The sequence below is a fragment of the Streptomyces sp. NPDC107559 genome (assembly GCF_055657365.1).
Genome location: NZ_JBVKBD010000018.1, coordinates 53,001 through 109,489, shown reverse-complemented (window position 1 = coordinate 109,489; position 56,489 = coordinate 53,001). Strand labels below are relative to the sequence as shown.

Below are 56,489 nucleotides of genomic sequence, written 5' to 3'. Positions count from 1 at the left end.
GGGACCAGATGCAGCAGGCGCTCGCGGCCTCGCGGGTGCAGGTGTCCGGGGACCGGTCAGTGCCGGACGACGAGCCGCCGGTGCCGGACATGGGTGACGAACTCGATCGGGAGTGGCAGTAATGGCGACACCTACGCCGCCCCCGGGCGGCAACCCTCCGGCGGGTGGCCTGACGGGTGCTCTGCAGGGTCTGGTGATGCAGCTTCAGGCGCTGATGCACCAGAACCAGACGCTGCAGAATCTGCCGTCGAGCGCGGCCAGCGCGCTGCGTCAGGCGCGGCAGAACGTGCTGAGCCCGACGGCGCTGATGGGCGGGCAGATTCCGCCGTCGGTCGCTCCGAACGCGCAGTGGCTGCAGGCGACGGCCGCGCAGTTCCTGAGCCAGGTGGTGCTCGGTCAGCCCCAGCACCGGCCCAGCTCGGGCGGTTCTGGTGGTTCGGGTGGTCCGACGCCGCCCGGTCCGACGCCTCCGACTCCGGCGCCCACGCCGCCGATGCCGGTGCCGTACCCGTACATGAACCCGTACGGGCACATGGGCTACAACGGGCCGATGCCGGGCTACGGCGGGCCTCTGGTCTCGCCGTACCAGTCGGGCAGCCACGGCACCCAGGCCTCGGGTATCGGGTCGTGGACGAAGTCGATGCTGCCCCGGGTCGGCATGGCCCTGGGCGGCCCCTGGGGCGCCGTGGCGGGAGCCGCCATCAGTGCGGCCACGGACATCCCGGCCGAGGTCCGCAGCCAGCGTGACAAGAACGCGTACTACCAGTCGATCGAGGGCGGCAACAACTTCGACGGCTTCGGCGAGCGGATGTCGGAGGAGGCGTACCGCTGGTCGACGTTCGGCGTGCTCTCTTCCGACGAGTCCCGCCGGGCCTTCAAGGGCGTCACGCGCCTGGGCTACAACTCCAAGGTGGAGGGCGGCATCGGCCGCCAGGACGCGCTCAACTTCATCTACCACGGCAAGACCAGACGCGGGCAGACCGTGGACGAGTCCCTGCAGCAGCTGCAGGTCAACTCCAAGAACGCCCTGGGCAGCCTCAACGACCTCAACGACGCCCTCAACGCCGTCTCCGACAGTGCAGGCAAGGCCGGGGTCAACTCCCAGATGGCGCGCGCCGAGTTCACCCAGCTCATGGACCAGGCGATCAAGAGCGGCTACGGCTCGTCGTCCACGGACGTGGCGCGCCAGGAGCAGGACCTGAAGACCAGCTACGGCCGGTCGTTCCAGGACGTGGACGCCTCGAACCGCCTGGGGCAGTCGCACGCCTACATGGCCGCGTCCCTCTCCGGGATCTCCGTCTCTCAGTACCTCACCGGCGGGGTCGAGGCGAAGGCGAAGGCCGACCAGACCCTGGACCAGGCCGCAGTGAGGGCCGTGCTGCGGCCGGGCGTCGAGGACTGGATCAAGGCGCACATCAGGGCGGCCGGTGGGAAGGTCGACGAGGAAGCGGCGACCCAGATCGCCCAGCAGATGCTCCAGGAGTTCTACCCGAACGACCCGTACGCCCTGCTGGCGGTCGTGACGTCGCTGTCCGGCTACTCGACGACCGACCCGATCAAGGCCGCCGTGTGGCTGGTGCAGCAGTACAACGGCAAGGGCGCCATGGCCACGGTCAAGGCGGACGAGAAGAAGACCAGCAAGGCGAACTCGGTCAAGGGTGGCCTGACCACCATGAGCTACCCGGACCAGGAGAAGCACGGCGGCTTCCTCGGGTTCGGCAGCAGCAACTCCAAGGCGTTCGACGCCTACTCGGACTGGGTGCACGCCAAGGGACACGGCAAACTCCAGGACGACCCGGTCATCGACAACCTGCTCAACAAGATCAAGGGCGACGACTCCACGAAGGTCGCCGTCACCACGAAGTCCGGCAGGCGCGTGGTGTCGCTGGCCGACGCGATCAAGAACCACCGCAACGAGCTCGCCTCCGGCAAGGCCGTCATCGTCGAGGGCGACCAGGCGGGCAAGGCCGTATCCGACATCCTCGGCGCCGGAGGCGTCGACCCCCGGCGTGACTTCTCCAAGGAGGCGAAGAAGGACGACAAGTCCGGGGAGTCGTACGCCAAGTGGGAGAAGGGCAGCAACGCCAAGCAGGCGGCGCAGCGACAGAACCTGCTGATCACGCTGACGCCGGAGGCCCGGCGTCTGCTGACCGTGCTGGGCACCACCGGCGTCTCCGGGGCCTCGGCGACGTCCACACCGCCGCTGAGCCCGTACCCCTCGAACCCGAGCTACGGCGGGGAGTAGACCATGGCGCTCGCATCCCTGGGCTTCGCGAAGGGTCCCAGCATCACCTTCCGGATCAACCCCAGCTCGATCGACTGGGGCTTCGAGATCCACACCTCGGTCACGCCGACCGTCGGTGGCAGGGTCGTGCAGATCACCGGCGCGACCCTGCGGGACGTCACGATCACCGGCTACCTCGGCGAGAAGCGCAACGCCGGACTCTCGCCGGACCCCCGCTCGAACACCGACCACGCCGGAGCCAGCTGGCGCCTGCACGAGGCGTTCATCAAGCAGTGCAGGGCCATCATGGAGCATCAATCCAGGGACTCCACCACGCCCGGCAAGCTGATGCACGAGCCCGCCGTCTTCAACTACCCGCCGCACAACTGGCGGTGGAACGTGTACCTCACCGAGGTCGCCGACAGCGACGGCCAGGCCTCGATCGAGCACCGCACCGGCAAGTACTCCCACGGCTACAAGCTCACCCTGTTCATCGTGCAGGGCGGCTCCGACTCGCTGGTCACGGCCGGTACCTCCAAGAACGCGGTCGATGCCGCGCAGGAGAAGGCCATCGCCTCCTACATCGCCCGCATCAGCGAGGGCATCGGCTGGCGCCAGAGCGACTACAACGGCCCGCCCCTCGACGAGACCGGGGACACGAACAGCGACAAGGGACAGTAGGAGGACCAGATGGCGAACCAGTGGGGCTCGGACGTGCCCATCTCCATGCCCCAGCCGCTGCGCGCCGACCAGGAGGCCATCGTGCCCATGGGCGGCTTCGTGATGACCGCTGACGGCCTCTGGCCGGACATGTCGGTCGCCGACCACGAGCGGCTCTCCACGCCCTCCTACGCGCCCTACAGCCCCGCGAGCTTCGTCGAGACGATCCCCGACCCCGAGGAGGGATGACCGGTGGCCAAGGACACCCGCAAGGGTCTGAACTGCACCCTGTTCTTCCCCAACGGCACGGACTCCAAGGGGAGCAGCACCTACAGCTCCTTCAAGGTGCGCGCCGACGTCCTCGGGCACGGCATGACGATGGTCGCGGACTCCTCCAGCGCGCGGAACGCCCGCGCGTACTACCCGCACCGGCCGACCCCGTCCCGCTTCTACATCCGGGTGCTGCTCAAGGGGTACAGCGAGCGCAAGGCGTTCGCCGACTGGATGCAGGGCTACGCGAACTACGTGATGAACCCGGGCCTGGCGGGCGGCAACAAGTTCCCCGACATGCGGGTGATGATCCCGGGCCGGGGCTTCGACCGCGAGGGCGTGCCCCTGTCCGGCTTCGAGTGGGGCGACTCCATCGGCACCATCGTGTGGGCGCCGATCATCACCTTCGAGTGCACCCGCGAGCCGCAGGACCCCGACTCGATCGCATCCAGCCGGTTCGAGAACGCGGCCGACCCCGACATGAAGTACTTCTGGCCGATGGGCACCCAGCTCGGCGGCAACACGGTCCCGTCCGGCAACTACCAGACCGTCGACCCCGGCAAGAACACCGGCTCCGACTCGGGCCAGCTCCAGGACGTACCGGTCACCCCGATGCCCAACGAGGGCACCCTGCCGAGCCAGCGCTACGACTACGGGACCTGAGGAAAAGGCGCGACGCCAGGCTCCCGGTATACCCCGGGGCACCTGGCGCCACTTGCGGCCACCCACGGCGACCGCCACTTCAATCATGGTAGCGGCCCGCCCCGGTGGTTCTTCAGCACGGGCGGGCCGCTCAGCCCGGATGTAGGCCGACACCCCTCACAGAAGGAGCGGACCCAGCGTAGCGGCGCTCGTGTCCCGGCGTCCGCGATTCGCCCCAAGGGGCGGAGGTGGTCTCGTTGGCGTCGTCAGCCCGCAGCCTTGCGCCTGCTGGCGTAGTGGCAGTCCCTGGAGCAGAACCGCCCCTTCGTGTTCTCCTGACGCAGGGAGGCCGCGATCACCAGGAATCCCTTCGTGCATTCCTCGCAGGTCCGCTGGACGGCCTTGTGTCGTACTCCGTTCCGCACGATGTACAGGGCCGCCAGGTCGGCCTCTCTCGCCACACGCTCCGTCTCGTGGCGCGCAGAATCGGTGCGCTTCAGCACCGCCACAACGAGGGAGTGCTGCCACTTCCCGCCATGCGGTGGCGGATTTTCCCCATCAAGGACCGCCGCAATCTTGCGATACGACAGCCCTTGCTCTCGCAGCTCCCACATTCGAGGAGCCAGCGCGTCGGCAGCGGCCCTCTGCACCTCGGCGTTCGCTCGCGCGTTGGCCGTATTCCGGCATCTCGCCGAACAGTAACCGCCCACCTGCCTATCACCAGCGTGGTCGATGTTCGTTTTGGCGACGAGGAACGGTTTTCCGCAGAGCAGGCAAGCGCGCTCGACAGCTTCCTTCCTCCCCCTGTCCGTGAGCATGACGGCCGCCGCCCGAGCAAGCCGACGGTCGTGTCCTCGCCGCGTATTGCATGGGTGGCAGGAGGGGACCAGGTTATCCGGCGAGTTGTTCTGCGTGTCTCCGTCAACGTGATCTGCCACGAGCGCATCGACGGCGCCCTTCACGGACCAGATGACTTCAGCCGTGCACCAGTTACACCGGTGTGCTCCGGGACCGATCTTGCCGTAGAGCACCACACGGTGCAGAGGTATCTGTCCGCTGGCCGGAGCCAGCGGGTGTCCTGGCCGTTTCACGTAGCGGTATCGACCTGCCATCTCTCCAGGGTACTGCCTGGTATGACTTCTGGGGAGTGAACAAAAATTCCGAACTTCATTATGGCGCCAGGCGTGAAGGCATACATCGCGACGGAGAAGCACGGGATCATCGACGTCTCGGACGACCTGGTCGAGGGCCAGATGGTGCGCCGCTCGGACGGCGTCTCCTCGTTCAGCTTCAGCCTGCAGAACGCGCGCCGGAAGTACGACGGGGTGCTGACGCCGAACGACCGCATCTCGGTGCAGATGAAGCGGCTGAAGTGGGTGCAGGTCTTCACCGGCTACCTGAACAAGGTCCCCCTGGTGACGGCGTGGCCCCGCGTCGTGCACCTGACCGCGTCGTGCTCGCTCAAGCGGCTGCAGTACTGGTACTGGGACTCCCACACCGAGGCGTCGCAGTCCATGGTGCGCGATGCTCTGTCGACCGCCCGCCAGGGCGGCACCAACATCTCCGATGGCGGCATGACCAACGTGGCGCTGACCGTGCTGAAGAAGGTCGTTGGCTGGCCGGAGAACAAGGTCCACATCGCCCGCATCCCGAACAACTGGTACTCGGTCATCGAGGTTCTGGCCAAGCAGCTCAACGCCGAGCTCGACAAGGCCGACGAGGTCGCACGGGCCCTGCTGGAGCAGCTCGGGACCGCGTCGGTCGGCGGCACCAGCGGTGCGGACGCGAGCCAGCTGACCGGCGAGTACGGCGGCTACAACAGCGCCGAGCAGAAGGCCAACGGCGCGATCATCTACAACGTCGGCAAGGGGAAGGGCGCCTCCGCCCGCGACTGCATCATCGCGATCATGACCGCGATGCAGGAGTCCGGCCTGGTCAACCTCAAGGGCGGAGACCGGGACTCAGCGGGTCTGTTCCAGCAGCGGCCGTCGCAGGGCTGGGGTACCTACGACCAGGTGACCGACCCCCGGTACGCGGCGGGGAAGTTCTTCGACGCCCTGTTCAAGGTCAAGAACCGCGACAGCATGGAGCTGTGGAAGGCCTGCCAGACCGTCCAGCGCTCCGGTGTCCCGACGGCGTACGCCAAACATGAAAAGGGCGCCACGGCCATGGTCCGGGACCTGGAGAAGAGCGGGTCCGGCAAGCTCGACGCCTCATCCAAGAGGCCGCAGGGCACCATCTCCGGCGTCGACCTGGCCCAGCTCTCGGTGAACTTCTGCAAGAAGTACCCGAACATCCCGTACACGCAGAAGTACGGCGGCACCCAGATGGCCATCCTCTCTGCCAGCCCGCCGCCCGGCCTGGACTGCTCCAGCTTCGTGCAGTCCATGTACCTGCGCGCGCTGGGGTCGCTGTACGACCTGCCGCGTGTGGCGTCCGCGCAGTACGGCGTGTGCAAGAAGGTGTCGGTGGCGACGGCTCTCAAGACGCCGGGCGCACTCGTCTTCAAGGGCTCCTCGCCGGGCGGCATCCACCACGTCGAGATGAGCCTGGGCGACGGCAAGAGCACGATCGGCGCGCACCGCGCAGGCGCCAAGCCCCACGACGTCGGCATCAACGCGCCGTCGGCGACGTCGTACTGGGACTACGGCGGCTTCCTGCCGCGCGTCGCGTACACCACCGGCTCGGGCACGGTGTTCTTCGAGGGGTCGGACGACACCGGCGGCGTCCTCGACATGAGAGACCCCGGGGTCCAGCTGGCCACCGGCGCCGACGCACCCGGGTACAACCCGAAGGACCCGTTCGACAAGATGTTCGGCGACAACGCGTGGCAGGCGATCGCGACGGAGCAGACCGACCCCAACTACGCGCTGTCGATGGCGCTGCGGGGGCCGCGTGCGCTGCTGAACGACCAGCCGTTGCTGCCGTACCTGAAGAACCTGTTCAACTCGTCGATGCGGTCGTTCTGCTCCGCGCCGAACGGTGACCTGATCGCTTGGTACCCGGACTACTACGGGATGTGGGGCACGGCCGCGAAGATGGTCGTGCAGCCGATCGAGGTGCAGGACTTCGAGGTGTCCTGGAGCGACGACTACATGGTCACGCACCAGTTCGTCGTCACGTCGCCGGTCAACGGGAACCTGTTCGACCCGGCCACGGGGACCGTGGCGACCTCCATCTCCGACAGCGTCCTGGCCAACAGCGCGCTCTTCACCACCGGCGTCGTCAGCATCGACTTCCCGGGCGTGTGGAAGGCGCTGTTCGGGATGGACAAGACGGAGAAGGAGGCGAAAGCGTACGCGGACTGGATCAAGCAGCGGTTCGGCGCCCGGCCGGACTACCAGCAGCTGCCAGCCCTCGTCGGCCCGAAAGCTGCCCTGTTCTCGGCGATCTTCCTCTTCTTGCGACAGTTCGCCTTCCAGTACCAGGCGTCCATCCCGCTCACGTTCATGCCGGAGCTGTGGCCCGGCATGCTGCTGCAGTTCCCGGCCTTCAATTTCCAGGGCTACGTCACGACCGTGACGCACGACTTCAAGTTCGGCGAGGGTGGCCACTTCACCACCTCGGTGCAGCTCGCGGCTCCGGCCCGGCTCACCGGCGGCAAGGACCAGCGGCTGCTCGGCCTGCCGATGGCGGGAGGCAACTGATGATGGGTCCGGGGAACGCGGCCACGTACGGGATCGGCTGGACGGTCAAGCAGGTCAAGATCCAGTCCCTCGTGCCGGAGAAGAAGCTCGCGCTGTGCGTCGACACCGAGGGCCAGATCCTGGAGGTCACCACGGCCCTTCATCGCACCGGCATCACGCCGGTGGTCGGCCAGACCTGGATCGTCGACCGCGAGTACGGCGCGTGGAGCTTCGCCGCCTGGTGGGACATGTGACATGAAAAAAGTGAGACCCGTGGGTCTCACTTTTTCCGGCACCAGAGTGAGACCCATGGGTCTCACTTTTGGCTACCCGACGATCTCGGCAGCCGCCTCGTAGGAGCGCTTCAGCTCGGCGACATACCGCTCTGCGGCCTCCGGGTCCTTCGCCTTCACGTCCCGGAGGACCTCCAGGGGTACGATCCGGTTCGTCCGCAAGGCCTTGGCCAGCACCTCGACGACGCCCTGAGCGGACTCGCCGCCCGACTCGATCTCAATGGGGCCAGCCTCGTTGCCGAGCATGAGGATCCGGCGGGCCTCGGCCGCGCCGGTGGAGCTGATCTTGCCCAGCTTCTTCATCAGCGCGAACTGCTCGCGGAGCATCTGCTGACGCCCTGGAGATACGTCCGGCTCGCCGTCGGCCGTGACAGGCACCTCACCCTTCTCGTCCACGATGGTCTTGTACAGCTCGCGGTAGGTGCGCTCGTTGAGCGCCCTGTCCATCATGTCGCCGATGATCCGGAGAATCGGAACAGCACGGCGGAGCCGGTAGACGTCCTGCTTCGTGAGCCCGAGCGGTTCGGCGAACCTCTCGACGGACTTGAAGCCCGCGTTCTTCAGCCGGTCGAACTGGGTGGCCCACCACAGATACTCGCCAGCGGACTCGATGTACCCCCGCTGCAGCTTCCCGAGACCGCTCTCCAGTCCCAGGTTGGCCCGCACGATGCCGCGCCTGGCCATGCCCATCTGCTCCAGCGGGTCGGCATCTGCGGGCGGCCGGACGAACGCGAAGGGGTCACCGCCCTCGGACGCCTTCACGATGGCGTCCTGGTGGGGGATGTGGACCTGCGGGTCCGCCTGCTCCGGCTCGGGGGCGTCATCAGCAGGCGCGCTGGCTGCGGCCGTAGCTGCGGCAGTCAGCTCTTCCATCGACTCCGCGTCGTCTTCTCCCCGGCGGGCGACCGGCTTCTCCACCTTCGCCACGGCCTTGCGGGCGGCGGCATTCGCGGCGCCCCGGCCCCCGAACTTCGCGGGCTTCCGTGTGGTCTCTTCCTTGGCGGTCATGCGGCCTCGCTCTCCTCGATGATTCCCTGCATGGCGTGACGGATCAGCAGTCCCCACTCGTCCAGGTCGCCTCGCCTGGGCATGATGGTCCAGGAGCGCTGGTGGTGAGGCGCCTTGCTGATGTCGAAGTAGGGGTGGAGGAACGGAGGCATCACGAAGTCCTCGTCCTCTTCGGAGAGGTCGACGGCCATGGCCTCCCTCTCCTCGTCGCACAGGGTCGTGGCGAAGTCGCCCTTGACGAAGAAGTTGTACACGTCGATGCCCTCTTCGTTGAGGACCGCCGCGCTGGCGGCGGTCTGAAGAGTGGCCTGGATGCGGTCGGTCTCCCAGCCGGACGGGGCGCTGGGCATGAGCAGGAGGCGGGCGCTCGCGCACAGCTCGATGAAGGTCTCCTTGTCGCCTCCGCCGAGGTCGACGATGACGACGTCGTACTCCTTCAGCGTCCGCATGCGCTTCTTGAGGCTGATCGCGTCCGCACCAACGGTGGGGTGCTTGACCAGCGTGAAGGGCACGTGATGCCCCATCGCCAGGTGCGTTGTGGCCCAGCGGGCCAGGGACTGCGAGTTGTTGTCGGTGTCCACGACGGCGACCTTGAGGCCGAGTACGACGCTGAAGTAGAGGGCAAGGTAGAGCGCTGTGGTGCTCTTGCCGGTGCCGCCCTTCAGGATGCCGACTCCGATGATGAAGCCCCTGCGAGCCTTGATCCACCGCACGACGGCGTCGGGCTTGGCCATGAGCTTGTGGAGGTCGCGCTCGTTCTCCGGTTTATGTCTCCAGTTGGCCATGTTTTGCTCCTCCAGGCGGGATTGTCGGGCCCTATCTTGCCGCAAGATCCGCCCTCTCCTTGCCGCTTCTCGTCGTGTTCCGGCCTCCCGTGGCTGCCTCAAGGGGTGAGGAGGTGGCTCATGAAGACGCTGGCGCTCGTCGGCGGGGATCTCGCGCTCGGGGACGGTGGCTACCGGACGCTCACCGGCGCGGCCCGGATCCGGCAGGACCTGGCGCTCGCGCTCGCCGAGCCGTACGGCCAGGACACCTACCACCCGGAGTTCGGGTCGGTGCTGGCCGCGCACATCGGTGAGCCGCTGACGCCGGAGCTGGAGCTGCTGGTGCGCTCCGAGGTGGTCCGGGTGGTGCAGCAGTACGTGGACGGCCAGCAGGCCCAGATCGCGGCCGATGCGCTGGCCGGGTCCCGGTCGCGGTTCAGCTTCCAGGACGTGGTGCAGTCGGTGCAGTCCATCAGCACGGACATCCAGTACGACACGATCAAGGTGACGATCGCGCTGAAGACGCAGTCGGGCGGGACGGTCCGGGTGCTGCGGACGGTGAGCACCTGAACCTGTGACATGCATGTCACAGCTTTGCTGTGCGGCGCCTTCCTCTCGGCCTCAAGGGGTGACGAGAAGGAGGGCGCCGCATGGGTGTTTCCAGGGACGACATCGTCTCGCAGATGCGGGACGCGCTGCTGGTCTCCGACCCGGAGCTGGACACGTCCATCGGCACCCCGGCGCGGAAGATCCTGGATGCGGTGTCCGCGTCGCTGGCTGACGCGTACGTGGAGAACCACCTGCTGTCGTACGCCTACGACGTCGACAGCAAGACCGACGCCGACCTGGACAGTTTCTGTCAGCTGTTCGGGATCGCGCGGATCGCGGCCCGGCGCTCGGTCGGCACGGTGACCTTCTCCCGTACCGGTGACCTGACGCCGACCGTGTTCATCCCGGTCGGCACGGAGGTCGCATCCTCGTCGGACTCCTCGATCGTGGTCACCACGGTGGTCGGCGGCACGATGATGCCGGGGGCCACGTCGGTCACGGTGCCGGTCCAGGCCGTGACGGCCGGGCCAGAGGGCAACCTGGGGGCCGGGATGGCCACCCTGATCACCTCGCCGATCCAGGGCGTCAATACCGTGACGAACACGGCGGCCCTGACCGGCGGCATGTCGAGGGAGACCGACTCGGAGCTGCGGGCACGCTGGAAGTCGACGGTGTTCCGGTCGCTGGCGGGGACGGAGCAGATGTACCGGGGCGTGGCGCTGGACGACGCGGACTGCTACGCGGTGTCCGTCGTCGGCTCCTCGCGGACGCGGTCGGAGATCCTGCAGGTGCCGGTCAGCGGCAACACCGTCTGCCAGATCTCGGACGCCCGCTACATCTACTCCTCGCCGGTGCAGGTGGCGAAGTCCGACGGCACGCCGCTGCTCAAGGACTACGACTACACGTGGGTGCCGTCGAACCCGCCGCAGATCGCCAAGCTGTCGGCGTCTTTCCCGGCGGCTGGTGAGCTGCTCACGGTGGAGTACCAGTACCTGCCGGTCGTGAGCCGGAACGACCCGACCAACAACATCACGAACCGGGTGGACGTCTTCGTCGGCGGGACCCGGGCGCAGTCGGCGCAGACGTCGCTGGTGTTCCGGCAGGCGAAGAAATTCCAGACCGTCTCGACGGTGGACCTGTACACCGGGGCGTGGCTTCGCTCGGACCAGACTCGGCCGGACGCCCTGAACGTGTTCGTGCCGCTGCCGTTCGGGCCGATCGTGACGGTGCCGTCCACGCTGTCGGTCGCGGGCACGACGTACGGTCTGGCGACTGCGGCGCATCCGCTGGGCACGGTGGCGGGCGGGGTGACGTACGCGTACACGATCGTCCATGAGGACACGGTGGACGGCTGGACGCCGACGTCGCGATTCGGCCTGGAGTGGCACCGCACGTACCTGCCTGCCGACAACTCGCCGGTCTCGGTGGGCGGCAACGGGGACTACACCTACAACGAGGTGCCCTCCAGCGTGCAAGACGCGGTCAACCGGTGGAGGCTGACCGGCATCGACGCCAAGGTGCACCAGGCCAAGCAGCGCTGGCTGAGGTTCGCGCTGGGTGTGATGTACACGGCGTCGTCCACCGGGTCGGTCGACTCGGTCCAGGACGCCATCCGCTCGGCCCTGAGCGACTACCTGAACCGGATGGACTTCAACTCGAACGTGCAGATCAGCGACGTCCTCACGGTCATCCACCAGGTGCCCGGCGTGGACAACTGCCGCCTGCTCAACGGCGCGGACGTGACCGGGTACAGCTCGGCCAACCCGAACGCCTCGATCGTGGGTGTCCAGCAGATCGCGCCGAACGCGGCGCCGAACTCGGCCGCGCTGTCCTCCTGGGTCGACCCGGCGACCGGCCGGGCCACCGACATCTACTTCCGTGACGACGAACTGCCCGTGTTGGGCGGGGTGGTCTTCAAGACGCTCGCCCGTAACTCGTTCGGGGTGCTGTGATGGCAGACGACTTCCTTCACCAGGGCGACGGGACCTTCGGGACCGCTGTCATCCCGGGCGGCCTGATCCCGCTTCAGGCCGATGTCACCGTGCCGCAGTCGACCGCGCTGGCCAGCGGCACCGGCATGCTCGTGGCGGACACGGCCGTCACCGAGCAGCTGCGCCACTTCCCCGAGGAGGTCTACGACCTCCGGCCCACCAGCCACCTGGTCCGCCTGATGCAGGCGCTCCTCGGTGACTCCGGTGTCGGCCAGCTCCGCAAGCGGCTGCTGGTGGCCCAGATGCAGAGCCTGTCCGTTCAGGGGGCGAGGTTTTTTGATCTCGACCGGTTCTACGGGGCGATCTTCAACGCGACCCGGAACGGGGACGAGGTCCTCCCGATCAACCCCATGGAGACGGCGACCGCCACGGCCGCCGAGTGGGACTCGATCGAGGCCGCCGACGCCTCCTTCCGGGACCGGATGGGCGCGCTCGCGCGGGCCATCGCGATGGGCGGCACCGTGCCGGGCCTGAAGGCGGCGGCCGAGGCCATCACCGGTGTCGAGGTCGACGTCTACGAGTCCTGGGCGCTGCTGGACGCAGCCGGGGACACGGACGAGGCCGCGCACACCTGGGAGTGGACGGAGGGCAATGACTGGGGCGACTTCGAGGGCGAGATCTGGGGTGCCCTGGAGGGCACGCCGTTCTACGGCCGCTCCGGCACCCTGACCCGCTCCGAGGTCCTGGTCCAGGTCAACCGTGACTACCCGGCGACCCCGGAGGGCCGGGCGCAGCAGGCGAGTGATGAGTCGGCGCTGGTGCGGGTCCTGGAGCGGATCAAGCCCGCGCACGTGCTTCTTACGGTGGACACGCAGGGCACGTCGGCTCTGGTGGCGCGAGGTATCGCCGGGGTTCGGTCGGACTCCGAGAACTGGGAGATCGTCCCGCAGGTCACCCCGAGCCGGGTGCCGACCAGCACGAACCCGTACCCGCTGTCGGCGATCCAGGAGCAGGACGGAGTCGACCCGAGTTCGACCCGGGTTCTGCCCCGGCCGCCGCTGACCACCCGGCTCGGGGACGAGTGGTCGTACGGTCAGCAGGTCCCGGCCTGCCGGTCCTACTCGGTCAGCCCCGACGACCCGGCCGACTTCACCACGCCTGGACCGGTCCCGGACTCCGGCCTTGCCTCGGTCGATCAGACGGTGGTCTGGAGGGACGGCACCTCGACCATCTACCGGGCTTCCCTCGGCGCGCTGGACCCGCTGCTGAGCCACGCGGCGCGCGCCGGAGGCGACGGCGTGCTCATCGCCAACCCGTACTCCGGCGACCGACGCACTGTCCTGACGGTCGACTGACCCTGTCCGGTGCTCCTCAGCAGCCCTCAAGGGGTGAGCTGAGGAGGACCACCAGTGGCCGATCTGTACGCCAACTATGCCGCGCTGGCAGCCGCGCGCCAGATCGGTGTGGACTACCGCATTCTGGTCCGTACGCCCCCCGGCTCCCGGCTGGCGCATCTCGCGATCCACGGTGGCGGTATCGAGCCGGGCACCACGGAGCTCGCCGACTATCTGTCCGGGTCGGCCAGCCGGTACTACTCCTTTGACTCGATGCTGGCGGACGGCGTCACCAGCCTGTCGCTGATGTCGACGCACTTCGACGAGCCGCAGGCCCTGAACCTGGTGGCGGCAGCCGACTACGTCCTGTCCTGGCACGGCGTCCCGGGCACCGACCCGGTCACCTACGTGGGCGGTCTGGACGCCGACACCTCCGAGCGGCTCAAGGAGGCGCTGACCCAGGCCGGGTTCACGGTCTCGGCCACCAGCACCGAGCTGAACGCCACCGACCCGACGAACATCGTCAACAAGGGCTCCCGCCTCATGGGCGTGACGCTGGAGCTGTCGACGGCGCTGCTGCAGTCCTTCTTCTCCGACTTCACCCGGTCCGGCCGGGACAACGGACCGCGCACGTCGATCTTCTACGCCTACATGGCTGCCATCCAGACGGCGCTCAACGGCCTGGATGTACCGGGCAAGGCCGTGGGCTCGGCATGGAAGGGCCGGGTTGCCCAGCCCGTGACCGGTACAGGGTCGGCGTCGGGTGACTTCGGGATCCCGGCACTGGCGCCCTTGACCGTGGACGGCATGCCCCTTGACTCGCTCAAGGACGCGCTGCGCCTGTCATCCCAGCGTCAGGCGGCAGGCAACACGGAGCGGTTCTGGTCCAGTGCGCCCCGGGCCAACGGTGACCCGGTGCGTGAGGTGTTCGAGTTCTCTCTGGCCTCCCCCCGGCCGGTCAACCGCATCGCGTTCTCCCTGGCCCGGTTCCCGCAGCGTGCCTGGGTGCAGTACCGGGATGAGGACGGGGTGTGGCGGCCGCTGCAGAACGCGCGCCTGGGAGGACCGGTCCAGATCAGCATCATGGACTCGGTCCCGGCAGTCATCCCGGCGGGTGTACCGGACGATCTGAAGCTGCACCCGCAGCACTTCGGCGCAGGGCACTGGATGGCGCAGGAGGTCGACGTCCAGCCGGTCACGGCGAGCCGGTTCCGGGTCATCATGACCCGGCTGCCGTCGGCGTCGGCGCCGCGCAGCTCGGACAACCAGCCGGTTGCCTACTCGCTGGGAGTCAAGGACGCCCTTGCCTCCTACCGTGCCTCCAGCTTGACCGACCTGCCGTGGCTGCCCCAGCAGGATGCCGAACACACGGTGCCGCTCGCCGGGTCCACCGACCTCCTCGGTTCGCAGGTTGACTACCTTGTCCGGCGCAACCGGGCAGACAACATGGTCCCGCCCGCGTCCGGAGTGTGGCGGTGCGCGCCGCAGCCGGTCCCGAACGCGGTCGTGAGCCTGCACCTGGACCTGCGGACCTCGGACGGCGGCGCTCAAGTCGTCGACCGGCTCTACCTTGACCCGGTCACGTCCGGGGTTGCCTGCAACCTGTACTACACGGACGCCACGGTGGTGCAGGACCGGTTCGAGCCGTCCGATACCCCTCTGACCTCGCCTCTTGTCCGGGCAAGCACGGACACGCCGGTGGTTGACAGCGAGGGTGTGCTGTTCGACTCGGCCGACTCCTACCTGGACGTGGACAACCGGGCCTGCCAGTTCGATCCTGCCCGGCCTTTCCTGCTGGGCATGGTGGTCTACCCCCAGTTCACCTCCGCCGACACCGGCACCTTTACCGTCCTGGACGCTTCGGCCCTGACGGTCTGGATCGAGTCAGGGTCAGTCAAGGTGCGCCTGGGCGACCGCACGGTGGAGCTTGACCCGGTCACGTTCGGAGTCAATGCGCGCATCCCGCTGGCGGTTGCCTACGACGGGTCGACCTTGACCGTACGCACCCCGTGGTCAACCCGGGTCCAGGAGTCCACTCACGTCGTCGACCAGGCGCCGCCGACCGTGCTCCGACTGGGGGGACCGCTGTTCGGTCCGGGCGGCTCAGTCCGGCTGAGCAGTCTCCTCCTCGCGCTCGGCCGGGCGGCCGACATCGACACCGTCGAGGCGTACTGGGATGACCCGGCCGCCTACGCGCTGAACCCCGGCTACGGTCAGGACGGCGCCGCACACACGAGCGCCAGCGCGATCCTGCGCATGGACCCCAGCCTGATCACACCCGGGGTGGAGTCGGTGTGCCCGTGGGGCCTGATCGGTGGTCCGCCGGTCGCCCTGGAGAACCTGGTGTGGACGCCGGTTCCCGGGGACTTCGTGCTGCGCAAGGGGCTGATGAAGTTCCGGCCGATCAAGGCCCGGCACCTGAAGCTGGAGTTCACCAACCTGCAGCCGATGCTGCTGACACCGTCCCAGGCCAGCCCGCTGGTGGAGACGAAGCTGTTCCCGGCCGACACCGGGCAGGGCGGGGCCATCGTCGCCTCCGGCACGGACGTCTCCGGCGCGGCCCCGGCGGGCGCCCGGGTCGCCACCGAGCAGGGCGCGGTCTACCAGTACGTGGACGCCAACCGGATCGTGTCCTCGACGTCGGGCACGGCCGCGTACCTGCCGACGGAGGCCCTGTACGCGCCGGACCCGCTCGCGGCGCAAGCGCTGCGCCGCTCCGGCCAGCGGTTCCCGTACATGCCGCTGCCGGGCACCAAGGCGCCGCGCTTCACCTCCACCGGGGTGCACCGCTACCACGTGGTGCAGCTGGCCATGGACACGAAGGTCGCCTACACCGTGGCGATCAGCCAGGTGCTGGCCTACCTGGCCGACCCGATCGCGCAGCGGGACACCGAGCAGTACGTCGAGCTGTTCCACGACACTGCCTACCTGTCGGGCTACGACGCCTCCCAGCAGGGCGGCTGGAAGCACAACGGGACCACGATGGTCACCACCGAGCAGCCGCCGTCGACCGGCGCTCAGGTGGTCTCCAAGACGTTCGTGTCGAAGCGGCGGGTGTTGGGGGTGCAGTTCGCCGCGCAGACCTCTCAGCCCAGGCAGTTGGTGGCCGACCCGGACTTCGACGACCCTTCGCTGCACTTCTGGCGGCCGGTCGGCGACGCCACGGCGGAGTCCTCCAGCGAGTTCGTGTCCACGATCGGCCGCATGGCCAAGGTCGCGCGCGGCCACTCGGCGTCCTCCTGGGGGTCGCTGGAGTCCCGCTTCCCGACCTGGGGTGACATGGAGGACTCCGACCCGCTGCCGAACCGGCCGCTGTGGTGGGAGATCGAGAACGCGACCAGCGTGGCGGACTTCGGCGGCATCGAGTCGCTGCGGCCGGTGAACCCGGCTCCGCGCGGCCGCCTGTACGCCGCCTGCCGCATCTACACCAACGGGCCCCTGGCCCAGCCGCTGCTGCTGCAGCTCGTCAACGGCGACGGCAGGATCATCGCGTCGGCCTCGCGCAGCTTCGACTCGGCGCAGGTCGCCGAGTGGTACGTGGGCGCCACCATCGACACCAACCCGCCCAGCCCGCTCACCTGGAACACCGCGACGGCAGGCGGCACCCGCTCGTGGTCGACCATGGAGGCCCTCGGCATGTGGGGGGATGCCACCCAGGACTGGGATGTGGATGACGTCCACGACGTCCGGGTCCGCGTCATCCAGGAGGGCAGCGCGGGCACCGGGGTGTGGCACGTCGACAGCCTCGCGGTCTTCAACGACCCCGTCATCTGGGAGATCTCCCGCGACGGCGGCGTGAACTGGTACGAGATGATCGACATCAAGAACAACCCGCGTGGCGTGTTCCAGTTCCCGGACCTGCCGGGCACCGACCGCACCGGCGGCACACAGCTGCGCTGGAGGGCCACCGGCTACGCCCCGGACCTGTCGCTGTCCTCGGTGGTCCTGCGGCCCTGGTACGCCACGATGACCGGCGCGGTGCCCTACCAGGACACCCTCCAGGCGGCCGGGGCCTCCAGCTCGCTGGCCGACTACTACCCGCCGGTCGACTCCGACCCCTTGTTCAGGGGGTGGACCAGTCCCATCCCCGAGGACTGGTGGCTGGCGTTCCGCCAGTGGATGGACCAGAACGCCGCGAAGACCGACCCGCTGCCCACGATCACCCTGCCCGAGGCGGTGGCCGAGGGCACCAACGAGGGCGCTCCGCCTTCGCTGGCCAGCCACACGCTCACCGACGCCTTCGTCCTCAACCGCTAGGAGCCCTTCGTGCGCGCGCACTTCAACCGCGCCCTGCTCGACCTGCAGGGCAACCGGGTCCCCACTGCCACGGTGCGACTCCTGGTCCCCGGGACGAGCACCACCTACGGCCAGACCGTGTACGCCGACGCCACCAGCGGCACGACCCGCATCAATCCGTGGACCACGTCGGCCGGGGAGGTGGACTTCTACCTCGAAGCTCCGGACCGGGTGAAGATCGGAGTGCAGGTCGGCGCCAGCCCGGAGGAGTTCTGGGACAACGTCGATGTGACTGCAGTCAACTCCGACTCCACTCACCCCGGCGCCGGAGTCCAGTCCCTGCAGATCGGTTCCGGCGCGGCCGCCACCGGCGTGCACGCCACCGCGCTGGGCCAGGGCACCCAGGCCACCGCCGACTCCGCCGTGGCTCTGGGCGAGCAGGCCACGGCCTCCGGCGTCGGTGCGCTGTCGGCGGGCTCTCAGTCGGACGCCACGGCGACCGGGGCCGTCGCCGTCGGCCAGTCGGCGCAGGCCACGGGCACCCAGTCCACCGCGCTCGGTGACGGCGCGCAGGCCCTGTGGAACCAGTCCGCCGCGATCGGTGCTGGCGCCCACACCGACCGGCCCCACCAGGTCGTCATCGGCACGGCGGCCGAGACCGCGTTCCTGCCCGGCGGGCTCGCCCTGCAGAGCCCCAGCGGGTTGACCTTCATGCTCGGCGTCACCGACGACGGCCTGCTGTACACCCAGCAGCTGCCCACCTACGTGCCGCCGCCGGTGCCGGACGAGGGCACCGGCGACTTCCCGGACAGCGGCGCAGTAGGCGAGTAGCCGTTTGCTGTGCCGGACCTCCCTCATGACCCAAGGGGTGACGAGGGAGGCGAAGTGGCGCGAGCACACGTGATGCGGCCGATCACCGGCGAGACAGGCGACCTGCTGTACGGCGCGCAGGTCACCGTGCGCGAGGCCGGGCAGTCGGTGAAGCTGGCCCAGCCGTTGTACGCGGGGCCGACGGGCAGCGAGCAGTTGTCGAACCCGTACGTCACCGCCAGTGGGACGATCGACTTCTGGCTGGATGACCCGCAGCGCGTGTCCGTCCTGGTCCAGAAGGACGGCTACTCCGACATCCTGGTCTACCTCGACGGGGCGCCGCCGCCGGACGAGACCGCCCGCACGGACAGTCCGCTGCTCATCGTCGGCAACCAGGTCCCCGGCAACGTGCTGCTGGCCGGTACCACCCCGGGCCAGGCCGTGTGGGGTCCGGTCCCGGCGAACTCTGGCGTCACCCCACTGGTCACCGTCATCGCCGAGGCCTTCGACCTCGCCCGCGACCCGACCGGCTGGACGTTCACGCAGGCCGCGAACACCAGTCGCGACTATCCGAGCGAGGCCCCCTCCGAGTGGGGGTACAGCCGCTCCCTGCATGCCAGGCACACCGGGAACGCGGGCAGCCTCATCACGCTCACGCCGGGCTTCACCCTGGCCGAGGCGGGCTTCGTCTCGCTGTGGGTCCGCCCGACCCTGGCCACCGGCGAGAGCGTCATCATCGCGGCCACCACGCAGGGCGGCACGAAGACCGTACTGGAGACGATCACCGCCACCCGGGAGTGGGGGCTGTACCGGTACCCGCTGGCCGCTGGCACCTGGCAGTCGGTGTCGGTGGAGTTCAAGGGCGCCGCCACCTTCGTCGCCGGGACCGGCCACGAGATGTGGATGACCGGCCTGAAGGTGCTGTACGGCGGCACGGTGCCCGCGCACACCCACGCCGGATCCGGCACCAACTCCGTGGTGCTGGGCACCTCTGCGGTCGGCTCCGGCGTCGCCTCGACCGCCGTCGGCGTCTCCGCCCAGGCCACCGCCACCAACTCCACCGCCTTCGGCGCCCGCGCCCAGGCCACCGCCACCGATGCCGTCGCCATCGGCCCGGACACCAAGGCGCCGTCCGTGAACGGCGTCGCGGTGGGTGCGCGTGCCAACGGCTCGCTGGCGAGCACTGGCTGGACGGCCATCGGCGCGGACTCCTACGTCGACTCCAACGACGGCACCGCAGTCGGCCACTACTCCAGGTCGTACGGCACCGCAAGCACGGCGGTCGGATTGATGGCCTTCGTCGGTCCGGGCGCGACCAACGCCATAGCGATCGGCAAATCCTCCCAGGCCCTGGCGCCCGCAAGCCTGGCCCTGGGAGGCAACACGGTGGTGTCCGCCACCCACAACGGCTCCTCGGCCATCGGTGACGGCGCCAAGACCAGCGCGGCCCAGCAGACGACGTTCGGCAACCCGGACTACCCGTTCAACGCCGTCATCGTCGTGAACAAGCTGTACGCCCTCGCCGGGGTCAACTTCGGGACGGACGCCACCAGTCGGCTGGGCTTCTTCGGCTCGGAGGGCACCGTCAAGCCGACCGTGACCGGCTCCGACGGCGGCAACCTCGCGCTGCGCAACTTGATCTCTGCGCTGGCCGGACTGGGCCTGCTGACCAACACCACCACTCCCTGATCGGACAGCGATGGCCACCGACTCCGTACCCGGGCAGGTCTCTGCCGGAACCATCGACGGTTTCCTCCGCGACGACACAGGCGACGGCACCCTCGGACTGCCGGACTACTCCGTCGTCCCCTACACGTACTGGCAGATGCTCGGCCCCGAGGTCGGCGCCCCGCAGTGGTACGTCGACCAGTACCGCTACGCCCGGTTCGCGGGCCTCAAGGGCAGCCCGGACGGATACGGCGTCCTGCGGGACACCGGCGCCGTACGCGGGGCCGTCAGCATCTCCGTCATCCCGCAGACCACCGGCACCATCACGGCCAGCCCGGACGGCAGCCGGGACCCCGACTACACCTGGGGGCCCCGCGACTTCGCATTCGCGGTCCGCCACCCGGGCACCGTCTGGGTGCCCTCCAGCGGCACCCGCACCTACGTGGCCTTCACCCAGGCCAACAACACCGTGGGCATCCGGCAGACGATCCCGGGCCCCGGCAACAACATCGGACCGTGGGACGCGGAGAAGGCCGACTCGGCCGCCATCACACTGCCGACAGGGGTCAATCCGTGGGACGGCAACCCCCACTCGTACGCGATCTCCACGTTCGGCCAGAACGTCTTCTGCCTGATCGACAACTCCATCGGCTTCCCGTTCCGGTCGCCGCGCGCCTACAAACGCAACGCCGACGGCTCGACCAACACGGCCGTGTTCTCGGACATGCCCTCGACCGGCAGCTTCATGGGCGTCGACTTCCGGGGCACGGACACCGTGCTCTACCAGTGGGACGCGCTGCAGCCCGCCAGCGGTGACCTGTTCCTGAACGACGTCGGCGCCACGACGGTGCAGACGCCGCCCGCGACGACGTACGCGCCGAGCACCACGACGTCGGGCGAGCAGTGGGCGCTGCTGGGCACCGTCACCGGCAGCAAGGACGGGGTCCTGCTGGCCGCGAACGCGGCGGCATTTTTCAATCTCGACTGGCAGTACGGGGTGCTCTCCACCCGCTGGGGGCCGTCCACGGCCGAGGGCGGCCTGGTGTTCCGCAGGGTCGGCGCGAACGACTTCTACCAGGTCACCTCGACCGGGATCTACAGCAGCGTCGCAGGCACGCTGACGAAGTTCCACACCTTCTCCACGCCGATCGCGACCGGCGACTACGTCTCGGTGCGCAATTGGGCCAACCAGATCCGGGTGTACATCAACGGCGTCTCCCAGGCCTTCTACACCGTCTCCAACCACTCGGGCGGCAAGGGCGTCGGCTTCCGCAGCCCGGCCACCGGCACCTCGCAGTGGCGCTACATCCACTTCCAGCCGCTGGTGTCCGACCCCGTCATGCCGACCTCCTGAGGAGACCTCGTGGACCGCTGCCATCTGTATCTGCCGCTGGTCGACTCCTCCGGCACGCCCTACCCGTACGCCGAGGTGACGCTGCTCGACCTGGACACCGGCAACCCGATCGACGATCCGGTCTACCTTCTGCCGAACGGCGGCGCGGCCCAGGAGTGGCCGGTCCTCATCGACCCGGCGGTCATCAACCTGTGGACCGAGAGCCCGATGCGGGTGACCGTGCAGGCGCTGCTGCCCGGCGGCGCCACATTCACGCGCTCCGGCGTGGACATCGTCCCGGCCCCGGCCGCCACGGTCCGCAGTGAAGAGCCGGTGCACATCGGCCCGGCCGACGGGCTGTCCGGGGAGGCCATGCTGGCCATCTCCCCTGACGGCTCGGCCGTCTGGCAGGTACTCGACGTCCTGCGCTTCCACGAGCACCCGGGCGACGCCCCGAACTCCACGGTGCTGGGCAGCCCCGACTTCACCGACATCTACCCGGGCCAGACCTGGCTCGGCCGCACGCCCAGCGGTGTCCAGGGCCAGGACGCGGCGGTCCTGGGTGCCGACGCCCACCCGGGCGGCGCCAGCGCGGTCGTCCTGGGCCGGGCCACCGCCGGGGCCAACGCGGTCGCCGCCGGTGCCACCGCCAACGCCGCCGACTCCGGTGTCGCCCTCGGTCCGGCCACGAACACCGGCCAGCCTGGACAGATCGTCCTGGGCCGGGCCGCCACGGCCGCCGCAGCCCCGGCCGACGCCGTCGTGGTCGGCTCCGGCATCACGGCCCCGGCCACCAACACGGTCACCATCGGCTCGGGCGCCCAGGTCACCTCCGACGGCAAGGTCGTCGTCGGCTCGGGCACGCTGCCCGACCTGAGCTGGGTGAACTGGTCCGTCACCATCCTGGGCAACGCGGTGATGAGCCGGTTCTTCGCCGCCCGCAAGGACGCGGTCCTCGCAGGCCCGGCCAGCCTCCTCGGCGCGTTCGGATCGGCCGGTAACTACCAGCCGATCCTGAACACGAGCACGGTGACGACGTCCACGCCCGGCCGGGCCGCGCTGCTGTCGCTGATGTCCGCGCTCGACAAGCTCGGGCTCATCTACCTGACCGACGGCGAGGTCGACGACGAGCTCGCCGACTTCTCGAAGACGTACGCGCACAGCGCGAACCTGATCCTGGAGACCGGTGACTCCGACGGGTCCAAGGCGGGCGACACGACCCGGGCCAGGCGCAACGCCACCGGTCCGGGAACCGTCACCTACGCACTGTCCACCGGCATCAAGGACTTCCGCGTCCGGGTCTTCGCGTACCAGCCGGGCGGGGCCGACGCGGCCACGCTGGCGACGGAGCTGGTGGCCGACGTCTCGCCGGACAACGCCACCTGGACGCGGATCCCGCTGTCCTGGCAGGGACTGACGGCCACCACGGCCTCCTGGTTTCAGACCTGGGCGGCGAACACCAGGGCCCTGCCCTCGAACACGCGCTACCTGCGGCTGACCGCAGACCTCAACCCCACCGCCAACACCCCGCAGATCGGCCGTGTCCTTGTGCGCAAGGGCAGCGGCGTCCTGGGCGGCTACGGCAGCGGCGGGTACGGCACCGGAACGTATGGAGGCTAGGAATGGTATCGACCGTTGCCGCAGGAACCCCGAACTGGGACGTTCCGCTGAACGCGGCGCTGAACGACCTGCAGACCCAGATCACGAACCTGGGGACCAAGGTCACCAACATCGACGTCCTGTCCGTGAAGGATTTCGGAGCCAAGGGCGACGGCACGACGAATGACACGGCCTCGATCCAGGCCGCGATCGCCGCGTGCACGGCGGCCGGTGGCGGCACCGTGTACCTGCCGCGCGGCACCTACAAGATCACCGCTGCCCTGGTGCTGGCGAACAAGGTGACCATCGAGGGCGCCGGGGTCACCTCCACCACGATCAACCAGACGACGACAACCGCCCACGGCATATCCGGCGCCACGCTGAACAACGTCGGCGTGCGCAACCTGCGGCTGCGGGGGCCCGCTGGCGGCACCGGCGTCGGCATCCAGGTCACCGGCGCGTGCAACTACATCGACCTGACGAACCTGTGGGTCACCGAATGGGGCTCGCACGGCGTCGACCTCGAACAGCCCATCGTCTCCAACTTCGCCTCCGTCGTCAGCAGCCTCAACGGCGGCGCTGGCATGTACCTGCACGGCAACGGCTCGGGCGCGGGGACGTCGATCTCGATCGACTCCTGCTGGATGGACACCAACGCCGCCGACGGCTACTGGTTCTCCAACATGACCTACTGCGCGTTCGAGGCGGCTGCGGCGGACACGCACACGGCTGCCGGTGCCGCCGGGTACCGCTTCGACGGGTGCGCCGCCATCTCGATGGTGGGCTCCGGCGCCGAGAAGAACACCATCGGCGTCAAGATCAACGGCGGCAACAACTACACGGTCAGCGGCTTCCTGAACTACGCCACCCCGGCAGGCGGCACCGGCATCCTGGTCACCGGCTCGGCCACCGAGGTCGAGCTGAGCGGCATCACCGAGTCCGCGCCGAACGCTTCCGCCTCCAAGTGGACCCAGGTCGACGCCGGTTGCGCGGTCACGGTCCGCCGCTCCCGGCACACCACCGCCGACCTGTTCGCCGCCAACACCACGATCCTGGTGACGAACACGTCGGGCGTCGAGGTGGTCGCCGGAGGCCGGGCCACCGGCAAGACCCAGACCGTCGGCTCCGTGACGCCCCTGGGCGACAACGGCGTGGGCGTCCTGCAGCTGGCCACGGCCGCCACCGTGCCGACGACGAACCCGGCAGGCGGCCTGGCCATCTACGCCGAGCACGCCAGCTCGGTCCCGCTGAAATTCCTCGACACCAGCGGCAACACCCGGGGCCTCGCCCCCGGCTTCGCGCAGGCGGCCTCGGACCAGCCGTCGGTGGGCACGGCGCAGACCACCTCGACCCAGCTCACCGTCGGCGCGCAGGGCTTCGCCACCTACTTCGTCGAAGCGCTCCTGTACTGGACCACGACAAACAGCGCCACGGTCACCACCTCGTGGACCGGCCTGTCTGGCGCCAGCATGATCTGGGGTGACACCACCTCCGGCGGAGACATCGTCACCACTTTTGCCGGTGTCTCTCCCGCCTGGGTTACCGGCACGAAGCTCGTGAGGATCTTCGGCACGCTCACGACCACCTCGTCGGGCGCGCTCACGCTGACCTTCGCCTCGTCCGTGGCCGCCTCGGTCACCCTCAAGACGGGCTCCCTGCTGATGATCCACCGCATCAAGTGACCTGCCGGTCGGCCCGGACCGCCCCGGGCCGACCGGTCTCTCTCAACGCTTCAACGGAAAAATGGATTTCTGTTCTTCTCGATCCGTCGGCAGATGGATAAATCTCTAAATTCACCACCTGCCCCTCTTGTACCTACGGTGACCTGCATGGACGCCCCGCCCGTCTTCCACAGCCCGCACGGCCTCTACCCGTGCCAGCAGGAGGGCGTCGCCTTCTCCTACACCCAGCGCTCCGGCCTCCTCGTGGCCGACACCGGCATCGGCAAGTCCGTCATCGCCATGGCGCTCGCCGCCCTGCTCACCGAGGACGGCGCCGAGGACCTCGTCCTGCTCGTGTGCAAGCAGAACAAGATCGCGGAGTGGCACGAGGACTTCGGCGCCTTCACCACCCTGACTGCCGCCGTCCACCACGGCCCCAGCCGCATGAAGACCCTCCAGCGCGGCCTGCCCCACGTCCTCATCAGCACCTACGAGACCCTCCGCGCCGACCTCGCCCGCTACTCCATCCCCCAGGGCAAGCGCTCCAAGACGCCCGCCCCCGGGCCGGTCCTGGAGGCCCTGCTGGCCGCCCAGGCCGACGGCCGCCGCGTCCTCGTGGTCTACGACGAGATGTCCGACAAGCTCCGCAACCGCTCCTCCCAGCTCTACAAGGCCCACGGCTACGCCCTCACCCAGCTGCGCCGCGCCCAGAAGGACCTGCGCGTCGTCGGCCTGACCGCGACCCCGATCAGCCGCTCCTACGAGGACGGCTTCAACCTGCTGCGCCTCGCCGTCCCGGCCGCCATGCCGACGGTGAAGGCCTTCGAGGACTCGGTGATCAAGAGTCGCGACGACTACGGCCGCCCCCGGTACGCAGACGACGGCGTCGAGCAGTTCCTGGCCCTGGCCCGGCCGCACATCTGGCGCAAGCGCAAGACGGACCCCGACGTCCGCGACCTGTTCCCTCGGCGCATCGAGGAGTTCCGCACGCTGCAGATGGGCCGGGAGCAGGAGCGGTTCTACGACGAAGTCGCCTCGCTCCAGGGTGGGTTCACAGAGCCCGTTCCCGGCCTCCACGCGGCCCTCAGGCAGATCGCCGCGCACCCGATGGCCCTGGCCCACTCCGCAGCCGCCGGAACGTCTCAGATCGCCATGGAGCTGGTCCGGGCGTACGGGGTCGAGTACCTGAGCAAGCTACCGTCGCGGAAGACCGAGGAGCTTGTCGAGTACCTGTCATCCATCGTGCACGGGCAGGGCGACAAGGCCGTGGTCTTCTCCCAGTTCGGGCCGTCCGTCCTGCCGCTGCTCGCCGAGGCCCTGCGCAAGGAGGGCATCCACAGCTACCTCTACACCGGCGCCCTCGACGGCCCCGAGCGCGAGCGCGCCCGCACCGCCTTCCGCGCCGACCCCGCCCCCTGCGTCTTCCTGACCTCGGACGCGGGCAAGGACGGCATCAACCTCCCCGAGGCCCACTACCTGGTCGAGTACGAGTCCGCGCTGACCTACGAGACCCGCACCCAGCGCCTCGGCCGGATCGACCGCATCACCTCGACGGCCGCCTCGATCACCTGCACCACCTTCGTCCTCCAGCGCACCGTCGAGGAGGGCATCGTGGAGTCCATGCTGGCGCGCAACGAGATGGCCGACCGGTTCCTGGGCGACAGCGGCGCCGAGGGCCACGTGGGGGCCGTACAGCGCCGCCGGAGCTACCTGGTGGCCTGACGTTGCGACAACCCTCCCAGGGTCAGGAGAGAAGGCGCAAGGTGACCCACTTTCTCAGGTTCGACACAGCCCCATGGGGGCGCAGCCTGGGGGGTCACATCGAATGTGTCAAAGCTGAGAAACCCCAGCTCAGAAGGGGTGTCTTGCCGGGCTTCTTGGAGGATGCCGCAAGGGCTGCGAGGGCCTTGGTGAGGTCTGCGTCGGGCTGGAACCCCACGTAGACGGCGAAGCCCTGGCCGTACTCGTCGATCTCGGCACACATGGCGTACGGCTTCCTGAAGAAGCCCTGTGCCTTCATGTCCTTGCGTATGCGGGTGAGCGCTGCCTTGGCGTCTTCACGAGACAGGCTCCGAGTGGCGGGAATCGGTCGCTGCATGGCGGCACAGTAGACACACCGGAAACAAGCTGGCAAGACCACGTATGGCCTCTGAGCAGGGGAAAGATCGTCACATGTGGGGTCAGGCTGCGCAGGCGAGGGCATTCCGACGGAGGAGTTCGTCGTAGGACAGATCCTCAACCACCATCAGGTACCGGCCATCTGACGCCACGACGAAGTCCTCGACGATCTCGCCGGTGACCGGGTCGATGACCTCGCTGCCCCAGCGGCAGGCCTGGTCGACCTCGTCGCCCCGGACCGGCACGACGTCCGGCATCCGGCGCTCGCGCATGCGGGGGACGACCATGCCGTGCCACACCGCCCGCTGGTCCTTGTGAGCCTGCTGACGGCGCCAGGACGTCCCGTACGTGCCGACCTCGGCCGCCACGGTGTCCCAGCCCTCCCAGGCCCCTGCGAGGGCCTCAGAGGCCGTCTCGGTGAGCTCCCACAGGCCGTCCTGACGCACCACCAGGCCGTGCTCGGCGAGGCGCTTGAGGTGCCGGTACGCGGTCGCCTGGCTGACCATGGCGGTCTCGGTCAGCTCGGCGACGGACTGGGGATCCCGCAGGTGGAGGGCGGCCAGCATCTTCAGCGAGGAGGCGCCCAGGCCCCGGTGGGCGAAGGCGTCCAGGCCCATCAAGCGCTCGATGACAGCCCCGTCCAGCTCACCGTTTCTCAGCGATGACACATTCGACTGTGCCCCCCCAGGCTGCGCCCCCATGGGGCTGTGTCGAACCTGAGAACCGTCCTTCAGGTACCAGGTCGAGCCCTTGTCCGCAGTACCCGACTCGACCAGGTGCAGCCAGCCCCAGGAGACCAGCCGCTTGGCAGCCACGTACGCCGTGCGGGCGGTGCACCCGGCGATCTCTGCGGCCTCGCGGTAGGACAGGGTGAGCATCCGGCCGCCGGACTTCTTCGCGGCGTGCCAGAAGGCCATCAGGACCCGCAGAGAGGTCGAGCCGGAGACGCCGCGCCAGCAGCTGGCGGAGGCGATGGAGTCCCGCAGCGCGATGAGGTCGACGATCGAGTCCTGGCGGGAGGCGATCGTCGGGGTGCTGCGGACGTGGTGCTGGGCGCGGTACCAGATCTTGTCGAGGTAGCGCGTGGCCTTCGGCTGGCTCATCTCGCGGACGAAGCCACCCGGGCGGGAGGGGCAGTCGATCATGGCCTGGGCGAACTGGTCGCCGGTCCAGCCGTGGCGGACGCACCCGGCCGCGACGGCGGCCATGACGGCGTGCCGGTGCTGGGCCTGGGTCCTGCTGCTGGACTTCGAGGTCGCCGAGCCGTAGCGCAGGCCCGTGTCACCGTCGATCATCAGCGTCGTCATGTTCGACGACAGCCGGGGAAACCGGCGGATCCAGTGGCTGGAGTGAAGGCGGGGAGAAGACGCGCCCTCGGAGGCTGCGGTTCCCATAACTTTGGAGTTTCTTTCGCCCGACATGGCGTGCGGCACCGGGTTGTCACCCGTAAACTGACGAGGCACGGCGGTAGTGCCCTTTCTATAGGTCATAGAGGTCGAGGGCCGAACCAACGTGCGGACGATGGTCTGACCGACTAGGTCGCGTCGTCTGGTCGAGGGGCTGGCAGGCCCTTCACCAAAGGGATCCACTCTTGGCGGAGAGAATCCCTTCCGGCCCCAGACGGGCCGATGAGCGACGAGGGGCGTCAGGAGATGCGGATCTCCAGGCGCCCCTCACGTCGTATCTCGGGAAGTTCGAGCATCGTCAGCCCCCTCGGCGGATTCGGGCGCACACGGGCCCGGAGGTGGTTCGTGGTGGTGGTGCCAGGCTGGCGGGCCCGGTCTGGATGACATTGAACATCATCAAGGGCCGAAAAGGACAGCCGACGTACGGACTTGCCACAGGCGCTGGCCTGCACCGGCGTGTTGAGGCCCGGGGTCGTGTACACCGGGGGCAGATTTTGGGTAGGCTGACTCATGCCAGCGACCTCCGTGGACGTGGATCTTCGTGGGATATGAGGTTGTTGGCCCCACCGACAGAAGATGACCAGGCAAGGTCTCTGTCGGACGGCCGCCGAGGGATGGGGATCCCGATGACGCGGCCGTTGGTGTTTCCGGAGCCAGGTGAAGCGAGCGCGACCCTCGGTGGGCGGAACCGACGACGGTCGCGAAGGTCACCCTAGTACCAACCGGCCGCCGGATGCACGAACCCTGCGTCAGAACGTCACGGCGTGTCCTGTTGACGGGCCTTCGGAAGTCCGCCGGACCAAAAACGCGACTTCGCCCCCGGCCGTGTGTAGCGTCGCCAGCGTCACCGCCATGACCGCTCACCGCCATGAGCATCACCACCCTCAAGGGGCCCTTCATGTCGTCCGCGACGCCTGAGACCTTCCTGTCCCTGCAGGAGCTGTTCGCCAAGCACCTCCCCGGATACCGCCGTCGTCCGCAGCAGGAGCGCCTGGCCCAGGCCGCCGAGCTGACGCTGATGCAGGACCTCACCGAGGACGACCCGATGCACCTGCTCGCCGAGGCGGGCACCGGCACCGGCAAGTCGTACGCGGCCCTCGTCGCCGCGATCCTCGCCAGCCGCCAGCGCGGCGTGGGGGAGCCCCGCAAGCGGTTCGTCGTCGCCACGGCCACGAACGCCCTGCTGAGCCAGTACACGAAGAAGGACCTCCCGTGGCTGGAGGAGGTCCTGGCCGAGGTCGACATCGACTTCACCTGGGCCCCGCTGAAGGGGATCGCGAACTTCGCGTGCTTCGGCCCTGACGTCGAGGTGATCACCTATGAGGGCACCAAGCGCATCGGCGACCTCGACGGCCAAGTGGCCACCCTCCTCGACGGCAACGGCGAGTGGGTCGACTGCCAGGTCTCCGACTTCGGCGAGCAGGAGATCGTCGAGATGACCCTGACGCGCAATGGCGACCGCAAGATCATCGAGACCACGATCGACCACCGCTGGTTCACCCAGCGCAACGCCAACGACCCGTCGACCGTCACCGAGGTCACCACCCAGGAGCTGCGCGTCGGCGACAAGCTGCGCTACATGGGCCCGAAGAACCGCACCCTCGGCAACATGGAGCCCAGCACCTTCGGCATCGCCCACGGCATCGTCTTCGGCGACGGCAGCCGCTTCCGCAGCACGGACGGCGGCCGTCACCCGGGCGCGTGTCACATCATGCTCCACGGCGAGAAGAACTGGCCGCTCGCGCGCTACTTCAACGGCGCTCCCCAGACGATGGACGAGCAGCCCCGCGACGGCTACGCCGAGAGGGGCCTGCAGATCCGGGGCCTGCCCTCCTACTTCAAGGACCTGCCCAGCCTCGACGTGAACACCAGCTACCTGTACGGCTGGCTCGCCGGGTACTTCGCCGCCGACGGCTGCGTGGACAAGAAGGGGCGCCCCTCGATATCCAGCGCGACCCGCGAACACCTGGAGTTCGTGATGCAGGTGTGCAGCCACCTGGGAATCGACTACGGCTCGATCAGCACGAACATGCGCGTCGGCAAGAGCCGGGACGGAGAGGCCAGCGCGCTCTACACGCTGTCCCTCAGCGCCGCCTCGCTCAAGGCGAACTTCTTCCTCATCGACGAGCACCGGCGCCGCTGGGAAGAGACGGCCGAGACCATCAAGCGGCAGCGCACCCGTCGCCGCTGGACCGTGGAGGGCCTCCGACTCACCGGCGTGACGAAGAAGGTCTACTGCGCCACGGTGCCGACGACCGCCTCCTTCACCCTCGCGGGCAACATCCTGACCGGGAACTGCCTCGCCAAGCTCGCCGACCGGCCCGCCATCGCCAACCTGCAGCAGCTCCTGGACGAGATCGCCCCGGGCGAGAGCGGCGAGTACACACACACCGGCGACCGCGACGACATCACCACGCCGATCGACCAGCGCCGCGAGTGGCCGCTGGTGTCATCGACCAGCGACGAGTGCCCCGGCCGGGGGAAGTGCTCCTTCGCCGAGCAGTGCTTCGCCCTGCGGCACAAGGACGCGGCCGCCGGGGCCGACATCGTCGTGACCAACACGGCCGTCCTGCTCACCGACACCAAGATCGCCCGCGAGACGGCCGGGGACGACGGCGAGGGCCCCCGCATCCACGTCCTGCTCGGCGACTACGACGGCCTCATCATCGACGAGGCCCACGAGCTGGAGGACCACGCCACCAGCCACCTCGGCCTCGACGTCAAGCAGGGCGGCCTGCTGAAGTGGGCCGACCAGGCCGTCAGCTTCCTCTCCGTCCACGAAGGCCTCGACGAGCAGCGCGTCGGCAAGTCCTTCGCCGCCCACCAGGACGTCCTGGACGCCGTCGAAGCCCTCTGCCAGCCGATCGCCGACCATCTGGCGAACAACCAGAACGGCGCCATCGACGCCGACTTCATCAGCCAGCACGCCGACAAGTTCGTCGCCCTCTGGATGAACATCGAGGTCCTGCGCCAGCGCGTGGTCAACCGCAAGCTCGCCTCCACCTCCGACGAGGAGCGCGAGGGTGCCATCCGCGAGCGGATCATGACGACCGGCCGCAACTTCCTCGCCAGCATCAAGGCGATCCTGCTGGCCGACCCCAACGAGATGGTCTGCTGGGCCGAGGCGTACGGCAACGAGCGCCTGTCCATCGGCAAGCGCTGGGTCATCAAGGCCGCCCCCATCAGCGTCGGCTCCTACCTCTACGAGGAGCTGTGGAGCCGGTACCCGGCCGTCCTGATGTCCGCCACCCTCAGCGCAGGCACCGGCCACGGCCGGTTCGACTACATCGCCCGCCGCCTCGGCCTGGAGAACACGGCCGCCACCCTCGACGTCGGCAGCCCCTTCGACTACCGCCGTCAGGCCCTCACCTTCCACCCCGACAAGTCCGTGCCCGCCCCGGCCGGAGGCACCCGCAGCGAGTGGGAGAGCTGGGTCACCGCAGCCACCCTCGAACTCGTCCGTGCCGCCGGGGGAGGAGCCCTGCTCCTTTACACCTCCCGCCGCGCCATGAACGACGCCTACGAGGCTCTCGCCCGTCAGCTGCGTGCCGACGGCATCAGCTCCTTCGTCCAGGGCGGCGACATGAGCAACAAGGAGATGGCCGACCGCTTCCGCGAGGACGAGAACAGCGTCCTGTTCGGCCTGCGCTCCTTCATGACCGGCATGGACTTCCCCGGCAACACGTGCCGCCTGGTCGTCGTCGACAAGCTGCCCTTCCCCGTCCCCACCGACCCGATCGTCAGCGCCCGCACCGGCGCGATCGAGCGCCAGGGCGGCAACCCCTTCGGGGACCTGGTCGTGCCGTCCATGACGCTGACGCTCCTGCAGGCGTACGGCCGCCTCATCCGCAGCACGGCCGACTCCGGCGTCGTCGCCATCATGGACCCGCGCCTGGCCAGCAAGGGCTACGGCCGGGGCATCGTCAAGGCCCTCCCGCCCGCCCGGGTCACCACCCAGCTGGCCGACGTGCGGGACTTCTTCCAGTCCAACAGCGCCCTGCAGCCTGCGGCTTGAGAAATTCAAAGATCGCCAATTCCTTGCTACCTGCCCCTTCGGTGGGGTAGGTTGTAAGTACGTTCTCCGCCAAGAACGAACGACCTCAACTGCACAGGAGCAATATCGTGACTTCCGCCGCTACGGAATCCGCTGCCACGGGCACCGAACTCGTTCCTGCTCTCCCTTTCGACTTCGACAAGCTCGCCGTCGAGCTGAAGAACGACCCCGGCCTCAACCTCTCCGACGTCCTGGCCAGCCTGTCCACGCTGCCGCCGGTCGACCCGGACAAGCCGGTCAAGATGGCCTCCGTCGTCGAGCTGGTCACCGGCGAGCTCATGCACTCGATCGAGCAGATCCCTGACGTCTTCGGGAAGGTCAAGCCGCCTGCCAGCCGCCGCGTCCTCAACGGCACCGAACTGGCCAAGCTCAGGGCCGAGAAGGTCCAGATCGACATCGCGATGAAGGCGCTGACGGCGCGCAAGAACGAGCTCCACGCCATGATCTCCGTCCACTTCGACGTCGTTGCCGAGGACCAGAAGGGAATCGACCCCGCGACCACGCCGAAAAGCGCGAAGGGCCACTACCTGATCGCTTCTCCCGGGAATCCGGAAAGGGCCGACATCAAGGACGGCGGGAAGCACTTCACCCGCGAAAAGGCCAAGGACACCGTCGTCTGGAGCATGGACGCGCTGCTCGACCTCCTGGAAACGGGTGAGATTACCCGCGCCGAATTCAAGGCGATCACCAGCACCGAGGCCGTCATCGACCTCGACAAGATCAAGCGCGTGCTCACCATCAAGAGCAAGAGGGCCCGCTTCCAGGAGATCGTCGCCAAGATCAGCACGGTGAAGCACGGCACGCTGAGCATCAACCTGCGCTAGGCGTCACGCGATCTCTACGACACCATTACAACCCCGCTGCCTCCGCCCGTGACCCGGGCGGAGGCTCGCGGCATGTGGAAGGACAGCTGTGTCTCCTCAGAGTCTGGAGCCCATCATCATCGAGCCCAGCCACCCCGAACGCCGAGAAGTCGACCGCGACGCAGGCGAGTTCACCCTGTACGACTACCAGTGCCCGATGGAGACGAACGAGAGGTACGCGGTCCTGGAAGGACCGCTGCTGCGCGTCCCGCACTTCGCGCCGGGGGAGGTCGCCAGATGGGTGTTCGGTCAGACGGATGACTGGATGAAGGAGCGCCTCAAGGGGCCGCCCGCCAGGAAGCGCCTGATGCTGGACGAGAACACGCCCCTGGAGATCCGCACCGTCGCCCGGGGGCGCACCGGCGAGCGCCGCTTCACCCTCGCCGACATCGAGCGCCTCGCCTGGGCCCTGTACCAGCGCGGCGACATCACCGGCGAAGAACTCCAGTGCGCCTGCACGATCGTGCTCGCGATCGCCGAGCAGTACAAGAAGAGGCTCAAGGGCTGATGCAACCGACCCTGCTCATCGACGGCAACAACATCCTCATACGCGCCGTCGAGGCCACCCGCCGCTCCGCCATGCACAGCGACGACGGCACCGACACCAGCGGGCTGGTCGTCTTCATCAAGACGATCTCCCGCTACATCCGCGAGGAGAAGCCCTACCGCGTCATGGTGCTCTGGGACAGCGGTCCGGACTGGCGCACGCAGGTCTACCGGCCCTACAAGGCCAACCGGCCCCAGGTCACCGACGAGTACCGCAGCGTCACCCGCAGGCTCGTCCGCGAGTTCCTCTCCCTCGCCCGGGTCCCCTGGGGCTACCTGCCCGGCTTCGAGGCCGACGACCTCATCGCCGCCCACTGGCGCCACGCCCACGAGCCGGTCGTCATCCTCTCCAGCGACAAGGACATGCTCCAGCTCGTCGGTCAGACCCCGACCGGCCAGCCGTGTACCCAGATCCGCATCTCCAGCGCCAACACCCCCACCGACCGCTGGGACGAGGCCAAAGTCGCCGAGCACTACGGCTGCACGCCCGAGCAGCGCCCCCTCGTGATGTCCCTGACTGGCGACGCCACCGACGGCATCCCCGGCGTCAAGGGCATCGGAGAAGTCAAGGCCCTCAAGCACCTTACGGCCGCCGGATGGGACCTGGCCGCCGTCGAGCACCCGCCGATCGCCGAGGCCCGCGACAACGGCGAGATCGCCCTGTGGCGCCAGCTCGTCGACCTCCGCGACGTCCCCTACGAGATGATCCCCACCGGCCCCGGCCCGTTCATGCCCGTCACCCCCGGCCTGGACGCCGCCTGGCAGGCCCTGTGGAAGTGGCTGCACAGCCTGCAGCTCCGCGACATCCAGCGCCGACTCCTCGACGGCGAACTCTGGTGACCTGATTTTCTTGCTCTCGACCTGGCCTGGCGGTTAGCGTCAAAACGCCTCCCCGCCAGGGGGCCTCCTCTACGGCAGACCGTCAGCTTTGCCGTGCCCAGCCACCGCCAGGTTGGAGACCTCGTGCTCGATCTTTCCGCCCCCGCCTACGGCCGCGCCGCCGCGTCGCCTGAGCTCCCCGGCGTGCAGCCGCCCATGACCCCGGCGGTGATCCGCCCGGCGGCCGCACCCGGCCCCGTCGCCATGGCCGCCAGCGACCTCGCCAGCGCCCCCATGGACTGGTCCTGGGAGCAGCTGCGCGACTACGTCATGCGCTCCATCGCCGAGCGCCACGGCCCCCAGCCGCGCCACGAGACCGCCCGGGTCAACTCGATCTTCAAGTCCTTTGCGGCCCGCTGGGGCAACCAGGCCGGACCGATCGCGCACTTCGTCTTCGAGCAGCAGGACGGCTTCTGGCGGGACGCGCCGGTCGCCCTCACCCGCTTCACCAAGGGCAACGACGGCTACTTCGCGGGCCCGATCAGCGAGCGCCTGGCCCATGCATAGGCCCATCGCGTTCGGCTACGTCGGCTACCCGACCCCCGAGCCCACCTGCTGCCCCGACGCCTACCAGTGCGACGGCGAAATCGAGTGCCTCCGCCACGGCGGCTTCGATGTCTGCTGCGACCTGCCGGAAGAGCACATCCCCCAGGACCGGGACGCCTGGCACCAGCAGATGACCTGCTGGGAGCAGGCACTGCTCGACGAGCACATCCGCAAGCACCTCGCTCCTGCAGCCTGATCCATCACGCCCGGCCGCCACCGGGCCCTCATCAAGGACCGCCAGCCTTGAAGCGACCGCCCCCTCCTGCCTCCTGCCATCCGCTGTCCGACCCGGACTTCAAGCGGCTCAAGGCCGCCCGCCCTCGCCTGTGGACCAGCCCCAAGGACACCTGCCTGACCTGCCTGAAGCAGAACGGCCAGACCTATCGCTGGTATGCCGAGCAGGACGGCCGCCGCACCGGCGAGATCGCCACCTACGAGTGCCAGTGCCAGCAGCAGTGGCTGCTGCACCTGTGGATGCTCAACGCGGGCATCCCGCTGAACTACCAGCGCCTCGGCTGGGACGACGTCCGCGCGGTCCCCGAGCCCATCGTCGCCCAGGTCATGGACTACGCCCTGCAGGCCAAGCGCAACATCGCCGCCGGACGCAACCTGATCCTCTGGTCCAAGGGCCCCGGCACCGGCAAGACGCTCCTGCTTGCCCTGCTGTGCAAGTTCCTCATGGCCAACGGCTTCCAGGTCCACTTCTCCCAGTTCAACGAGGTGATCGACCTCTTCACCTCCAGCTGGCGCGACAAGGACGAGAAGGATCAGTGGACCCGTCGCGTACGCAACGTGGACGTCAAGGCCATCGACGACCTCGGCAAGGAGCACAAGGGCCGCATCGAGATGGTGGAGAGCATGCTCGACCAGATCATCCGAGCCCGCGTCTCGGACGCAGCCCCCACGATCATCACCACCAACCTCACCCCAGAAGAGATCCAGCAGGGGTACGGCGTCTACGCGATGAGCCTGCTCACCGAGGCCGCCGACTTCATCGAGGTCACCGGAGCCGACTACCGGCCGGTGCGACGCGAAATCTCCCGCCAGGAAGCCGAACTCGGCCTGGCCCGACCCATCACGGCGGTCTGACATGACGAACAACACGACGACGGACGGCGACTTCTGGGGCGGCCTGGAGGAACTCGAACTGCTCACGAGGAACAACCAGGAGACGCTCTCGCCACAGCTCGCCAGCGTCGTGTCCGCACGCAGAGCGCTCCTGGCCTGCCAGGCATCGCTGATCAGCGTGAGCGAGGACATCCGAGAGGCCCTGCTCCGCGCCGACGAGTTCCAGGACGTCCGGCGGCAGCTCAGCGACACCGCCCGAGCCCGGGTGAAGACAGAGCGGGCGCTTCAGTCCGTGATCAAGGAAGCACAGCGCCAGGCCGTCCGCGCCGACGCCGCCGAGGCCAAGCTGGCCGAACTCCAGGGAGAGCAATCATGACCCTCGCAGACGACCTGTTTTTTCAGCTCAGCCCCCACGCGCCGAAGCACGCCGCGCCTCCCATGGCTCCCGGCGTCCGGTCGCTGCCCACGGCCTGGCAGGCCACGGCCGACAACACGGTCGTCCGCCACTACGCCGACGCCTCCACCACCGCCCAGGCGGAAACCGGGAGGAAGAGGATCAACGACCTCCGCTCCAGGCTCGTCGATGCCTCCGCCACCATCGACAAGATTCTCCGGGGAGTCGACGAGATGGACGAGGTGATCGCGGGCACCTCCGGCGAGGAACTTGCCACGGCACGGCAGGCCCTGATCGACCTGCAGGAGCGCAACGACAAGCTCATCGCGCAGTGCCGCCAGTGGAAGCAGCGCGTCAACGACACCCAGGCATCCCTGGAGCGTGCGCAGGACATGGCCGACCGGCTCCAGAAGCAGCAAGACGAGACGCCGAACGAGGTGATCTTCCTCCGTAAGGGCACCCCCGGCGACTCGGTCCGCTACCTGGCCGGTGAGGTCATCAAGCACGCCATCGGCAACATGGAGCTGGCCGGGATCGCCGTCGCCCTGCGCATGGTCTCCACAGACATCGACAACCTGCCCCAGGGCACCCCGTGACCATGTCGGCCAAGACCTTCGGTGAGCCCCTCTCCGAGCGTGAGACGGAGATCGTCCAGCTCGCGAGCGGAGGCTACACCGACGGCGAGATCGCCGACGACCTGGCGATCAGCATCCACACCGTCCGCGAGTACTGGCGCTACCGCATCCGCCCCGTCCTCGGCGCCGAGAACCGCACCCACGCAGTCGCCCTGGCAGTCGCCGAGGGCCTGGCGCTCCCACAGGTGACCGCATGACCTTGCACGCAGAGACCGTCCTCTACGCCAGCCTCACCGACGTAGACGCGCTGGAGCAGCTGGCCGACACCGGCCTGGAACCGGCGTGCATCCCGACGACCGGCATGCGCGACGTCGTCGAGTGGACCGTCTCGTACTTCTACCGCTCCGGCCGCACCAAGGCGCCCTCCCGCGAGCTCCTGCACGAGCAGTGGGGGCACCGCCTGGAGCAGTGCAACATCCAGCTGCCCGACGAGGACCTCGAAGTCGACGAGGTCTTCGCCGCGATCGAGTACCTGCAGTCCCAGTACGTCCTCGCCGAGTCCCAGCGCCTGCAGCGCGAGTCCGCCGTCGAGATGGCCAACGCCGAGCCCCACGAGCGCGTCGAGGTCATCCACCGCACCTCCGCCGCCTTCCACGAGCTGTCCATGTCGGTCCGCAACCAGCAGAACGAGGTCGAGGGCGTCCAGGGCCTGCGCGACTCCCTCGCCCGTTACGACCAGCGTGCCGCCGCACCCAAGGTCGTCACCGGCATGTCACTGGGGATGGAGGCCGTCGACAACCACACCCTGGGCGTCCACGCGGGCGAGATATGCGCCTGGTGCGCTCCGCCCAAGGGCGCCAAGTCGTTCTCCGCCACCCACGTCGCCCACACAGAGTGGAAGCGCGGCCGCGAGACCGTCCTGTACACGCTGGAGAACAGCGTGGGCATGACCTACGACCGCCTCGCCTGCCAGATCTGCTGCGTCGACTACCGCGAGTACCAGAAGGGCACGGCCACCCCCGAGGACGTCGACCGCGTCCGCGCCTGGCTCGACCAGAACGAGGACGAGCTGAAGGACGGCCTGCACGTCCTCTCCCCGGACGACGGCCTGCGCACCCCCGCCGCCCTCATCCGGCAGGCCCAGTCCTACGGAGCGAAGTCGATCATCATCGACCAGCTCTCCCACATCCAGCACCCCAGCCCCAACCCCCGGCGACCCAAGCACGAAACGATCGCCGAGATCATGAACGAGCTGTCCACGCTCATCACCACCGGCCGCTACATGCCCTCGGTGCTCCTGAACTGCCAGATCAACCGCGACGGCGTCGCCTCCGCCCAGAAGGCCGGACGACTGGAGCTCCAGCACATCGCCGACTCTTCGGCGATCGAGCGCTACAGCTCCTGGGTGTTCGGCCTCATCCGCTCAGAAACCGAGGTAGCCGCCGGTATGGCCACCCTGCAGATGCTCGCCTCCAGGCGCATGGACCTGACCAACTGGCGCTGCGCCTGGGAGCCCTGGTACGGCACCCAGCACGTCCTCGGCGAGGTGACCCTGTGACCACCCGCGTCACCTACACCCACACGGTCGAGTACCCGGAGAGGCTCCTCGAAGGAGACAACGACGAGGTCGTGACCTTCGCCCGGATCATGGTGCAGCTGCACGCCATCCAGGCCCTCGCTCGGACGTACCCCTGCATCGCCAAGGTGGACGGCCTGCAGACCACCATCGAGACCAGGCAGCAGAAGGACCCCTTCGGCCGCATCGACCTCACCGCCACGGCGACGTCCCCCTGCGGCACCCCCGGAACCTGCCCCGCGACTCCAAAGGCCCGCTCATGACCGCCTACGCCTTCCCCTGCGCCCTCAAGCCCGAGCTGTTCGACACCGGCAAGACCCGCGAGACCAGAGCCGCTCGCAAGGCCCTGCGGATCTGCGACACCTGCCCCGTGATGCTCGCCTGCCGCCGCGCTGGCCGCGAGGGCCGCGAGTGGGGCATCTGGGGCGGAGAGACCCAGGGAGAGCGCTGGGAGGCCCTCGGCATCACCGAGGACGACCTGCTCCCGCCGGACTGCGAGACCGAGATGGCCTACCGCCGTCACAAGGACGCGGACGAGGAGTGCGAACCCTGCCGCCTGGCCCACAACGCCCGCCAGCAGGCGTACAAGGAGGCCGCCGACGAGCGCAAGCGCAAGGAGAAGGCCGAGGCGGCCGCCAGGGAGGCTGAGCAGCAGCAGCAGCACGCGGAGGTCCCCGGCAGCCGCCGCAACGCCTTCCACTCGCCCCTGCGGCCGATCTGCGGCACCGAGCGCGGCTACCGCTACCACCTGAGGAAGGCCGAACTCCAGCTCGCCGCGCACCCCGAGTGCACCTGCCGCGAGGCCCACCGCGCCAAGCGCGCGACCGAGCGCTCCACCCAGAAGGAAGCGAAGGCCGCCGCATGACCGTCACCGCGCGAGGCCCGTGGCTCCAGCCGTTCAACGGCGACCCCGAGGCCCGCTGCCCCAAGTGCCTCTCCGTGGCAGGCCAGACCGAGTGGCACGACACCGTCGTCGTCGGCATGTGCAAGGAGCGCAGGGACGCCATCGTCGCCCTGAGCGACACCCCCGAGGACGTCCCCGACGAGACCACCGAGCACCTGTGCCGGGCCTGCTTCTGCGGCTACTTCTGGAGCGAGCGCGTGGCCAGTCCCTCCGACATGGCCCGCATCAAGGCCGCCACCTCCTATGACGACTGACCTCGACCAGCTCGCAGCCCTCCCCGACGAGCACAAGTCCCAGCTCGCCGAAGCCGCGCTGGACGCCCTCGGCATCCAGGTCAAGCGCAAGGTCCGCGACGAGCTGATCATCGCCTGCCCGATCGGCGCCCTCCACAACGACCAGGAGCGCAACCCCACCGCCGCCCTGTCGGCCTCGAAGCTGCTGTTCCACTGCCTGGGGTGCGACTCCTCCGGCACCATCATGTGGCTCATCGCCACGGTGCGCGGCGACATCACCATCGACCAGGCCCGCGAATGGCTCCTGGGCGAAGCCGGACTCACCCGCGCCGTCGGCCTGCCCGACATGCTCGCCTTCTTCGACGCCCTCTACACCCCCAAGACGCGGCCGCCCCTGCCGGTCTACAGCGACCGCATGCTGGAGCGCTGGCAGGGCATCGACGGCTACATCCTCGAAGACCGTCAGATCCCCATCACGACCGCCACCCGCATGCGGATCTGCACCGACCCCGACGGCTTCATGGGCCCGCCCGAGGACCGCGTGCGCACCGGCCCGCGCGCTGTCATCCCGCACTACTGGAAGGGCGACCTCGTCGGCTGGCAGTCACGTCGTCTGCCCGGCGCCGACCCCACCGCCCCGAAGTACCTGAGCACGCCCGGCTTCCCCCGAGACGAGACGATCTTCGACTACCGGCCCGCGAGGGAAGAGGTCGTCGTCGTCGAGTCGCCCATGAGCCAGCTCCGCCACCAGCACCACAGCGACATCGAGGGCACGTTCGGCGCCGTCGTCACCGACGAGCAGATCGAGCACCTCGTCAAGGGCCGCCGCAAACTCGTCTGGTTCATGGACAACGACACTGCCGGATGGCGCGCCGTCGCGGGCCGCACCTTCAACGGCCGCTTCTTCCCCGGCGCCCCCGAGCGGGCCTCGCGCTGGTGCCAGAACTGGGTCATCCAGAGCCCGTTCGCCGCCGACCCGGCCGAGCTGTCCGACGAGCTGTACGACCTCCTGGTCCGCGAGCACGCGGTGCCCTGGCAGGTCTGGGAGCAGCCGAAGGCCCTCTACTGCCACCGATGCTTCAGAACCAGTCACTCCGGTCCTTGCCCCGCTGCCGGATGACGGCGGCAGGCCAGAACAGCAGGATGCTGAAGAAGCCGATCAGCACGACTGACCAGTAGAGCAGTCGAGGGGCGGGATGGTCGGTGTCGGCGAACAAGCCCCACCCCATCTCCCGGTCGAACTGGGTGCGCCAAGCATCGGGCCGTAGGCCGAGCCAGCGGGTGACGACCGCCCAGCCCCCCACGAGCCACAGGGCGGCGATCGAGACGGCGAGAAGCATGGCGCCAGTATCCCTGTCCCTGGGCCGTTCCGGTGGCCCAATGAGTGACCCCAGGAGGAACGTATGCTCAAGTTCGGCACCGGCCAGATCACCGACGTCGAGGACGGCGTCGAGCAGGCGCTGATGTCCAAGATCGGACGCGCGCTGACCCCGGAAGAGTGGAACTCGCTCCTCCAGGAGGGCCAGGACGGCGAAGAGGAGTAGACGATGACGGGACTGCGGATCGCTGGCCGTCCCGAGCACGTCATCATCTCCACCAGCTCCACCCTGGCCGTCGTGCCGCGCCGCCCGCAGCCGGTCGTCCACGACGTCAACGGCTACTACGCCCGGCTCGGCGTGGCGCCGACGGCGACGAAGCGGGAGATCCGCGAGGCGTACCAGGCCCTCGACGGCCCCAACGACGCTGAGCTGACCGAGATCTTCAAGGTGCTCATCAGCCGCGAGCGCCGGGCCGCGTACGACGCCAAGGCCTCCGGCAGCACCTTCATGGACCGCGCTGCCGTGCAGGCGATCCTGCGCAAGGCGGCCGTCCAGGCGTCCCGGCAGAACGCCGAATTCGGCACCGCTGCGACCGCCAGAGACATTATCGAAACTCTGGCGGAGGCCACGGGAAATCCGCTTCTCCAATTTCTTGCTTCGGGTTCCACCGAGGGCTTTGATGATGAAGGAACGAGGGACCGCCATCCCTCACCCAACCCCCCGGCCGCATGGCCGTACTCCTACCTGCTCCTGGCCTCTACCTGCGACGACGTCGACAGGTTGGCCCAGTGGCGGGAAGGGCTCGCGCAGGTCCTGAAGGGCCGTGGATGCACCCACTTCACGGTGGGATTCCACGCCGTCGGCGATCAGCCGTTCCTCGTGAGGAGAGACATCGGAATCCCGATCGTCTTTCTCCACGAAGAGGCCACGGTGACCGGGGAGTTGATCGCAGCAGCCGCCACTGCTGTGTAACCGGCTTCACCTGCCATCAAAGATCATCAGGAGCCTTCGTGACCGCCAACACGAGCCCCGTCATCAATTTCCGCCGAGGCGGCACCGCCGCCGAGCAGGCCGAGAAGGAGGCAAGCGTCTCCAGCTCGGGCCGTCGCGGACCCGACTACTTCGGTCTCAAGGACGACGGCGACTCCGCAGTCGTGCGTCTCCTCACCGACCACGACGACTGGATCTGGGTCAACCAGCACAGCTTCGTGCCCACCAAGCAGGGCCCCAAGGACGCCGAGAAGTGGCCCAAGAACATGACGTCGGTGTGCCGCTACGACAAGGCCTTCGGCGGCCACTACGCGGACTGCTACATCGACGACAACAAGATCAAGAACAGCTTCGGCAAGGTCGCCTCCGCCCGCCCCCGTGTCTGGGCCCTGGCCGTCGAGCGTGAGATCGTCCGTGGCGACGGCAGCGAGGCCCTCGGCGGCCCGACCAAGCAGGGCGTCATCGTCGGCATCCGCGACAAGGTCGACGAGGTCGACGAGCTCGGCGCCGACGGCAAGCCGACCGGCACCAAGCTGCAGTACCCCCGCATCGTGGTGATCAACCAGCCCATGAAGGGCTTCTTCGCCCACTTCAAGGCCCTGCACGGCCTGTACGGGACGGTCGTCGACCGCGACTTCAGCGTCACCCGCAGCGGCACCGGCACCGACACCGAGTACAAGATCGTCCCGATCGACCCGATCGCGGACCCGGCCACCGGCCAGAACCTGATCAAGCCGGGCACCCCCATCTGGGAGAAGTACCTCCAGGCCGTCGCCGAGCGCGAGATCAGCCTGGAAGCCATCGTCGCCGACAAGGCCAGCGACGAGTACTACGCCCGCTTCTTCGACCCGTCCAAGACGGTCGAGAAGGACGGCACCATCGTTGCCGCCACGGCGGCCACCGGGGGCATGGTGAACCTCCCGGCCGCCGACGCCGCCCCGGCGAACATCTCGGACGACCTGCGCAGCCGCATCGCCAACCTCGGCGTACCGCAGGCTCCCGCCGCCTGATCCAGGCGCACTGACACCGGTCTGCCCCGGGTGCCCGTCAGATACGGGCCCAGCCTTCCTCAAGGCTGCGGTGTTCCACCCGGGGCGGACTGGGCCAACTTCACCACCCTTCAGCGCAAGGACCACCACCGTGCTGCGCCTCATCACCTCCTACGCACCTGACGCCCCATATGTGCAGGTTGGCGACCTTCGCACCACTGCTCCTGCCCTCGTCGAGAACGAGGAGGACGGCAACCGCTGGTTCTTGACGCCCGCCACCAAAGACCTCACCGCCCCGCTGTCTCTGTGGAACCGAGCCGAGCGCGACGGCGCCATAGGCATCCTGGTCCACCTGGTCAACGGTGTTCTGGCGACCCCGTCCCACGTGGTCGAGGAGTACAGCCGAGTCCGGATGGACAACGCCACCCTCGACCTCTCCAGCGTGCCGCTGGCCGTCTTCGAGGACGCGCCGACCTACATCGAGGTCATCGACCAGCTCGAAGCCAAGCAGGACCCACCGAAGGCCGAATCCGGGTTCGTGCACCTGCACACCCACAGCGAGTACAGCCCCCTCGACGGCCTGTCCCGCATGGACGAGATCGTCCGCGAGATCACCGGCCACGGCCAGACGGCTGTCGCCATCACCGACCACGGCACCTGCGCCGGGCACCCCGAGCTGCAGCGCGCGGCCGACAAGGCCGGGGTCAAGCCGATCTTCGGGATCGAGGCGTACCTGTGCGACGACCGCGTCGTCCGCGCCGCGCCCGGCGACAAGGAGACGCAGGCCCACCTCCGCAACGACTACTGGCACGTCTGCCTGTTCGCGGCCGACAACACCGGCCTGCGCAACATCTGGGCCGCCAGCACCGAGTCCTTCCGGGACGGCTTCTACCACCGGCCCCGCATGGACTGGGACACCCTCGGCCGGTTCAACGAGGGCGTTATAGCCTCCACCGGCTGCCTGCGCGGCCCCGTGGCCGTCGCCCTCAAGAGCGGCGACGTCGAGCTGGCAGCGATGCGCCTGACCCGGCTCATGGACCTCTTCCCGGGCCGCCTGTACGTCGAGCTGCAGCCCAACGACATGCCCGAGCAGGTCCGCCTCAACGAGGCCCTGGTCGCCTTCGCCCACGAGTACGACCTGCCGCTGCTGGCCACCGTCGACAGCCACTTCCCGACCGCCGACGACGCCCACGCCCACGACGTCTGGATCGCCTGCCAGACCAACAAGGACGTCCAGGACGAAGGAGACCTGTTCTCCGAGGACCTGAACCTCTACGTCATGGGTGAGGACGAGGCCCGCGCCGGACTCGCCTACCTCGGCGAGGACGTCGTCGAGGAGGCCATCGCCAACACCCGCGCGCTGGCCGAGCGCTGCAACGCCCGTATCGAGGGCGAGACCGCCATGCCGTCCTTCACCGGTGACCCGAAGGAGGACGAGCGGCGCCTGCGCGAGCTGTGCAGGGCCAACTGGGACCGCCTGCCCGCCAGCGCCCAGGACGAGCCCGCCGGAGCCCACCGCATCTACCGCGAGCGCTACATGCGCGAGATGGAGCTGCTGGTCGCCAAGGGTTTCTGCGGCTACTACCTGATGGTCGCGGACTACGTCGGCTGGGCCAAGGACCGAGGCATCCTCGTCGGCCCCGGGCGCGGCTCCGGCGGCGGCTCGCTGGTCGCCTACCTCGCCCGCATCACCTCGCTGGACCCGGTCCGCCACGACCTCCTCTTCGAGCGGTTCCTGACCTACGGCCGCGCCGGACTCCCGGACTTCGACGTCGACTTCCCCGCCTCGAAGAAGGCCGAGATCCTCGGCTACCTCCGCGAGCGCTGGGGCGAGCGCAACGTCGTCTCCATCGGCTCCGAACTGAGATTGAAAAACAAGGCCGTCATCAACGAGCTGGTCCGCGCGCTGGCCTCCTCCCTGCCCGAGGGCGCGGCCGCCGACCTGCGCCAGGTCTCCGCCCTGATCGACGAGGCCGAAGCCGGTACGGCCGGACTCGGCATGTCCTGGGAAGACCTCTGGGTCCAGCACGGCGAGCAGCTCCAGCCGTTCGCCGACCGCTACCCCGAACTGTTCGCCATGGCCGAGCGCCTGGTCGGCCGCCTGAAGTCCTACGGCCGCCACGCCGCCGGTGTCGTCATCTCCACCGGCGCCCCGCTCACCGACTGGCTGCCGATGCGCACCATCGACGGCGAAGAGCAGATGGTGACCCAGTGGGCCATGGGCGACGTCGAGGCCATCGGCTTGGTCAAGTTCGACATCCTCACCCTGCGCACCCTGGACACCATCCAGGAGACCCTCGACCTGGTCCGCGAGCAGCGCCGCTACGACATCGACCTGGAGGCGTGGGAAGCCGAGTTCGAGGACCCCCTGGTCTGGGAGGAGCTCCAGGCCGCCCACACCCTCGGCGTCTTCCAGATCGAGACCAACAGCGGCACCAGGCTCTGCGAGCGCATGCGGCCCCAGAACGTCGCCGAACTCGCCGACATGGTCACCATCGTCCGGCCCGGCCCGATGAACTCCGGCCTGACCGACCTCTACCTGCGCCGCCGCGCCGGAGAGCAGGCCGTCACCTACCCCGACCCCCGCCTGGAGAAGGTCCTCGCCCCCACCTACGGCGCGATGATCTACCAGGAGCAGGTCATGGCCGTCACCCGCCTGCTCGCCGGGTACGACGAGTCCGAGGCCGACGGGGTGCGCCGCATCCTGGGCAAGAAGAAGGTCTCCGCCATCGCCGACGCCGGACAGGAGTTCCTCTCCCGCGTCGACATGCCCCAGGAGCAGGCCGAACGCCTGTGGGCCCAGATGGCCGAGTTCAGCAAGTACGGCTTCAACAAATCCCACGCCTACGCGTACGCCTTCCTCGCGTTCTGGACCGCGTTCCTCAAGGTCAACTACCCCCGCGAGTTCCTCGTCGCCGCCATGAGCACGGTCGACAAGGACCGCGTCCCGGAGTTCGTCAAGGAGGCCCGGCGCCTGGACGTCGAGGTCCTCCCGCCGGACATCAACACCTCCGGCCCCGGCTTCACCGCCGACCCGACCGCGTACGCCGTCCGCTACGGCCTCGGCTCCGTCAAGGGCGTCGGCGACGTCGCCGTCAAGGCCCTCGTCGAAGCCCAGCCGTACGCCTCCTGGGACGACTTCGAGACCCGCCGCAGCCCCAAGGCCAACGCGGGCGTCGTCGCCCTCCTCGCACGCATCGGCGCCTTCGACACCCTCGTAGCCAACCGGCGCGGCCTGGAGGCCAAGCTGCTCGCCGCCAAGACCGGCGAGGACGCCCGCTGCACCTTCAAGGACGACGGCCTGCGCACCAGCCTCGCGATCGTCCACCCGGACTCCCCGGACGTCTGCGGCTACGACTGGCTCACCGAGCCGGACCGCATCAACCCGCGCACCGGCAAGGTCCTCAAGCGCAAGCTCCCCGCCAAGCGCTGCACCAAGGCCTGCCGCCAGTACGAGGCCCGCCCGCCACTGCAGGTCGCCACCATCGAGCCCTACAGCCCCGTCGACATCCGCGCCATCGAGCACGAGATGCTCGGCACCTACCTCAGCTCCACCCCGTTCGACGACCTCTCCGAGCACGACCGGACCGTCCTGCGCGCCCAGGCCGAGCAACTGGCCACCGGGCCCAGCGGCACCTACTACGTCGCCGCGATCGTCGCCGGGGCCCGCCCCCACACCGCCCGCTCCGGCGACCAGATGGGCTTTTTGACCCTGGAGACCGAGATCTCCACCCTCCGCGTCGCCGTCTACCGCGACGCATGGGCCGTCGAGCAACGCCGCTTCACCAAGGGCGCGCTCTGCCTGGCCGAACTGAAGAAGACCGACCGGGGCTACAGCCTCGTCACCTACCAGCCCCTGTGAGAGGCACCGCCATGACGATCACCTCCATCAGCCACCCGTACTGGGCACCCCTCGGCGCGGCCGCCAAGGCGACCCGGGCTGGCCTGCAGATCTCCCAGGCCGCCGTCGCCCAGCACGCCGGTCTCACCGTCCGTCAGTACGCGGCCCTGGAGAGCGGCTTCATCCCGCCGGACGTCGCCGACGCCCTCGGCACCCTCAACTTCTCCCGCCTCGACGAGGCCCTCGGCTGGGACGACGGCACCGCCATGGCCCACGTCCAGAAGTCCCTCACGGCCGCCATGTGGCCCTCGACGACCACTCAGCTCCTGCCGGTCGACGGCGCAGCGCTCACCATCGACGACCGCTCCTCCTACCCGGCCGCCGCCTGGGTCCGGCTCGGCAAGGCCATCCAGAACTCCCGCCTCGCGCAGGGGGTGTCCCGAAACCAGCTTGCCTACGCCATCAAGTCCTCCAGCAAGACCATCGGGCGCCTGGAGGAAGGCCGCATCTACGGCGACCCGCGCACCTCGCCGCCCGGCGACTACAACTCCGAGCGCTACGTGCTGCGCCGTCTCGCGTTCCTGGAGATGGCCCTGGAGTGGGAGATGGGGCAGGCCGCCCAGATTCTCGAAGGCCGAAACGAGGCCTCTGTCAGTCCTGCGGCGTAAGCTGCGAAATCGAGCCAACCGCCATTGGCCACAGCTGACCGCCATCAGCTACTCCCCGCAAGGAGATCCCCGCACCATGCCTCCCAAGAGCCGCCTGGCCAAGCTGCGCGCCGACCTCACCAAGGTCTACGGCGACCGCGTCACCCGGCGCGACCAGATGGTCCGGCCCACCTTCATATCCACGGGCAGCCTCACCCTGGACTACGCCCTCGGCGGCGGTTTTGCCCTCAAGCGGACCCACGAGATCGTCGGCCCCGAGGGCATGGGCAAGACGACCCAGTGCATCCTCGCCATGGTCGACGCCCAGAAGATGTTCCCCGACCGGGGCGTCGCCGTCATCGACATGGAGCAGAGCTTCGACTTCGAGTGGGCCGCCAAGCTCGGCCTGGACCTCGACGAGGACCGGTTCGTCCACATCTACCCGGACCACTCCGAGGACGTCTCCGACCAGATCAGCATGTTCCTGCGGGACGGGGACATCTCCCTGGTCGTCGTCGACTCCGTCGGCGGCATGGAGTCCAAGGCTGCCTTCGAGAAGAAGGCCGAAGACTCCGCCATGGGCAAGAACTCCCAGGTCATCTCCCGCATGGTCAAGCGCGTCGCAGGCCTGTGCCGGGCGAACAACGCCGCCGTCGTCTTCGTGAACCAGTACCGGGCCGACATCGGCAACCCGCGCGGCGGCCAGAAGTCCGCCGGACCCAGCGCCCTGAAGTACAACACCACCACGAAGATCAAGATGAGCCGGACCGGCGAGCCGTCGAAGAAGGTCTCCATCACCGACTCCGTCTCCAAGGCACCCGCCGAGCTCGAAGTCGCCCGCCAGATCCGCGCCCGGGTCGAGCGCAACAAGCTCGCCGCCCAGGGCCGGGCCGCCGACTACTGGTTCCGCAACGTGGCCACCGCCAAGTACGGGCCCATCGGCATCGACCGCGCGGACGAGGCCATCAGCCTCGGCATCGCCACCGGCGCCATCAAGCGCCTGTCCACCGTGAGCTACGAGTTCCCGGACGGCTCCACCGTCAAGGGCGGCCGCCCCGGCGTCGAGGCCGCCATCGCCGAACGCCCCGAACTCGTCGAGGTCATCCGCCAGCAGGCCCTGGCCTCCATCTCCGGTGAGATCAAGTCCGACCACGAAGTCTCCTACGACGACGCCCCCGACGGCGTCGACACCACCACAGGCGAGATCATGGAGGACGCAGCATGAACACCCTCAAGCGCGCATGGGCCCTCACCGGCAAGCCCTGGTTCTACTACACCGTCATGAGCCTGTGCTGCCTCGTCATTTCCTGGGCCTGGTACGAGGTCGGCCAGCAGGTCGACCTGAACCAGATCACCCAGGACATCCACTACAAGCTCGGCGTCATGGCCGCCATGACCGCTGCGGTCATGGGCCTCTTCTTCGGCATCACCGCCAGCCACCTCTACCGCCGGTACGTCCCGGCCAAGGCCCTGCCCGTCGACCCGCACTTCCCGCCCTACGAGGTCGTCTACATCCAGAGCGACGGAACGCCGGAGCGCTGCGCCTGCCACAACAGGGTGGTCCAGGACGGCGACGTCGTCTGGCACTGGCCCCAGCCGCCCAAGCTCGTCTGCATCCAGGAGGGCCACGCCCGATGAGCACCACCTACATCCGCCGCAAGCACTGGTGCGCGCTGCCGGACGCAGACCTCGCCGCCCACGACGACATCGTCCGGTGCGACGAGTGCGGCGGCTTCTGGATCGCCAAGGAGGGGGTCTGGGCCACGAACTGGCGCCCCCTCAGCCGCCTCAAGCGCTGGTTCGTCCTCCGCAAGATCCACCTGGAGGAGAAGTGACCGACAAGGGCCTGAACAAGCGCATGGGCGACGCCCACGAGAAGCGGCTGGCCGAGGTCCTCGGCATGCGCCAGACCCGGGGCAGCGGCAACCAGTGGCGCGACCAGATGGACGCCAAGCACGACCGCACCGCGTGCACGTTCGCCTTCGCGGTCGACGGCAAGTCCACCCTGGCCAAGTCCATCAGCATCACCCGCGCCATGTGGGAGAAGGCCGGAGAGCAGGCCGGGGGCGAACTGCCCATGCTGGCCCTGCGCTTCTACAACAACGCCTCCCTGGAGGTCCACGCCGACCTCGCCGTCTGCGACCTCCTGGACTTCGCCGAGATGCGCGAGGCCGCCGAAGCCTGGCACCTCGCCAAGCCGGTCATGCAGCGCCTCGTCCGCCAGCTCGGGCTGGAGTCCCTCCTGCCGCTGCTGGCCGGTGAGGGCGAGACCGCACTGCTGCGCGAACTGCTGAAGTAGCGCGCCACATCAACATCATCAACGAATCGAGACTCCCGTGAACTTCCTGCACATGAACCTCGACGACGCCTGGAACTACATCCTCTCCGGCCTGGACGTCGTCGGCCTCTTCGCCCTGCGCGCCGTCGGCAAGAAGAAGGCGGTCGGCTGGCTGTGGGCGATGCTCACCCAGGCCGTCTGGATGGTCTACTCCGTCTCCACCCTCCAGTGGGGCTTCCTCGCCGTCGCCGCCGTCAAGTTCGGCGTCTACAGCTGGAACTGGGCCTCCTGGATGCGCAGCGACAAGGCCGGGTCCAAGCCGAAGACGGCTGAGGACATCGCCCGCGAGCTGGCCGCCATGACGATGCCCGGCGCCAGCGAGATGGACCGCCTGCGCACCGAGTCCCTGATCCTCAAGGCCGCCCGCGTCGGCAGGCTGTACCACGAACAGGGGGCCAAGCCCGCGTGACCTTCACCCCCTCCTTCCAGCGGGTCGGCGCCCTCAACAGCGACCTGGTCCTGATCCCGCTGATCGAGAACGCGATCCAGCAGTGCGCGTTCCCCAAGAACTTCGTGGTCCGCCTGCGCTCGTACGCCGCCAAGCGCGAGCCCGACGGCTGGTTCCACCCCTCGACCCATCCCACGATGGACGAGCGGCAGCTGTACTACTACCTCGCCCAGCCGGACAAGTGGGACGAGCCCGAGTTCGAGTACGGCCCCCGCATGAGCGTCCTCATGGGCACCGTCATGCACGAGGTCGTCCAGACCGTCATGATCAAGCTCGGCCTGCTCGTCCCCCCGAAGGGCACCTGCGTGTGCTGCGGCAAGCCGCACGGGCGGGGCAACGGGAAGTGCGACGAGTGGGGAGTGCGCGACGACGTCCTCGGGCGGCGCGGCCACATGGACGGCCTCCTCGACATCCCCGGCTGGTGCGCACCCGCCGACGGCATCTTCGACCTGAAGACCTGTGCACCGCCGGTCATCCGGGGCGTCGACAACAACGACCTGGAGCACTTCAAGATCAAGTGGCCCAAGTACTACGGCCAGGCCCAGGAGTACATGGCCTGCACCGGCAAGCAGAAGGCCCTGATCCTGTTCCTCGCCATGAGCGAGGGCTGGGTCATGCGCGAGTTCACCCTCCCTCGCGACGACCTGTACATCGCCCGCCTGGAGGCGAAGTACCGCGCCGTCCGCCAGCACGTCGCCGACGGGACCCCGCCCCCCGTCGCCTGCTGCGCCACCAAGGCCGCCGCACGCAAGTGCCCCGCCACCCGCTGCACCGTCAAGATGGGATTCGCCGCATGAGCCGCACCCGCCTCGCCAAGGCCCCCTTCCACAGCAACGGCAGCCTGCAGACCTGGGTCGGCTACGCGGGCGACGTCGGCGAGTGGCGCGAGAACAAGCCCTTCCGGGCCCTCCTCCGCCTCGACGGCACCCAGCGCGGCATGTCCGCAGCCCGCTTCACCTGGACCGACACCGAGGGCCACACCTTCCCGATGTTCATGACCGACATGGCCGACCTGGCCAGGCGTGCACCGAATCTCTTCCGAGGCTCAGTGCACTCCTGGTGGATGGTCCAAAAGCGCGGCAGGAACTACGGCATCCGCCTCGCCACCCTCGACGAACTCGGCGCCGAAGGCCACGACACCACCGGCCTGGGCCTGCCCCCCTGGCCGCTGGCCGGTCCCTCCGCCTGACTCAGCAACTGACCCATCCGCCTCTCTGACTGCCATCGGAGACCCCTGTGAAGAACCAGCTCGCCATACCTGCCGTCGAGCGCCTCGCCCGCCGCAACGCCTTCCGCCCGCCCGTCTACGGCGACTTCGCCGTCGCCACGGTGCAGGCCTTCGACCAGTCCCTGAACAACACCGGTGTGGTCATCCTGCGCTCCTATGGCGAAGGCTTCACCCTGCTGGCCACCGGCATGATCCGCCCCTTCGCCAAGACGACCGAGCTGCAGAGCTGGGAGGGCAACTACGCCCGAGCCCAGGACATCCACGACGGCATCGTCTACCACCGCACCGGCTACGGCTCCATGGTCGACAACATCGTCTACGAGCGCCCCCCGGTCCACGGCAAGCGCACCGAGTCGATCATCCTGGCCGGACGCGAGGTGCACCGCGCCACCGGCGGCAAGGCCGTCATGGTCGACAACCGCCACGCGAAGAAGCTCATCGTCGGCCGCGCCGGGAACAACCAGAACCCGGTCACCAAGGCCCACGTCAAGGAAGCCGTCGAGCGCTACATCACCCCGCCCGAGGCCAGCGGCAAGCTGATGCCCTGGAACGAGCACGTGCGCGACGCCTGCATGCTCGCGCTTGCCTGGCTCCTGGACGAGAAGCAGCGCCAGGTCCAGGAGGCCGCCCAGGCTCTGCCGCTGGCGGCCGCCGCATGAGCGACGCACAGGAGGTCGCTGAGCTTGCCCAGTGGATGGGCGACGCGCAGGCGGCCAAGCAGGCAGGCCGCGTCATCGGCGAACTCGCCAAGGAGGCCGACAAGCCGCTGGCCGTCGACATCGACCCCGACCGCACCCGCGAGACGGCCACGGCCGGGTTCTCCCGGATGCGCACCGAGTGGCGGCCGGGGGAGGGCGCCGAGGTCGCGGGCATCGTCCAGCAGGCCCAGGGCATCATCTACCGCTCGTTCCCCGACGCCTACCTGGTCATGAACGAGCTGTGGATGCTGGTGCGCGAGCCCGTGGTCGACAAGACCACCGGCGAGATCGTCACCAACCTCTTCGGCTGGCCGGAGTGGGAGAAGCACCCCTCCGGCGCCTTCGTCGAGGACTACACCCGCCTGGCCAACCGCGAGAAGGACGACTTCCTGCTGCGCATCACCACCGGCCTGCTGGAGTGGGAGCAGAAGGCCTCCACCCTGTGGCTGGAGTCCATGCTGGCCAAGGGCCGCTGGGAGGAGTCCATGGCCACCGGCTTCGTCTCGCCGACCGGCCGGGTCACCGTCGAGGAGCGCACCCAGCGCGGCCGGGCCTACGCCGCCGAGGACCGCTACCACGCCATCTTCCGCGCCTCCGTCTCCCGCTCGGCCGACAGCCTGATCAGGAGCCTGGAGCGGATCGGGCAGCGGCTCAAGGACTCTCTGACGGCCTGAGTCCTGTCTGTGGTCCAACTTCGATCGACGAAAAGTTGGAGTTGCAGGCGGGGGCCTGCCTATGCTGACAAAGAATTCCAGATGTGCTGCCGCCACATGCACATCCGGGAAGGCGCGACCGCCACGCGTCAGTAAAGGAACCCGCCTGCATGACCATTGACGTGCGCGTGCTCCGAGAACTGTTCCGGCATCTCCAGGCGTGGAACACCCTCTACGAAACGGAGGGTGTCGACACCATAACTGGGCCGGACGGTACCGAGTACTGCATCCACGACATCGTCCACCTCTACCAGAATGCCGTCACCGGACGCGGAGAGAACGGAAAGCACCTCCTTTCTCCCCGCCAGCGCGAGGCAATTCAGCTGTTCCTCATCGAAAATCGCCCCGAGCGGGAAGTCGCCCGCCTCATGGGCGTCTCCGAGGACAACCCCGTTGCCTCCTACGCCACCCAGGGCCTCGTCCGCCTGAACGACCTGATCAAGTCAGGCGTCATCCCCGGCAACGGCAGCACCGGCAGCGACGAGCTGGAGGCCGCCGCATGAGCGAACGCATCCGCTCCGGCACCGACGCCGACCTCGAAGCCCAGGCCAACGCGATCCTGCGCCAGTCCTTCCTGGACAACCCCGACCCCGAGGCCAAGGCGCTGATCCTCACCGAGTACATGCTGCAAAACCGCCTCAAGCGCGAGGTGTTCGTGCCCGGTGGCACCCCTGACGGCGCCGTCCGCAAGGGATCCTTCCACCGCAGCATCAACCGCCAGCACCCGCACCTCAACGCCTCCGAAGGCGTCGCCCGGCCGCAGCACCGCGTCCCGCTGAAGGCCGAGGAATGAGCGACAACCTGCCCGAGGTCATCGACCCGGACGCATCCGGCCCGGTCAGCATGGTCATGGTGCGCATCGGCAACCGCACCGTGCCCGCCAAGACCGGCCAGCGCTGCCGCGTCTGCCAGTCCCCCCACCGCGCCCAGATCGAGGCCTGGATCCTGGAGGGCTACACCCGGCCCACCATCCTCGGCCAGCTCGCCGACATGGAGGAAGGCCCCCTCGGCCACCCCACCGAGAAAGCCCTGCGCAGCCACACCGAACGCCACCTCCCGCTCGGCGCCCGCGCCGAGGCCGCCATCCTGGAACGCCGCGCCGAACAGCTCGGCGAGGAGATGGAAAATTATGGCGGTCGTGTCGCAGACCATCTCACCGCCCTGGATATGGTCGTTCTGAAGGGCTTCGAACTCCTCCAGCGAGGGGAGATCAAGCTCGGCGCCACCGACCTGATGAAGGCCATCGACCTCAAGCAGAAGATCGACGCTTCTGCCGTGGGCGGGCTGGACGACAAGCAGTGGCGCAAAATCCTCATGGAGTACATGAAGACGGCCGTCGAGTTCATCCCGCCAGAGAACCGACAGGCTTTCGCCCGAGCCCTCAGCACAAACCCCGTCCTGCTCGCCATCGCACAAAACAACCAGCAGCAGGACACCTAAAAAACTCCGGACCGCCACCCGGAAACCACCACCACTCCTTCCGCCAGAGGAGAACACCCGCCATGCACATGCGCGAGCCCTCAACCACCACACTCGCCGACCTCGACCTCGCCTGGAAGAACCGCGACCGCGAGTGGACCTCCGACGCCAGCGTCCCGCGCGTCGTCTTCCCCGAGAGCGTCAAGCACGAGCCCACCCTGTTCCTGGGCGACTACGAGATCACCCTGGACGAGCAGGCCACCGAACTCCTCTGCGCCTTCTACCAGGTACCCACCGCGTACTTCCGGCGGATCACCCCCGAAGAACGCCACTTCGTCATGAACGCCCGCATGGACCACGCCGAGGGCGAAGTGACGATCACCTACAACGGCCGGGGCGTCACCGACGTCCGCAAGCCCACCAAGCCCCGCCTGGAAGCCGAAGAGTTCGTCCGCATCGCCCACCGGATCTACCCGGCCAGCAGCACCGTGCTCGACGCCTGGGTCACCGCCGACGAGCTGCGCCTGGACGTCATCTCCCGCGAGGTCGCCTACGGCATCTTCGGTGGCCTGCGCTTCAGCCAGAACCGCAAGCAGAACCTCGCCCCCGCCGTGGCCCCCATCCTCTTCCACGAGGACACCACCACGGTGATCGAGATCCCCGACCCCTCCCTCAAGCTCGACGCACGCGGCGTCTCCGTCGACAAGATCGCCGAACGCCTCGCCGCCGAAGCCCTCCGTGCCGACGCCCGCCTGGCCAACGACGCCGAGCACCTGCTGAACCTGCAGCGCACCTCCGTCGCCGGAGACCGCGTCATCCGCCTGCACCGCATCGCCGCCGAGCACAAGATGCCCGTCCGGCCGCTCGCCGACATCACCGTCGCGCTCTCCCGCAACAACGAGCCGACCCTGCTCGACCTGGCGCTGGCCATCGCCAACACCGCCAACGCCCCCAAGATCCTGCAGGACCCCGACAAGCGGAAGCTGCGCGCCACCCTCCAGCACATCGCCGGAGCCGTCGTGGTCGACGAAGCCGAACGCTGCAACTCCTGCCTCGCCCTCGTCGCCGCCGCCTGACCGCCACAGGAGACAGACATGGACACGCCGACCAACATCATCGCTCTGGTCTACGACCTCGGCATCCTTGCGCTCATCGCCTTCCTGGGCTGGGTGTTGTACCGATGACCGGGGGACTGCGCCAGCGCCCCGGCGACCAGCCGCTGCCCTCCGGCGGCCAGGAAGACGTCCAGGCCCGCCTCATCAAGGAGATCGAGGCCCGCCGCGAACTCGGCATCAGCCGCTACGGCCAGGGCCTGATGACCTTCAACGGCCGCAAGGCCCTGCGCGACCTCCTCGACGAACTCCTCGACGGCGCCAGCTACGCCATGCAGGCGCAGATGGAGTGGGACGCCACCCAGAACCGCATCTCTGCCGCCCTGGCCGAGCACCACGCGGACTGGGAGGGGAACTGCACCACCTGCAGGACGGCGTCCCCCTGCAACACCCGCCGGGCCCTCACGGGCCAGCAGGTGCCCCAGCCCATCGAGGTCACCCGGACCGACCCGGTCCAGGAGGTCGTCTGCTCGCCGGACGCCGTCGACTACCTGCGCGAGCACTTCCAGGTCGAACCCCCGCGCGCACCAGGCATGCCGAACCTCGGCCAGTACATGGGATTCCCCGTGTACGTGGACGACGCCCTGCCGCCGCGCACTGTCCGGCTGCAGCCCAGTACCCCCAAGCAGTAGTCCGTCCCTCCTTCCGCCAGAGGAGCCTTCCATGGCCGTCCCCGACCGTTTCGGTGCCAGGGCACCCCGCGACCTGCGCGCCTCCAGTCAGCCCCGCGACCCCGGAGGCCTCATCCTCCCGCCGGGCATGCAGTCCTCCAGCCCGTTCGGGCCCGCCGCCGACCGCTTCGACAAGGAGTACGGCGGCGTCCACCAGCGCAGTGAGCTGGCCCAGGGCGACATCCACGACAGCGAGATCCTCGCCCTCGAAGCGATCTTCAAGGACATGCAGGACCGCTACGGCGTCCGGTCCTTCAACGTCACCGAGTTCGAGCGCGAGGCCAAGGACCGCTGCCACGCCCAGCT

58 protein-coding genes (2 of these 58 cut by a window edge) are annotated in these 56,489 nt (G+C 68.7%); 52 read left to right on the top strand and 6 right to left on the bottom strand.

Annotation, left to right across the window (positions count from 1 at the left end; all coding sequences use genetic code 11):
- From ACZ7OY_RS36080 to ACZ7OY_RS36060, 5 genes are all read left to right on the top strand, one after another.
- Positions 1-122: the 3' end of a hypothetical protein gene (locus ACZ7OY_RS36080; RefSeq protein ID WP_472249787.1), read on the top strand. 247 nt of this gene lie to the left of the window's left edge; 122 of the gene's 369 nt are visible here — the last part of the coding sequence; its start codon lies off the left edge, out of view; the stop codon is at positions 120-122.
- Positions 123-196: 74 nt separating this feature from the next.
- A complete protein-coding gene (locus tag ACZ7OY_RS36075) occupies positions 197-2,245 on the top strand; it encodes a hypothetical protein (protein WP_472249786.1) in 2,049 nt (682 codons plus the stop codon).
- Positions 2,246-2,248: 3 nt separating this feature from the next.
- A complete protein-coding gene (locus ACZ7OY_RS36070; protein WP_472249785.1) occupies positions 2,249-2,905 on the top strand; it encodes a hypothetical protein in 657 nt (218 codons plus the stop codon).
- 9 nt (positions 2,906-2,914) lie between these two features.
- Positions 2,915-3,133, top strand: coding sequence for a hypothetical protein (locus ACZ7OY_RS36065; RefSeq protein ID WP_472249784.1), 219 nt, complete (start codon positions 2,915-2,917; stop codon positions 3,131-3,133).
- A 3-nt stretch (positions 3,134-3,136) separates the two neighbouring features.
- Positions 3,137-3,817, top strand: coding sequence for a hypothetical protein (locus tag ACZ7OY_RS36060; protein WP_472249783.1), 681 nt, complete (start codon positions 3,137-3,139; stop codon positions 3,815-3,817).
- 245 nt (positions 3,818-4,062) lie between these two features.
- Here the strand turns inward: ACZ7OY_RS36060 and ACZ7OY_RS36055 are convergent, their stop codons facing one another.
- Complete coding sequence (locus ACZ7OY_RS36055) at positions 4,063-4,908, bottom strand: HNH endonuclease signature motif containing protein (RefSeq protein WP_472249782.1); 846 nt, start codon at positions 4,906-4,908, stop codon at positions 4,063-4,065.
- A gap of 72 nt (positions 4,909-4,980) precedes the next feature.
- Between ACZ7OY_RS36055 and ACZ7OY_RS36050 the strand changes: the two genes are divergently transcribed.
- Entirely contained in the window at positions 4,981-7,443 is a 2,463-nt protein-coding gene (locus tag ACZ7OY_RS36050; protein ID WP_472249781.1) for a C40 family peptidase, read from the top strand.
- Positions 7,443-7,676: a hypothetical protein gene (locus tag ACZ7OY_RS36045; protein WP_472249780.1), complete on the top strand. Its 234-nt coding sequence runs from the start codon at positions 7,443-7,445 to the stop codon at positions 7,674-7,676. The genes ACZ7OY_RS36050 and ACZ7OY_RS36045 overlap by 1 nt, the downstream gene beginning before the upstream one ends.
- Before the next feature lie 72 nt (positions 7,677-7,748).
- Here the strand turns inward: ACZ7OY_RS36045 and ACZ7OY_RS36040 are convergent, their stop codons facing one another.
- Complete coding sequence (locus ACZ7OY_RS36040) at positions 7,749-8,723, bottom strand: hypothetical protein (RefSeq protein WP_472249779.1); 975 nt, start codon at positions 8,721-8,723, stop codon at positions 7,749-7,751.
- Positions 8,720-9,508 (bottom strand): ParA family protein, encoded by a 789-nt coding sequence (locus ACZ7OY_RS36035; protein WP_472249778.1) that lies wholly within the window; start codon positions 9,506-9,508, stop codon positions 8,720-8,722. The genes ACZ7OY_RS36040 and ACZ7OY_RS36035 overlap by 4 nt, the downstream gene beginning before the upstream one ends.
- Positions 9,509-9,628: 120 nt before the next feature.
- Here ACZ7OY_RS36035 and ACZ7OY_RS36030 point away from each other — a divergent pair, with 120 nt between their 5' ends.
- The 10 genes from ACZ7OY_RS36030 (at position 9,629) to ACZ7OY_RS35985 (ending at position 26,330) form a co-directional block, all read left to right on the top strand.
- Positions 9,629-10,057 carry a hypothetical protein gene (locus ACZ7OY_RS36030; RefSeq protein WP_472249777.1) on the top strand — a complete coding sequence of 143 codons (429 nt, stop codon included), beginning with the start codon at positions 9,629-9,631 and terminating at the stop codon, positions 10,055-10,057.
- 80 nt (positions 10,058-10,137) lie between these two features.
- Positions 10,138-11,988 (top strand): baseplate J/gp47 family protein, encoded by a 1,851-nt coding sequence (locus ACZ7OY_RS36025; protein ID WP_472249776.1) that lies wholly within the window; start codon positions 10,138-10,140, stop codon positions 11,986-11,988.
- The gene (locus ACZ7OY_RS36020) at positions 11,988-13,322 is read left to right on the top strand and encodes a DUF7297 family protein (RefSeq protein WP_472249775.1); all 1,335 of its coding nucleotides are present in this window, start codon (positions 11,988-11,990) and stop codon (positions 13,320-13,322) included. The genes ACZ7OY_RS36025 and ACZ7OY_RS36020 overlap by 1 nt, the downstream gene beginning before the upstream one ends.
- Before the next feature lie 54 nt (positions 13,323-13,376).
- On the top strand, positions 13,377-17,558 hold the full coding sequence (locus tag ACZ7OY_RS36015; protein WP_472249774.1) for a poly-gamma-glutamate hydrolase family protein: 4,182 nt from the start codon (positions 13,377-13,379) through the stop codon (positions 17,556-17,558).
- 9 nt (positions 17,559-17,567) lie between these two features.
- The gene (locus tag ACZ7OY_RS36010) at positions 17,568-18,368 is read left to right on the top strand and encodes a hypothetical protein (RefSeq protein WP_472249773.1); all 801 of its coding nucleotides are present in this window, start codon (positions 17,568-17,570) and stop codon (positions 18,366-18,368) included.
- Between the two features lie 54 nt (positions 18,369-18,422).
- Complete coding sequence (locus ACZ7OY_RS36005) at positions 18,423-20,036, top strand: hypothetical protein (RefSeq protein WP_472249772.1); 1,614 nt, start codon at positions 18,423-18,425, stop codon at positions 20,034-20,036.
- Positions 20,037-20,046: 10 nt separating this feature from the next.
- Complete coding sequence (locus ACZ7OY_RS36000) at positions 20,047-21,369, top strand: hypothetical protein (RefSeq protein ID WP_472249771.1); 1,323 nt, start codon at positions 20,047-20,049, stop codon at positions 21,367-21,369.
- 9 nt (positions 21,370-21,378) lie between these two features.
- On the top strand, positions 21,379-22,968 hold the full coding sequence (locus tag ACZ7OY_RS35995) for a hypothetical protein (RefSeq protein WP_472249770.1): 1,590 nt from the start codon (positions 21,379-21,381) through the stop codon (positions 22,966-22,968).
- 2 nt (positions 22,969-22,970) lie between these two features.
- Positions 22,971-24,629, top strand: a complete 1,659-nt coding sequence (locus ACZ7OY_RS35990) for a glycosyl hydrolase family 28-related protein (RefSeq protein WP_472249769.1) — start codon at positions 22,971-22,973, stop codon at positions 24,627-24,629.
- Between the two features lie 147 nt (positions 24,630-24,776).
- Positions 24,777-26,330, top strand: coding sequence for an SNF2-related protein (locus ACZ7OY_RS35985; RefSeq protein ID WP_472249768.1), 1,554 nt, complete (start codon positions 24,777-24,779; stop codon positions 26,328-26,330).
- A gap of 94 nt (positions 26,331-26,424) precedes the next feature.
- On the opposite strand, the gene ACZ7OY_RS35980 is transcribed toward ACZ7OY_RS35985, so the two are convergent.
- Both ACZ7OY_RS35980 and ACZ7OY_RS35975 read right to left on the bottom strand, forming a co-directional pair.
- A complete protein-coding gene (locus ACZ7OY_RS35980; RefSeq protein WP_472249767.1) occupies positions 26,425-26,706 on the bottom strand; it encodes a hypothetical protein in 282 nt (93 codons plus the stop codon).
- Positions 26,707-26,788: 82 nt separating this feature from the next.
- A complete protein-coding gene (locus ACZ7OY_RS35975; protein WP_472249766.1) occupies positions 26,789-28,120 on the bottom strand; it encodes a helix-turn-helix domain-containing protein in 1,332 nt (443 codons plus the stop codon).
- Positions 28,121-29,000: 880 nt separating this feature from the next.
- Here ACZ7OY_RS35975 and ACZ7OY_RS35970 point away from each other — a divergent pair.
- From ACZ7OY_RS35970 to ACZ7OY_RS35900, 15 genes are all read left to right on the top strand, one after another.
- Complete coding sequence (locus ACZ7OY_RS35970) at positions 29,001-32,147, top strand: helicase C-terminal domain-containing protein (RefSeq protein ID WP_472249765.1); 3,147 nt, start codon at positions 29,001-29,003, stop codon at positions 32,145-32,147.
- A 107-nt stretch (positions 32,148-32,254) separates the two neighbouring features.
- A complete protein-coding gene (locus ACZ7OY_RS35965; RefSeq protein ID WP_472249764.1) occupies positions 32,255-33,010 on the top strand; it encodes a hypothetical protein in 756 nt (251 codons plus the stop codon).
- An 88-nt stretch (positions 33,011-33,098) separates the two neighbouring features.
- Positions 33,099-33,557: a DUF7229 domain-containing protein gene (locus ACZ7OY_RS35960; protein ID WP_472249763.1), complete on the top strand. Its 459-nt coding sequence runs from the start codon at positions 33,099-33,101 to the stop codon at positions 33,555-33,557.
- The gene (locus ACZ7OY_RS35955) at positions 33,557-34,435 is read left to right on the top strand and encodes a 5'-3' exonuclease (protein WP_472249762.1); all 879 of its coding nucleotides are present in this window, start codon (positions 33,557-33,559) and stop codon (positions 34,433-34,435) included. The genes ACZ7OY_RS35960 and ACZ7OY_RS35955 overlap by 1 nt, the downstream gene beginning before the upstream one ends.
- Positions 34,436-34,558: 123 nt before the next feature.
- A complete protein-coding gene (locus tag ACZ7OY_RS35950; RefSeq protein ID WP_472249761.1) occupies positions 34,559-34,981 on the top strand; it encodes a hypothetical protein in 423 nt (140 codons plus the stop codon).
- Positions 34,974-35,216, top strand: a complete 243-nt coding sequence (locus ACZ7OY_RS35945) for a hypothetical protein (protein WP_472249760.1) — start codon at positions 34,974-34,976, stop codon at positions 35,214-35,216. Before ACZ7OY_RS35950 ends, ACZ7OY_RS35945 begins: the two co-directional genes overlap by 8 nt.
- Before the next feature lie 47 nt (positions 35,217-35,263).
- The gene (locus ACZ7OY_RS35940; RefSeq protein WP_472249759.1) at positions 35,264-36,109 is read left to right on the top strand and encodes an ATP-binding protein; all 846 of its coding nucleotides are present in this window, start codon (positions 35,264-35,266) and stop codon (positions 36,107-36,109) included.
- A gap of 1 nt (position 36,110) precedes the next feature.
- Entirely contained in the window at positions 36,111-36,464 is a 354-nt protein-coding gene (locus ACZ7OY_RS35935; protein WP_472249758.1) for a hypothetical protein, read from the top strand.
- Positions 36,461-37,078, top strand: coding sequence for a hypothetical protein (locus ACZ7OY_RS35930; RefSeq protein WP_472249757.1), 618 nt, complete (start codon positions 36,461-36,463; stop codon positions 37,076-37,078). Before ACZ7OY_RS35935 ends, ACZ7OY_RS35930 begins: the two co-directional genes overlap by 4 nt.
- Positions 37,079-37,080: 2 nt before the next feature.
- A complete protein-coding gene (locus tag ACZ7OY_RS35925; RefSeq protein WP_472249756.1) occupies positions 37,081-37,314 on the top strand; it encodes a response regulator transcription factor in 234 nt (77 codons plus the stop codon).
- On the top strand, positions 37,311-38,615 hold the full coding sequence (locus tag ACZ7OY_RS35920; RefSeq protein ID WP_472249755.1) for a DnaB-like helicase C-terminal domain-containing protein: 1,305 nt from the start codon (positions 37,311-37,313) through the stop codon (positions 38,613-38,615). The genes ACZ7OY_RS35925 and ACZ7OY_RS35920 overlap by 4 nt, the downstream gene beginning before the upstream one ends.
- Complete coding sequence (locus ACZ7OY_RS35915) at positions 38,612-38,896, top strand: hypothetical protein (RefSeq protein WP_472249754.1); 285 nt, start codon at positions 38,612-38,614, stop codon at positions 38,894-38,896. The genes ACZ7OY_RS35920 and ACZ7OY_RS35915 overlap by 4 nt, the downstream gene beginning before the upstream one ends.
- Positions 38,893-39,498, top strand: a complete 606-nt coding sequence (locus tag ACZ7OY_RS35910) for a WhiB family transcriptional regulator (RefSeq protein ID WP_472249753.1) — start codon at positions 38,893-38,895, stop codon at positions 39,496-39,498. Before ACZ7OY_RS35915 ends, ACZ7OY_RS35910 begins: the two co-directional genes overlap by 4 nt.
- The gene (locus ACZ7OY_RS35905) at positions 39,495-39,791 is read left to right on the top strand and encodes a hypothetical protein (protein WP_472249752.1); all 297 of its coding nucleotides are present in this window, start codon (positions 39,495-39,497) and stop codon (positions 39,789-39,791) included. The genes ACZ7OY_RS35910 and ACZ7OY_RS35905 overlap by 4 nt, the downstream gene beginning before the upstream one ends.
- Positions 39,781-40,890: a hypothetical protein gene (locus tag ACZ7OY_RS35900; protein ID WP_472249751.1), complete on the top strand. Its 1,110-nt coding sequence runs from the start codon at positions 39,781-39,783 to the stop codon at positions 40,888-40,890. Before ACZ7OY_RS35905 ends, ACZ7OY_RS35900 begins: the two co-directional genes overlap by 11 nt.
- Here ACZ7OY_RS35900 and ACZ7OY_RS35895 read toward each other — a convergent pair.
- Entirely contained in the window at positions 40,850-41,110 is a 261-nt protein-coding gene (locus tag ACZ7OY_RS35895; protein ID WP_472249750.1) for a hypothetical protein, read from the bottom strand. The two genes, ACZ7OY_RS35900 and ACZ7OY_RS35895, sit on opposite strands and share 41 nt — an antisense overlap.
- Before the next feature lie 63 nt (positions 41,111-41,173).
- Here ACZ7OY_RS35895 and ACZ7OY_RS35890 point away from each other — a divergent pair, with 63 nt between their 5' ends.
- From ACZ7OY_RS35890 to ACZ7OY_RS35795, 20 genes are all read left to right on the top strand, one after another.
- A complete protein-coding gene (locus tag ACZ7OY_RS35890; RefSeq protein ID WP_472249749.1) occupies positions 41,174-41,314 on the top strand; it encodes a hypothetical protein in 141 nt (46 codons plus the stop codon).
- A 3-nt stretch (positions 41,315-41,317) separates the two neighbouring features.
- Complete coding sequence (locus tag ACZ7OY_RS35885) at positions 41,318-42,061, top strand: J domain-containing protein (protein WP_472249748.1); 744 nt, start codon at positions 41,318-41,320, stop codon at positions 42,059-42,061.
- Between the two features lie 38 nt (positions 42,062-42,099).
- Positions 42,100-43,089: a hypothetical protein gene (locus tag ACZ7OY_RS35880; protein WP_472249747.1), complete on the top strand. Its 990-nt coding sequence runs from the start codon at positions 42,100-42,102 to the stop codon at positions 43,087-43,089.
- Between the two features lie 130 nt (positions 43,090-43,219).
- Positions 43,220-46,930 carry a DNA polymerase III subunit alpha gene (gene dnaE / locus ACZ7OY_RS35875; protein WP_472249746.1) on the top strand — a complete coding sequence of 1,237 codons (3,711 nt, stop codon included), beginning with the start codon at positions 43,220-43,222 and terminating at the stop codon, positions 46,928-46,930.
- 11 nt (positions 46,931-46,941) lie between these two features.
- Positions 46,942-47,577, top strand: a complete 636-nt coding sequence (locus tag ACZ7OY_RS35870) for a hypothetical protein (protein WP_472249745.1) — start codon at positions 46,942-46,944, stop codon at positions 47,575-47,577.
- A gap of 76 nt (positions 47,578-47,653) precedes the next feature.
- Positions 47,654-48,781, top strand: coding sequence for a P-loop NTPase family protein (locus ACZ7OY_RS35865; protein WP_472249744.1), 1,128 nt, complete (start codon positions 47,654-47,656; stop codon positions 48,779-48,781).
- Complete coding sequence (locus ACZ7OY_RS35860; protein WP_472249743.1) at positions 48,778-49,194, top strand: hypothetical protein; 417 nt, start codon at positions 48,778-48,780, stop codon at positions 49,192-49,194. Before ACZ7OY_RS35865 ends, ACZ7OY_RS35860 begins: the two co-directional genes overlap by 4 nt.
- Positions 49,191-49,391 (top strand): hypothetical protein, encoded by a 201-nt coding sequence (locus ACZ7OY_RS35855; RefSeq protein WP_472249742.1) that lies wholly within the window; start codon positions 49,191-49,193, stop codon positions 49,389-49,391. The genes ACZ7OY_RS35860 and ACZ7OY_RS35855 overlap by 4 nt, the downstream gene beginning before the upstream one ends.
- Complete coding sequence (locus ACZ7OY_RS35850; RefSeq protein WP_472249741.1) at positions 49,388-49,855, top strand: hypothetical protein; 468 nt, start codon at positions 49,388-49,390, stop codon at positions 49,853-49,855. The genes ACZ7OY_RS35855 and ACZ7OY_RS35850 overlap by 4 nt, the downstream gene beginning before the upstream one ends.
- 37 nt (positions 49,856-49,892) lie before the next feature.
- Entirely contained in the window at positions 49,893-50,303 is a 411-nt protein-coding gene (locus ACZ7OY_RS35845; protein WP_472249740.1) for a hypothetical protein, read from the top strand.
- On the top strand, positions 50,300-51,139 hold the full coding sequence (locus tag ACZ7OY_RS35840; RefSeq protein ID WP_472249739.1) for a hypothetical protein: 840 nt from the start codon (positions 50,300-50,302) through the stop codon (positions 51,137-51,139). The genes ACZ7OY_RS35845 and ACZ7OY_RS35840 overlap by 4 nt, the downstream gene beginning before the upstream one ends.
- Positions 51,136-51,531 (top strand): hypothetical protein, encoded by a 396-nt coding sequence (locus ACZ7OY_RS35835; protein WP_472249738.1) that lies wholly within the window; start codon positions 51,136-51,138, stop codon positions 51,529-51,531. Before ACZ7OY_RS35840 ends, ACZ7OY_RS35835 begins: the two co-directional genes overlap by 4 nt.
- A 47-nt stretch (positions 51,532-51,578) precedes the next feature.
- The gene (locus tag ACZ7OY_RS35830) at positions 51,579-52,229 is read left to right on the top strand and encodes a hypothetical protein (protein WP_472249737.1); all 651 of its coding nucleotides are present in this window, start codon (positions 51,579-51,581) and stop codon (positions 52,227-52,229) included.
- Complete coding sequence (locus ACZ7OY_RS35825) at positions 52,226-52,942, top strand: hypothetical protein (protein WP_472249736.1); 717 nt, start codon at positions 52,226-52,228, stop codon at positions 52,940-52,942. The genes ACZ7OY_RS35830 and ACZ7OY_RS35825 overlap by 4 nt, the downstream gene beginning before the upstream one ends.
- Before the next feature lie 149 nt (positions 52,943-53,091).
- Entirely contained in the window at positions 53,092-53,484 is a 393-nt protein-coding gene (locus ACZ7OY_RS35820) for a sigma factor-like helix-turn-helix DNA-binding protein (protein ID WP_472249735.1), read from the top strand.
- The gene (locus ACZ7OY_RS35815) at positions 53,481-53,774 is read left to right on the top strand and encodes a DUF7236 family protein (protein ID WP_472249734.1); all 294 of its coding nucleotides are present in this window, start codon (positions 53,481-53,483) and stop codon (positions 53,772-53,774) included. Before ACZ7OY_RS35820 ends, ACZ7OY_RS35815 begins: the two co-directional genes overlap by 4 nt.
- Positions 53,771-54,421 carry a hypothetical protein gene (locus ACZ7OY_RS35810; RefSeq protein WP_472249733.1) on the top strand — a complete coding sequence of 217 codons (651 nt, stop codon included), beginning with the start codon at positions 53,771-53,773 and terminating at the stop codon, positions 54,419-54,421. Before ACZ7OY_RS35815 ends, ACZ7OY_RS35810 begins: the two co-directional genes overlap by 4 nt.
- Positions 54,422-54,483: 62 nt before the next feature.
- Complete coding sequence (locus ACZ7OY_RS35805) at positions 54,484-55,476, top strand: hypothetical protein (RefSeq protein ID WP_472249732.1); 993 nt, start codon at positions 54,484-54,486, stop codon at positions 55,474-55,476.
- 104 nt (positions 55,477-55,580) lie between these two features.
- On the top strand, positions 55,581-56,144 hold the full coding sequence (locus ACZ7OY_RS35800; RefSeq protein ID WP_472249731.1) for a hypothetical protein: 564 nt from the start codon (positions 55,581-55,583) through the stop codon (positions 56,142-56,144).
- Positions 56,145-56,175: 31 nt separating this feature from the next.
- Positions 56,176-56,489, top strand: partial view of a hypothetical protein gene (locus ACZ7OY_RS35795; RefSeq protein ID WP_472249730.1) — the 5' portion only. 220 nt of this gene lie beyond the right edge of the window; the window shows 314 of its 534 coding nt (coding positions 1-314); the start codon lies at positions 56,176-56,178; the stop codon falls past the right edge of the window.

Bases quoted from the DNA above. Each gene is read 5' to 3' on its own strand.
- ACZ7OY_RS35975 (WP_472249766.1), bottom strand. From the start codon at position 28,120: ATGGGAACCGCAGCCTCCGAGGGCGCGTCTTCTCCCCGCCTTCACTCC.
- ACZ7OY_RS36065 (WP_472249784.1), top strand. From the start codon at position 2,915: ATGGCGAACCAGTGGGGCTCGGACGTGCCCATCTCCATGCCCCAGCCG.
- ACZ7OY_RS35925 (WP_472249756.1), top strand. From the start codon at position 37,081: ATGTCGGCCAAGACCTTCGGTGAGCCCCTCTCCGAGCGTGAGACGGAG.
- ACZ7OY_RS35900 (WP_472249751.1), top strand. From the start codon at position 39,781: ATGACGACTGACCTCGACCAGCTCGCAGCCCTCCCCGACGAGCACAAG.
- ACZ7OY_RS36055 (WP_472249782.1), bottom strand. From the start codon at position 4,908: ATGGCAGGTCGATACCGCTACGTGAAACGGCCAGGACACCCGCTGGCT.
- ACZ7OY_RS35805 (WP_472249732.1), top strand. From the start codon at position 54,484: ATGCACATGCGCGAGCCCTCAACCACCACACTCGCCGACCTCGACCTC.
- ACZ7OY_RS35810 (WP_472249733.1), top strand. From the start codon at position 53,771: ATGAGCGACAACCTGCCCGAGGTCATCGACCCGGACGCATCCGGCCCG.
- ACZ7OY_RS35890 (WP_472249749.1), top strand. From the start codon at position 41,174: ATGCTCAAGTTCGGCACCGGCCAGATCACCGACGTCGAGGACGGCGTC.
- ACZ7OY_RS35820 (WP_472249735.1), top strand. From the start codon at position 53,092: ATGACCATTGACGTGCGCGTGCTCCGAGAACTGTTCCGGCATCTCCAG.
- ACZ7OY_RS35885 (WP_472249748.1), top strand. From the start codon at position 41,318: ATGACGGGACTGCGGATCGCTGGCCGTCCCGAGCACGTCATCATCTCC.
- ACZ7OY_RS36075 (WP_472249786.1), top strand. From the start codon at position 197: ATGCAGCTTCAGGCGCTGATGCACCAGAACCAGACGCTGCAGAATCTG.
- ACZ7OY_RS35855 (WP_472249742.1), top strand. From the start codon at position 49,191: ATGAGCACCACCTACATCCGCCGCAAGCACTGGTGCGCGCTGCCGGAC.
- ACZ7OY_RS36035 (WP_472249778.1), bottom strand. From the start codon at position 9,508: ATGGCCAACTGGAGACATAAACCGGAGAACGAGCGCGACCTCCACAAG.
- ACZ7OY_RS35910 (WP_472249753.1), top strand. From the start codon at position 38,893: ATGACCGCCTACGCCTTCCCCTGCGCCCTCAAGCCCGAGCTGTTCGAC.
- ACZ7OY_RS35920 (WP_472249755.1), top strand. From the start codon at position 37,311: ATGACCTTGCACGCAGAGACCGTCCTCTACGCCAGCCTCACCGACGTA.
- ACZ7OY_RS35980 (WP_472249767.1), bottom strand. From the start codon at position 26,706: ATGCAGCGACCGATTCCCGCCACTCGGAGCCTGTCTCGTGAAGACGCC.
- ACZ7OY_RS35895 (WP_472249750.1), bottom strand. From the start codon at position 41,110: ATGCTTCTCGCCGTCTCGATCGCCGCCCTGTGGCTCGTGGGGGGCTGG.
- ACZ7OY_RS36020 (WP_472249775.1), top strand. From the start codon at position 11,988: ATGGCAGACGACTTCCTTCACCAGGGCGACGGGACCTTCGGGACCGCT.
- ACZ7OY_RS35990 (WP_472249769.1), top strand. From the start codon at position 22,971: ATGGTATCGACCGTTGCCGCAGGAACCCCGAACTGGGACGTTCCGCTG.
- ACZ7OY_RS35935 (WP_472249758.1), top strand. From the start codon at position 36,111: ATGACGAACAACACGACGACGGACGGCGACTTCTGGGGCGGCCTGGAG.
- ACZ7OY_RS35835 (WP_472249738.1), top strand. From the start codon at position 51,136: ATGAGCCGCACCCGCCTCGCCAAGGCCCCCTTCCACAGCAACGGCAGC.
- ACZ7OY_RS35865 (WP_472249744.1), top strand. From the start codon at position 47,654: ATGCCTCCCAAGAGCCGCCTGGCCAAGCTGCGCGCCGACCTCACCAAG.
- ACZ7OY_RS36030 (WP_472249777.1), top strand. From the start codon at position 9,629: ATGAAGACGCTGGCGCTCGTCGGCGGGGATCTCGCGCTCGGGGACGGT.
- ACZ7OY_RS35800 (WP_472249731.1), top strand. From the start codon at position 55,581: ATGACCGGGGGACTGCGCCAGCGCCCCGGCGACCAGCCGCTGCCCTCC.
- ACZ7OY_RS36045 (WP_472249780.1), top strand. From the start codon at position 7,443: ATGATGGGTCCGGGGAACGCGGCCACGTACGGGATCGGCTGGACGGTC.
- ACZ7OY_RS35985 (WP_472249768.1), top strand. From the start codon at position 24,777: ATGGACGCCCCGCCCGTCTTCCACAGCCCGCACGGCCTCTACCCGTGC.
- ACZ7OY_RS36025 (WP_472249776.1), top strand. From the start codon at position 10,138: ATGGGTGTTTCCAGGGACGACATCGTCTCGCAGATGCGGGACGCGCTG.
- ACZ7OY_RS35905 (WP_472249752.1), top strand. From the start codon at position 39,495: ATGACCGTCACCGCGCGAGGCCCGTGGCTCCAGCCGTTCAACGGCGAC.
- ACZ7OY_RS35860 (WP_472249743.1), top strand. From the start codon at position 48,778: ATGAACACCCTCAAGCGCGCATGGGCCCTCACCGGCAAGCCCTGGTTC.
- ACZ7OY_RS35815 (WP_472249734.1), top strand. From the start codon at position 53,481: ATGAGCGAACGCATCCGCTCCGGCACCGACGCCGACCTCGAAGCCCAG.
- ACZ7OY_RS36000 (WP_472249771.1), top strand. From the start codon at position 20,047: ATGGCCACCGACTCCGTACCCGGGCAGGTCTCTGCCGGAACCATCGAC.
- ACZ7OY_RS35825 (WP_472249736.1), top strand. From the start codon at position 52,226: ATGAGCGACGCACAGGAGGTCGCTGAGCTTGCCCAGTGGATGGGCGAC.
- ACZ7OY_RS35945 (WP_472249760.1), top strand. From the start codon at position 34,974: ATGCATAGGCCCATCGCGTTCGGCTACGTCGGCTACCCGACCCCCGAG.
- ACZ7OY_RS35955 (WP_472249762.1), top strand. From the start codon at position 33,557: ATGCAACCGACCCTGCTCATCGACGGCAACAACATCCTCATACGCGCC.
- ACZ7OY_RS36070 (WP_472249785.1), top strand. From the start codon at position 2,249: ATGGCGCTCGCATCCCTGGGCTTCGCGAAGGGTCCCAGCATCACCTTC.
- ACZ7OY_RS35970 (WP_472249765.1), top strand. From the start codon at position 29,001: ATGAGCATCACCACCCTCAAGGGGCCCTTCATGTCGTCCGCGACGCCT.
- ACZ7OY_RS36040 (WP_472249779.1), bottom strand. From the start codon at position 8,723: ATGACCGCCAAGGAAGAGACCACACGGAAGCCCGCGAAGTTCGGGGGC.
- ACZ7OY_RS35930 (WP_472249757.1), top strand. From the start codon at position 36,461: ATGACCCTCGCAGACGACCTGTTTTTTCAGCTCAGCCCCCACGCGCCG.
- ACZ7OY_RS35870 (WP_472249745.1), top strand. From the start codon at position 46,942: ATGACGATCACCTCCATCAGCCACCCGTACTGGGCACCCCTCGGCGCG.